The following is a 57,671-nucleotide window of genomic DNA, read 5'->3' on the forward strand; positions in this document are numbered from 1 at the left end:
CGAGCTGGGTTCAGAACGTCGTGAGACAGTTCGGTCTCTATCGTATCGTGGGCGTTGGAGTTTTGCGTGGTGCTGACACTAGTACGAGAGGACCGTGTTGGACAGACCTCCGGTTTACCAGTTGTGCCGCCAGGTGCACCGCTGGGTATCTGAGTCTGGATTGGATAAGCGCTGAAAGCATCTAAGTGCGAAGCCAGCCGCAAGATGAGAACTCCTCATAAGGGTCGTCATAGACGATGACGTTGATAGGGTGTAGGTGTAAAGACGGTGACGTCAAAGCCGAGCACTACTAATTGCCCGAAACTTTCTTCGGGTCTCCCGCCTCCAAAGTTTGGAGTGCGGGGACCGCTGACTCAGACTTTGAGCTGTGTAATCTTCTTGAAAGGAAGATATGAGTTCTATATGTTTTGCTTGTGGAAATACGTCACCTTATACGGCTGACAGTTAACATTTCGTTATCAATAAGAGATAATGACAATAGTTGAAGAGATATGTTAGTTAGAAGTTATATTAGGTGGTTATTGCGGCGGGGTCCCACCTCTTCCCATTCCGAACAGAGAAGTTAAGCCCGTTTGCGCCGATGGTACTGCAATGCAATGCGGGAGAGTAGGTGGCCGCCTTCTTTTACAAGAGCCTTGAAGAGAAATCTTCAAGGCTTTTTTTGTTGTTGGTTGATTATTGATGGGTGTTGATGTTGTGTTGTGAGTGGATGTTTATTAGGCTTATGGGCCTTATATGGCTTATAAGTCTAAGGGGCTAATGTAACCAATGGGTCTTATAGGTCTTATAAGTCAAATTAGGCTAATATTCTAATTGAAAACCAAAGTCTTATGCTATTAATGTTTCTTATGTTATTTTTCTTTAGACTCTCGATTTATCATTTGTTGTCACTACTGTCATTCATATTAGCTTGTTAATTTGTTAGGTTCCAGGTGATTTCACGAAGTGATAAAAGTGAAAGCAACTAAAAGTAAGACTAAAATTGGTTATTTACTGGGCATTTATTACATTACAAAACTAGTATTATTCTTGAGAGGTAATAAGGTGTTTAATTGATGAAAGAGATGATGATAATATTTTATGCATTTAAGCGTTATAGTGTTTAGGTTATTATAATTTGTTTCTAATTTATTGCAATATGATGAAAGGAAAGAATGTAATAGAGGATCAGTCTAATTTTGATGTTCGTGATACTTTAGTTGGGCAAGACGCAGAGTTTGTTTTGGATGACTCGGACTCCCTTAAAGATGTTGGAGATTCTTTTGATAAGGGTAGTAATGTTTTTAATCGTAAAGAAGAACTTCGTCGACAAAGAAGGGAGAAAGAAATTAGTGAATTAAAATCGTCGAAGGCTTATAAGTTTATTAGTACAATAACTATTTTAGCAGATAAATATTTTTTAGATGCACTTCTTGGTTTTGTACCATCCGTAGGTGACCTTGTCTCATCTATCTTTGGATTGCCGTTTATATATGTCACCTTATTTAAGGTCAAGTCTATTCCGCTTACATTAGCTGTCATCTATAATTATTTAGTAGACATTTTATTGGGAAGTATCCCTTTCTTTATCGGTGATGCAATAGATTTTTTCAGTAAGGCTCACGTAAAGAACTTAGATTTAATTACACGCTATGTGGAAGGAGATAAGAGAACAATACGTCAGGTGAGGTCGAAAGCATTGCTAACAGCTATCCTTATTATTCTTCTCAGTATTGTCATTTATTTCGTCTTTAAGTTATTGATTGGAGTTACTGAATTGACGTGGACAGTGATTATCTCAGTATTAAAATGGTTGATAGGACTTTTCTAAGCATTTTAGAAGTATAGTATTTACGCTTAGATTATAAAAAGTAGACCCTACTAATTGGCATCCATTTGTCATTAGTAGGGTCTCCTTATATAATATTAGAGTTTCGTTATTATTTACAGTAGAAGGTTAAATCCTTTGGTATCTTCACCCACTTATTATTTACGACAATCTTCATTGTACTACCCTCAAGTCGCGTAAGTGTATACGTTCCATCTGAATTATATTTCAGTTCAGCCTTAAGGTCTTCGCTGCCATAATCGTTGATAATGGTCAGTATAGCTTTCTTACCTTTAATAGACGCATCAGACACAATCCATTTACGAGTGTCACGTTTAGCACCGAAGTATCCGGGCACCTCTCCGAAAATCTCTTGCCGTGGTACAGTAATGTTATTATGGTAGAAATCAATATCCATCCACACTTGGTATTCATCGTTTACAAGATGTGCTCGAAAGATAGAATCCTTATTCAGAACAGTCTTATTACGTTCTGTAGTGGATGTTGTCTTCTTACCTTCATTAGATACATTGTTTTGTGCGGTGATGTTCGCAGATGATGCTAACAACGCTATTATAATCAGTATAATTTTTTCTTTCATATCTATGACTATTAGTTATTTGCAAAGTTAGAACAAATAAATCAATTAATAGTACGTAATAAATAAAAATATATCGATTAAATTGTTGCTTTCCTTATTTTGTATTACCTTTGTGGGCGATATATATCAAATGTGTTAAAGGATAAGATGTTGTTTCCAGATTATATTTTTGAGACCAGCTGGGAAGTATGTAATAAGGTCGGAGGAATTTATACAGTACTTTCTACTCGTGCAAAGACATTACAAGACAAGATAAAGGATCATGTTATCTTTCTTGGTCCTGATTGCTGGCAAGAGACACCGTCCCCTTATTTTAAGGAGGATAAGAAACTATTTGCTGCATGGCAGCAGCAAGCAGCCTCTGAGGGTTTAGCGGTTAAGGTAGGTCGCTGGGATGTTCCTGGTGAGCCAATTGCTATGCTCGTAGATTTCCAATCTTATTTTGCTCATAAGGATGAGATTTATGCCGAATTGTGGGAGTATTATCATGTAGATAGTCTCCATGCTTACGGTGATTATGATGAGTCAGCAATGTTTGCTTACGCTACAGCCCTTGTTGTAGAAAGTTTCTATAGATTCTATCTTAGTGAGAAAGACAAGGTTGTCTTCCATGCAAACGAATGGCAGACAGGATTTGCCGCACTTGTATTACAGCATCGTTTGCCACAGATAGCATCTATCTTTACTACTCATGCAACGGGTATTGGTCGCAGTATTGCGGGCAATAACAAGCCATTATACGAATATCTCTGGGCATATAATGGTGACCAGATGGCTTCGGAGTTGAATATGGAGAGCAAGCATTCTATCGAGAAGCAGACAGCACATTATGTTGACTGCTTCACGACAGTGAGTGATATTACTGCAACAGAGTGCAAAGAGTTGCTTGATAAGCCAGTAGATTTAGTTCTTCCAAATGGTTTTGAAAACGACTTTGTACCAAAGGGTACAACCTTTACAAAGAAGCGCAAGGCAGCTCGTAAGCGTTTGCTTGATGTTGCCAATGCGTTGACAGGTGACGATATACAAGATGATGCGTTAATCGTATCAACCAGCGGACGATATGAGTTCCGCAATAAAGGTATTGATGTATTCATAGAATCAATGAACCGCTTGCGTTATGATGAGAACTTGAAGAAGCTGGTTGTAGCCTTCATTGAGGTTCCAGGCTGGGTAGCGGGTCCACGTCAGGACCTTGTGGAGCGTCTCAACAGCGGTAAACAGTTTGACACACCATTGGATAAACCTGTACTCACGCACTGGCTCCACAATATGGACCATGACAATGTACTGAATATGCTCAGTTCTCTCGGTATAAACAATGCAAAGGGAGATAAGGTGAAGGTCATCCTCTTGCCTTGCTATCTGACAGGAGATGATGGCATTATGAATATGAGCTATTATGACCTCGTATTGGGTAACGACCTCTGTGTCTATCCTTCATACTATGAGCCATGGGGCTATACACCATTAGAGGCAATAGCCTTTAAGGTACCTTGTATTACAACCGACCTTGCTGGTTTCGGTTTGTGGGCAAATACAGAGAAGGGAAAATATAGCGAAATAGAAGATGGTGTGAAAGTATTACATCGTACAGATTATAATTATTCAGAGGTAGCTGATGGTATTAAAGATACCATAGCCCGTTACTCTTGCTTTACGAAGACGGAGGTGAACAAGTGTCGTTCAAATGCCGAGAAGCTCTCTCGTATGGCTCTTTGGAGTGAGTTTATCATCTATTATGAGCAGGCTTACGACATAGCATTAAAGAAAGCAGCTGCAAGAAACAAGTGATAACTGCTTAGTAACAAAATAACGAATAACAGTCAAAACTATAATAAGTTATGAAAATTAAATCAGATTATTCCAACGAACCTCAGTGGAAAGAGGTAACTGTAAAGTCAACTCTGCCAAAGGAACTGGCATGTCTTGATGAGCTTGCTCACAATATGTGGTGGGCATGGAATTACGAAGCACGCAACATGTTCAAAGCTCTTGATGAGGAACTCTATGAAGAGGTTGGACATAATCCAGTCCAGCTCCTTGAGCGTCTTAGCTATGACCGTAAGGAAGCTATCGTAAAGGACAAAAAGCTGATGAAGCAGGTGAGTGATGTCTATAAGAAGTTCCGTACTTATATGGACGTTAAGCCTAACAAGAAGCGTGCTTCTGTTGCTTACTTCTGTATGGAGTTTGGTTTGAATCAGGCTCTAAAGATTTATTCTGGTGGTCTTGGTATCTTGGCAGGCGACTACATTAAGGAGGCTTCTGACTCTAACGTAGACTTCTGTGCTGTAGGTTTCCTCTATCGCTTTGGTTACTTCACACAGAGTCTTTCTATGGACGGCCAGCAGATTGCTAAGTACGATGCACAGAATTTTAACTCTCTTCCTATTGAGCGTGAGCTTGATGAGAATGGCAATCAGGTTGTTGTTGATGTACCTTACCGCAACTATATGGTACACGCACTTGTATGGCGTGTAAACGTTGGACGTATTAAGCTTTACTTGCTCGATACAGACAACGATATGAACTCTGAGTTCGACCGTCCTATCACTCACTCTCTTTATGGTGGTGACTGGGAGAACCGTTTGAAGCAAGAGATTCTGCTCGGTATCGGTGGTATTCTTACTTTGAAGAAATTGGGTATCAAGAAGGATATCTATCACTGCAATGAAGGTCATGCGGCACTTTGCAACCTCCAGCGTCTTTGCGACTACATTGAGAGTGGCTTGACATTTAATCAAGCTATGGAGCTTGTACGTGCCTCATCACTTTATACCGTTCATACTCCTGTACCAGCAGGTCACGACTACTTCGATGAGGAACTCTTCGGTAAGTATATGGGTGATTATCCTGCTAAACTTGGTATCTCGTGGGATGAGTTCATCGGTATGGGTCGTACCAATCCTGATGATCACAGCGAGCGTTTCTGTATGAGTACCTTCGCTTGTAACACCTGTCAGGAAATCAATGGTGTGTCAAAACTTCACGGTTGGGTAAGCCAGAAAATGTTTGCTCCATTGTGGAAGGGATACTTCCCAGAGGAGAATGCTGTAGGTTATGTTACTAATGGTGTACACCTCCCAACATGGACAGCAACAGAGTGGCGTAAGGTTTACGACAAGTACTTTGATGAGAGTTTCATGGGTGACCAGAGCAATGAGTCTATCTGGCACGCAATCTATAATGTTCCAGATGCAGAGATCTGGGAGACACGTATGGCATTGAAGCAGAAACTTATCAAGTATATCCGTGATAAGTTCACCAAGCAGTGGCTCCGCAACCAGGGTGACCCAGCTAAGGTTGTTTCTATCCTTGAGCGTATTAATCCTAACGCATTGATGATTGGATTCTGTCGTCGCTTTGCAACCTATAAGCGTGCACACTTGCTCTTTACTGACCTTGAGCGTTTGGAGAAGATTGTAAACAACCCAGAGCGTCCAGTTCTGTTCTTCTTCTCAGGTAAGGCACATCCTGCTGATGGCGCGGGTCAGGGACTTATCAAGCGTATCTTTGAGATTTCACGTATGCCACAGTTCCTCGGTAAGATTATCTTCCTTGAGGATTACGATATGCAGTTGGCTCGTCGTCTCGTTTCTGGAGTTGATATCTGGATGAACACACCAACTCGTCCACTCGAGGCAAGTGGTACATCTGGTGAGAAGGCAGAAATGAACGGTGTTGTTAACCTCTCAGTACTTGATGGCTGGTGGGTTGAAGGCTACCGCGAGGGAGCTGGCTGGGCATTGCCAGAGAAGCGTACCTATCAGAATCAGGGCTATCAGGACCAACTTGATGCAGCTACTATCTATGGTCTTCTCGAGAATGAGATTGCTCCTCTCTACTTCAATAAGAATCAAGATGGCTACTCAGAGGATTGGGTTAAGGTTGTAAAGAACTCTATTGCAACTATCGCTCCTCACTATACAATGAAGCGTCAGCTTGACGACTATTATGACAAGTTCTATGAGAGTCAGGCTAAACGTTCTCATAAGCTCGAGGCTAATGACAATAAACTTGCTAAAGAGATTGCTCTTTGGAAGGAGTCTGTAGCAGAGCGTTGGGACAGCATCTATGTTGTTTCTAAGGACGAGGATGCACTGCAGGATATTGCTACAGGTCATAAGATTAAGGTTACTTACGTTATCGACGAGCAGGGCTTGAACAATGCTGTAGGTCTTGAGTTGGTATTCTTAAAGAATGCACCAGTTGATGACGTTAACATCCACAAGGTAATCCCATTCAAGATGGTGAAGACTGAGGGTAATCACTATACTTTCGAGGCTACTTTCGATGCAACAGAAGCAGGTGCTTATAAGTGTGCTGTCCGTATGTATCCTAAGAATGATCTCCTGCCACATCGTCAGGACTTCGCTTACGTGAAGTGGATTGGATAAAAATAGTCTGAGGACTAATCAATAAATAAAAGCCATTCCTGAACTCTGTAAAGGGTTGGGAATGGCTTTTTTGTGTTTATATGCTATTGAATTATCGCTGGACTTAATCTATTTTATAATGATAATGAGCCATTTTTGTTTATGCGTTTACCATTTGGTTACAGTCTTCTGCTTACCCTTTTTTATACATTTTGCGATAACGTGAACCGATGTTAATGATTTTCTTTTCACGTTCTAACTGTGCTGTAAGTTGATAGGCGTAGGTTGTAGAAAGATTCAGACGGCGACGGAGGTCGTTAACGGTGATTATCGGACTCTCTTCAAACAACTCTTTTAGTGCAGCGTTAACGGCTGATTTTATAGGAAGTGTGGATGTACCGTCTTTGTAGGTTTTGTTTTCAAAAATCATCTTTCCTAACGCTTCGTGAAAATCCTTATCGGGGCGGAATCTAATTTTGCGCACAGCAACATTACGGAGGTGGTGACGATGCGTCTTAGGGTCTTCGTAGATGTCGCCTTTAAGGGCAAGTGAGAAGAATCCAATGCCCGGTAGATGGACTGTATTCCCACTTTTTAGCTCCTCTGCTAATTCTGTTTTTAATGCCGAGATAGTCCCAAGAATGTCGGCTGTTGTAAGCGTTGTTGCTTGTTGGATATGCTGACAGATTCTCTCTATTCCCGTGACATCTTTCTTGATAGGTACGATTCTTAGTGCTTTACGTTGTGCGAGTTTACCGCTTGTTCTTAATAGTTTGTAATTTACAGTCATAGCTTTACGTTTGTAATAAGGGTTAATAATCATCTTTTTCGTGAGCCGTTAGTGTGTGAAACGAGTCTCTATAATCACATACTTTTAGCTTAGGCAGAATTCTTTTCACGAAAGAAAGAAATTATTTACGTGAAAATAAATATTTCTTTTCATGAAGAAAAATATTTCTTTTCATGAAAATAATTCGTGATTCATGCTGCAAAGATACTGTTTCAATGGTCGCTTGCCAAGTATAAGCTATGTAGTAATGTCTGTATTTGTGCTTTTTTGCGTGGGTGTAGATTTGAGATGGGTAGGTAAAAGGGTAAAAGAAAAACTCTCAGACCAATGAGGGTATGGTCTGAGAGCTATGGTTTGAAAGTAACCCCCTATTGATTTACTTTCCGAGTGTACTTTATAGAAGGGGGATGATAAATATATGTAATGATATAAAATACTTTTTTACCACACGAACTTGTATTGATGGCTACCACTTGTCATTGCAGTTGGGAAACCATTACTATTGACAGTCCATGTAAAGTTGTTTTTGTTGCCGCTCTTATCAATAAGCTGTAGAGGCAAGTTCTTAGTTGCTTTTCCAAGCAATCCTGCATAGTAGGCGTATTTCATTGCGCCAATGTCAATACCAAACGTTGTATTGAAGAGCATAATGTTACCCTTGTTCACTATAGGAGCTGGGGTTGTATCTGAGGTATAAGCAACTTTACAAGTGTCTTTTTTTCTTGTTGTTGTTTGTGAGACGATAGTTTTTGTCTCTATTTCAGAGATGTTGCTATCTTTATAAGTCAAAGTAAATTTTTTGTAGTCATCTGCTGAATGGATTATATTGGTCAGCTGATCATTATCGTTATAGGCGAAATACCATGTATCTTCCTTTGTATTTTCCTTTTGCTCTATCATGCAACTTCTAACAAAACCGTTGTTGTTCAGATACATTCTGTAGATCGTTGTATCTCCATTACGTTCTACTTTCATGAAGACATTTGGGACTACAATAGCACGTGTTTTTGTATTATTGTATTTAAAAGATACCATTTCATCCTTAGTCTCAATACTTGTAACTAATCCTTTTTCATTTGTTTGGATAGTCATATTGTCCACCTCTTTAGGCGTTCCATTAGTGAATACCTTTGAAAGATCAATTGTTACAGGATCTGGCAAGCCGTCAATAATCCAGTCATCATCGTTTTTGTTACTGCATGATGATAAAACAAATGTTGCACCTATTACTGCTGCAGTAAGAAGTGCGATTGTAATAGTCTTTTTCATTGTCTCGTTTTTGTGTTATAATTAGTAATTGGCACATTCTTGTCAACTCATTGGCTTGTGCTTTTGTTCTCTGTTGCAAATATATAAAAAACTTTCTTCAATGCCCCGTTTCTATACTATGATTTTATTAGTTTAGGGTGAAAAAGCATATAATAAACTCTATATTATAGCTTTGCTTTGTTCTCTATGTATTTTATAACATTTACCTTCGATAGTCTCCAGTCATTAATTCCTGCTGTAGAAAAGCGTATGTATAGCCGGGACTTTGATAATATAATCCTGTAGACTGGTCTTGAATACGGTTGTAAGTGTCAGAGTTATAGAGCATATCAATAGCTTCGGACATAGTATAATGTTTGTCTTTCATCAATAAGGCTATAAGTTCTGCACATATTTCCTCTTTCATTGTATCTATCTGTTCGTTGGTCAGTTCTATGGTCTCTTTAGTTTGGATTTGATATTTTAGTGTACCACCATCCCTCTCACAGATGATAGAGATATCATGAATAGCATCTTCAAAGGATTGCGTATGTAGGATATCATAAAAGGACATTAGGTAGTCTATTCCCTTAAAACGTTTAAGGTAATTATATGCCTGACGCTGATTAAGATGGAACTGCTTTGCAAATTCAGCAATCAAAGCAACTATATAATGAATCTGATATGTTTCTTCTCTAGACATACGATGTTTATTATCTCTGCGACAAAGATAAGAATTATCCTCCGATATATAGTCTTCTATTGTGATAAAAGTTCTTTCTTGGTGACAATAAGACTATCAGTTTGCTTGATTGATAAGGTTTACCACCACTTTTACCATTATGTCTTTCTCTTCCGTCTTGCTCTCTGCAATCATCAGCGTGAGGGCAACGAGCGTATTGTCAGCAATGCGTTTGGATCCATCTGGACGATAGAGAATATTGTTGTTATTCATGAACCATAGGAAGAGAGTGGCTGCAATGCGCTTGTTACCATCGCTGAATGAATGGTTTTTGGTGACAAGATAGAGAAGCATAGCCGCTTTCTCCTCCACACTCGGATATAGTTCCGTGCCATCAAAGGTTTGATAGATTTGTCCGATAGAACTTTTGAAGGACTCATCTTTCTCATTACCAAAGAGTACAGAACCACCAAACTTCTGTCGAAGCATATCTATCTCGTGCATAGCATTCTCGTATGTGGCATGGAAAGGTTCTTCTTTGGTGGTCTTAGCGATATGGAGTCGCTGGTAATCATAGTTATCAAGTGTGTCGAGTGCGTAGGTATAGTCCACCACAACATCAAAGAGCGCATTACTTTCGTCCGTTGTCTTTGCGGGTTGTTGCTGAATGGCTCTGCCTAAGACCTGTATGAGTTGGCGCAGTTCAGCAATCTGTTGTTTTCGTATGTTCTCATTGATAGCATAGCCTTTGACAAGATATTGCTTAAGAACAGAGTTAGCCCATTGGCGGAAACGGATACCACGTTTTGTATTTACACGATATCCCACGGATATTATCATATCAAGATTGTAATAAGCGACTATACGAGAAACTTGCCGTTTGCCCTCTTGTTGAACTGTTCGGAATTTCCGAACAGTTGAGTTAGCATCGAGTTCATCATCTTCTATGATGTGTTTTATATGCTCGCTAATCGTTGCTTTACTGGATTGAAAGAGTTCAACCATCTGTGCCTGTGTAAGCCACACGGTCTCTCCTTCCAACTTTACATCAAGTTGAGTCTTACCATCTTCACTTTGGTAGATAATAATCTTGTCATTTAGGTTCTCAGTCATATCGTTTAGATGTTTAGTTATGCGTAAGTGTGATAATCACTACTCGTGTTTTACGGTATAAGTGTTGGTTATGTATGCTGCTATTGTCATTCTTTCGTCAGTTTACGACTCATATAGCGTACAGGATACCATACGGAGAGCCAGCCAACAAGGATAACAGTAAAGAAGATAGTAACGATGTCTTCGGGGTGAACGCTAATAGGATAGGCATTGACAACGAAATTTCCTGCTTGATCACCAAGCTGTACAAGACCGTATGTCTGTTGTAACCAGCAAAGTAATAAGCCGAGCGCAATACCGATGACAGCACCAGCAGCGGAAATCATCCTACCTTCAAAGAGGAAGATACGGCGTATCTGACTATCTGTTGCACCGAGGTTACGCAGGGTGATAACGTCATTCTTCTTGTCGATGATGAGCATAGAGAGCGAACCAATGATATTAAAGCAGGCCACCATAAGTATGAAAGTAAGGAAGACGTATGCAAAGAGTTTCTCAATGCGCATGATGTTAAACGTGTCAGCCTGTTGTTCGTAGCGGTCTAATACCTTGTATTTATCGCCGAGAAGGGTCTGTATTTCGTCCTTTACCTTGTCAATGTCTACACCAGGTTTCATGCGTAACTCAAGTGAAGTAATCTCTCCTTGTCGGTTGAAGATACGACGTGCGAAATCGAGGGAGGTGATGATATATCCCTTATCATACTTCATCTGTTTCACTTGAAAGAGTGCTCCTGGGGATATTAAAGAGTCCTTTACAAAGGCATCTGTAGGGTTAGAGGCATCATACTGTCCTTCACGTTGTGGCGCATAGATGTGTAAGTAGTCCTGCCAAGCTACTCCTGTACCGAGGTCTTGAGCCAGTCTAATACCAAGCACACCGTATTGCAAGTTGGCAGTATGGAGTCTGAAATCACCATCACCATAAAGAATATTACTGATATGAGTCAGCGAGTCGAAGTTATCTTCTACTCCCTTCACGTTCACCATGGCTTGTTTGTCGTGATAGATAGCTAAGGCCTGATCCTCAACACACTCCGTTGCAACCTCTACGGTAGGAAGATGTTTCACTTTAAGGAGCAAGGGATCATTAGCATTCATGGCCTTACCTTTAGCAGCTTCAATCTTCAGTTGTGGGTCGAAGTTGGTGAAGAATGATGCAACAAGGTCGGAGAATCCATTGAATCCACTTAATACAACGACCAATGCCATTGTTGCCACCGACACACCGAGTACTGAGATGAGGCTGATGATATTAATGGCATGTGTGCTCTTCTTTGAGAAGAGGTAACGTCGAGCAATGTAAAAAGGGAAGTTCATGATGGGTGTTAGGTGTTGAATGTTGGGTGATGATGTGTAGAGTGTTGGGTGTGATGGATGTTTGGTGATGGGTGTTAGGTGTTGAATGTTGGGTGTTGATGAATTGATAACTGAGGGTGGTGGATTTCTGAATAGGCTTTGCTACCTATTTACTAATCGTCAACACCTACCTCTTAATACTTATCAACAATTCATCAACACCCAACATTCAACACCCATCACCCACCTTCTACTTCTTTAGTAACTCATCAATACGCTCCAAGTAGTCGAGGGAGTCGTCAATGAAGAAGCGTAGTTCAGGGATGATACGCAGCTGATTATGCACACGCTGGCCTAAGTCGTAACGGATAGTCTTCTCATTGGCATTGATGTTTTTCAGTATCTCGTCTCCCTTTTCAGATGGGAAGATACTAAGGTAAGCGGTGCAGATACTGAGGTCTGGGCTCACCTTTACACGTGTTACACTAACCAAAACACCATGCATCATACGTGTCTGTGTCTGGAAGATACTTGCTAACTCCTTTTGAAGGAGGCGTGATATGCGGTTTTGTCTTGTCTCTTGCATTGTCTTATCTATTTATTGTTTTATCCTGCAAAGGTACTGAAAGTTTGAAGAATACACAAACTTTTAGTGTTGGGTGTTGGCTGTTTGGTGTTGGATACAGGGTGTTGGTTGTTGATGAAATGTTATGGTGGGTGATAGCTGTTGGATGTTGGTTGGTGATGAAATGCGGATGTTTGGGGATGGAAGTTGGGCTTTGGATGTTTGGTGTTGAGGGTCCGCACATGTGGTGCGGATGGTTAGCACCAGTGGTGTTGAGGGCCAGCCACATTGCAGTCGGTTATAAGAACGAATGCGACGAATGGGTTATACAATCGTTAAAGTTATCCCTTTGCGGTAATAACTCCCCTCCCTATGGGGGAGGGGCAGGGGGAGGGGCCAGCTATGTGTAGCTTTTATTTCTTCCTAATCAGCGTTAACCCATCACGAAGGGGCAGTATAACCTTCTCTATACGGTCGTCTTTAGCAACGAAGTCATTGAATTGTCGGATACCAACCGTTTGATGGTCATGGTCGTAGGCAGGGTCAATGACGTGCCAATCCCATAGTGTGTTGTCAGCGAGGATATAGCCACCAGAACGGATAATAGGTAGCAGCTTCTCATATACCTCCGTATAATTACGCTTGTCACCATCGACGAAAGCCATATCAAACATAATCCCCAACTTTGGAGCCTCTTCTGCTGCATCACCAATACGAAAGTCAATCTTGTCGGCAACAGGCGACCCTTCAATCCAAGGACGGGTGAAATCCTCCATCTCGTCATTGATTTCAAAGGTATAGAGTTTGCCCCCTTCCTCTAATCCTTCAGCCATACAGATAGCCGAATAGCCACTGAAAGTACCCACTTCAAGGATATTCTTAGGACGTATCATCTGTACAAGCATCTTCAAGAGACGCCCTTGCAGATGTCCACTTGCCATTCGTCCATGTATAGTATGGATATTTGTGGCACGATAAAGACGGTAAAGATAATCGCCTTCTGGGTCGATATGCGAGGCAAGATAGGCATCGCAGCCCGCCTCATCGGTGAGAGAAGTATAGGTGTTGGTTGTTGGCATGGGTGGTGATGGTGATGATAAGTGTTGAAAGATTATAAGAGTGACAATGCTTCTATAGCCAATCTGTAGCTGTTAAGACCAAAGCCTTGGATCGTACCCTTGCAGGCTGGCGCAATCATCGAGTGTCGGCGGAATTCCTCACGGTCGTTAACATTACTGATATGTACCTCTATCACAGGTGCTTGTAACGAGCGGATGCAATCCAAAAGAGCAATACTTGTATGCGTATAGGCTCCCGCATTGAGGATGATACCATCGTATGAGAACCCAGTCTCCTGTAGTTTGTTGATGAGTTCACCCTCAACATTACTTTGGTAATAGTCGATGACATCATTAGGGTAGCTCTCACGCAATTGTGAAAGGAATGTATCCATCGACACACTACCGTATATTCCTGGCTCACGCACACCTAACAGATTAAGGTTAGGGCCATTAATAATGATTACTTTCATATTCTCTTCCTTCTCAAATATCGTTTTTTAATGTATCTTTGCAGCTAAATTGCGATATGCAAAAATAAGAAATTAAATGGAAACAGGCAAGAATTCAAAAGATATTGTAGGTCGTTACCGCCGTTATCTGAAGTTAGAGAAAGGCTATTCGGCGAATACGTTGGATGCTTATCTGCGTGATGTGGATAAGCTCTTACGCTATCTTGCCATAGAGCAGGTCGATGTGTTAGATGTGAAATTAGAAGATTTAGAACATTTCGCAGCCTTTATCTCCGACCTTGGCATTGGTCCTCGCTCGTTGGCACGTATCCTTAGTGGGGTGCGACAGTTCTACCGCTTCCTTGTTGTTGATGGTTATTTGGAAGTAGACCCGACTGAGTTATTAGAGTCGCCCAAGCAGCCTGACCACTTACCAGAGGTGCTCTCCACGGCAGAAGTCGACCTTTTAGAGCAGGCAATAGACCTGACGAAGTGGGAGGGACACCGCAATCGTGCCATTATCGAGGTCTTGTTCTCTTGTGGACTACGTGTTTCAGAACTAACAAACCTAAAGTTATCCAATCTATATGTCGATGAACAGTATATAAGAGTGATGGGTAAAGGGTCGAAGGAACGCTTAGTCCCGATCTCACCACGAGCCTTAGACGAGTTAAACTGCTGGTTTGCTGACCGTAACGAGATGAAGATTAAGCCTGGAGAAGAGGATTATGTCTTCCTTAATCGGCGTGGTCACCATCTTACACGTACGATGATACTTATCATGATAAAGCGCTATGCGCTCGAAGCAGGTATCAAGAAGACAATCTCCCCCCACACCCTTCGCCACTCCTTCGCCACCTCCTTGCTCGAAGGCGGTGCCGACCTACGTGCCATACAGGCTATGTTAGGACACGAAAGTATCGGTACAACAGAGATTTATACGCATATAGACACCTCTACACTACGACAGGAAATTCTCGAACATCACCCCCGTAATATCCAGTATGATGAGCGTCAACAATCCGACTTACTATCAGAATAATCTTTATTGATGCCCATCAACATGTAAAAAAAAGGATAAAATCGAATTGCGTAACGGATTTTTATGTATCTTTGTGCCATTAAACTAATATTAAATTACAAACAACGTTTAAGATGAAAGTCAAACATTTATTCTTAATCGTCTTACTTTTTGTCACTGGTTTGGCCTCTGCTCAGCAGATGGGGCCTATCCCTGTGAATAAGAATGTAAGACAAGGTAAGCTCAGCAATGGCTTAACTTACTACATCCTTCACAATGAATGGCCAGAGCATGTAGCCAACTTTTACATTGCGCAGCGTGTGGGTTCTATTCAAGAAAACGACAAACAGCGTGGTTTGGCACACTTCCTTGAGCACATGGCATTCAATGGCTCAGAGCATTTCCCTGACTCTACGCTCCTCGAATTCACCCGTTCACTCGGTGTGCAGTTCGGTAGTAACTTGAATGCTTACACCAGTATCGACCAGACGGTCTATCGTATTTGTGACGTGCCTACAGCTCGTCAGACAGCACTCGACTCTTGTCTGTTGATTCTTAAGGACTGGTCAAATGGCTTGACATTGGCTGATAAGGAGATAGATAAGGAGCGTGGCGTTATTCATCAGGAGTGGCAGCTACGCCGTTCACCAGTAATGCGTATCTACGATGACGTGTTACCGAAGTTTTATCCTAACTCTAAGTATGGTCATCGTATGCCAATTGGCTTGATGAGCATTGTCGATAAGTTCCCTTATCAGGACCTTCGCGACTATTATAAGAAATGGTATCGTCCAGACAACCAGTGTATCATCGTTGTTGGTGATGTCGATGTAGACCATACCGAGAACGAGATTAAGAAGCTTTGGGCTAACTCTACTGTTCCTGCTAATGCAGCACAGGTTGTAGAAGAAGCTGTGCCTGACACGAAGGATGCTATTTACGTGTTTGGTAAGGACAAGGAGTTGCCTTACAGCCAGGTAGGTTTCAGCATGAAGCATGACGCCTTCCCTGACGCACAGAAGGGCGATATGTACTACTATGTTGACTCTTATGCAAAGAACATCATCACTATGATGCTCAATCAGCGACTCGCTGAATTGGCACAGAAAGCCGACTGTCCTTTCACTGGTGCTTATTCTGAGGATGGCGACTACATGCTTTCAAAACCAAAGGCTGCCTTCAGTATGGCTGCAGATGCTAAGGAAGGAAAGGACCTCCAAGCTCTTGCTGCTATCTATCGTGAAGCACAGCGCGTTCGTCTTTATGGTTTTACTGCAGGCGAATACGACCGTATGAAGGCTGAATACCTCTCTCAGTTGGAGTCTGCTTACGTTAATCGTAACAAGGTGAAGAACGCTCAGTATGGTGATGAACTTCGTGATCACTATCTTTCTAACGAACCTATCCCAAGCAAGGAGGACGATTATCAGATTATGAAGCAGCTTATTGAGATGCCTGCATTGAATGTTGATGTTATCAATAAGTATGCGCAGGAGCTCATTACCGACAAGGACAGCAACTTCGTTGCATATATCTTTGCACAGGATAAAGCGGGTGCTACTTACCCAACAGAGGCTCAGATGGCACAGACTATCAATGCTGTACGTGCTGAGAAGATTGAACCATATGTTGACAATGTAAAGCAGGAGCCACTACTCGACGAGAAGAAGCTACCTAAGGCTGGTAAGATTGTTAGCGAGAAGGAGAACAAAGTGCTTGGTTTTAAGGAACTGACATTGAGCAATGGAGCACGTGTCATTCTGAAGAAGACCGACTTCAAGGACAATGAAATTCAGTTCCAAGCTTCTGCGAAGGGCGGTAAGGGACTCTATGGTAAGGCTGACTTTAGTAACTTACAACTCTTTAATGCTATCATCGGTTATAGTGGTTTGGGTAATTTCTCACGTCAGGAATTACAGAAGGCACTCTCTGGTAAGCAGGCTTTTGTAGGCTGCGGCTTGTCAAACTACTATCAGACATTAGCTGGTTCGTGTGTTCCAAAGGACATTGAGACGATGATGCAGTTGCTTTACCTCAACTTAACGAATGTTGCAAAGGATGAGGCTTCATACAAAGCAATGATGGCACAAATGGAGTTATCACTCAAGAACAAGGATCTCTCACCAGAGAGTGTCTTTGGTGATTCGCTTAGCAACACTAGTTATGGTCATGAAGCGCGCTTTGCCCCAACGACGTTGAACACCTTGAAGAACGTTAATTACGACCGTATCTTACAGATTTGGAAGGAGCGTTTTGCTAATCCTGGTCAGTTTGTTTACTACTTCGTAGGTAACTTTGATGAGGCTACACTCCGCCCATTGATTGAGAAGTACATTGCATGTCTGCCTAAGGGCAAGGCTGAGAACTGGAAGGAAGTTCCAAGTTATGTAGCAGGTCAGGCGGTAAATAAGTTCACTCGTAAGTCTGAAACACCAAAGGCGATTGCCTTTGAGTTTTGGCATGCGCCAATGGCTTACACCCTTGAGAACGAAATTCTTACCAGTGCTACAGGTCAAGTGCTTTCTATGGTTTACTTGAAGAGTATTCGTGAGGATGCCAGTGCGGCTTACTCTGTAAGCGCAGGCGGCTCTTTGCGTCGTCTTGGCAATAAGTCTACTGCCGTCATTCAAGCATATTGTCCAATGGATCCAGCTAAGTCCGACCTCGCTCTGAAGCTTCTTGCTGAGGGTATAAAGGATAATACAGTGAAGATGGATGCCGATAAGGTGCAGAAGGTAAAGGACTTCATGCTTAAGGATGCAGAACTTTCTGCTAAGACTAACAATTATTGGATGGGTATTCTCGACAACTATATCTGGTCAGGTGTAGACTTCCATACCAACTATAAGAAGACTGTTGAGGCAATCACCCCAGCTAAGCTTGCAGCTTATCTGAAGCAGTTCTTGGCTGCTGGCAACCATGCTGAGGTTGTTATGACACCTGCGAAATAATACGAGCTGGGCGTGTGGAGAAGGACAGTCTCTTGTCTTTTTCCATGCATCTAACAGTCGATTACGAATTATTTACACGACAATAAGTATTTCTTTTCATGAAGAAAAATATTTTTTTTCATGAAAGGAAATATTTTTTTCATGAAAATAAATCAATGAGGGGGACTTTCCTTCTATCAATTGGGAGAGTGGAGGATAGGAGGTGAGGGCTTTCTTAGGTGTTAAAGGGCTATGCCTTATTGGCCTAATAGGCCCCAATAAGGCTTAATAAGATAGTGCTTAATGGTCTTGGGGCTATATGGCTTATTGGCCTAATAGGCCCCAATAAGGCTAATAAGATGATGCTTAATGGTCTTGGGGCTATATGGCTTATTGGCCTAATAGGCCCAAATAAGGCTAATAAGATGATGCTTAATGGTCTTGGGGCTATATGGCTTATTGGCCTAATAGGCCTAAATAAGGCTAATAATATAGTGCCCAATAGTCTTGAGGGGACTAAATAGCTTATTTGACTAATAAGCCCAAATAAGGCTAATCCTACCACACTAAATAGAAAAAGAGAATACAGACTATTCGTGAAGACAATCTATAATTTCGCTTAAAGCACTGTTTCGTTTGGTAGTATCATGCTTTTTATCTATATTTGTGCATTGTAACAAATACAAAAAGGATAATAAACGACAAATAGATGAAAGCTATCGAAATACTTTTCCCTGTCTTCTTTATGATGTTTCTCGGCTGGTTAAGTCACAGAAGAGGGTGGGTGACGGCTGAACAGAACGAAGGAGCGAAGTCGTTGGTGTTTAATATTCTATTCCCGTTGTTGGTCTTTCACGTTCTTGTGAAGGCCGAGCTGTCTACGAATTTCATATATGAAATACTCTTCTTAGATGCCGCTTGGATTCTTGTCTATCTGATAGGAAAGAGCATAGCTAACCCTATCAGTGGACGTTATGTCCGTTTGGCACCATTCTTACTGATGACCTGCGAGGGTGGAAGTGTTGCCCTACCACTTTATATAGCACTTGTAGGAGCAAAACATGCAGTGAACATTATCACCTTTGATGTGGCTGGAATCCTCATCAACTTTGGACTTGTTCCGGCGCTCATCATGCGTCAAACGTCAAGAGACGTGTCTTTTCTACCATTGGCAAAGCGGATTATTAGTGCTCCCTTCATCATAGCTGTTGTCGTTGGTATCGTAGTTAATCTGTTGGGCTTATACCAATGGCTGGCGGAGAATGGCTTAAACAATATATATGATGGTACGATGGATATGGCGATGTCACCTATTGCAAGCATAATCCTCTTCACCCTCGGCTACGGTTTCCACTTACGAACGGGGCAGCTTAAACCGCTATTGACATTGACACTGGTGCGCCTAATGTTGTGTGGCACTATTGTGGTAGGCTTTTTACTCTTGTTCCCTGGATTGATGAAGGTGAAGATATTTTTCGTTGGCGTACTCCTTTACTTTGCTTGTCCAACAGGTTTCCCAGTCCCGCTACAGATAGAAAGTCTTTGTAACGATGAGGATGACAAAAGTTTTATGTCGGCTTTTATCTCTATCTTCATCCTTGTGGCGATGATAGTATATACGTTGATAACATTGCTATTGATATAAATTTAAGGAGTGAACTACTTAGGAGTTAAGGAGTGAAAGGGAGTTGAAAGGAGTTAAGACAATAGTTTTAATAGTAATATAAAATAATGGAGTTAAGGAGTGAAAGGAGTTAAGACAATAGTTTTGTATTAATATAATATAAAGGAGTGAAGGAGCAAAAGGGAGTTGAAAGGAGTTAAGATAATAGTTTTTGTAAATCCAAACATTAGATTTGAGACATTGTAACATTTGTCTTAACTCCTTTCAACTCCCTCTCACTCCTTAACTCCTAAATTAAAAGAATATGAATGATAATGTAAAGAGTCCATGGCCAGGACCGGCGGGAATGATACCCGTAACAAGTGGCAAAGCTGATGATGCTAATGTGTTTAATCGCAACTACTTGGATTCTATCCATGTTGAGATGCGTGTTATTGATGCCATCGAACCATCATTGAAGACGGTCATCTTCGGTGAAGAGTTCGACTCACCGATTATGATGCCAGCCTTCTCACATTTGAATAAGGTGTTGAAAGATGGTAAGAAACCGATGTTAGAGTATGCTCGTGCAGCCAAGAAGCTAAAGACAGTGAACTGGGTTGGTATGGAACCCAACGACGAGTATGCAGAAATTGCAGCTGAAGGGGCACGGACAGTGAGAATTATTAAACCGTTCGCTGACCATAGTATTATTTTAGATGAGATTCGGTTTGCTATCGAACAAGGTGCGATAGCTGTTGGTGTAGACATCGACCATGTCCCAGGAACAGACGGACGATATGACGTTGTAGACGGTATTCCACTCGGGCCGGTCATGCTCTCCGATTTAAAAGAGTATGTGAAGGCCGCTGGTAACGTACCCTTCGTAGCCAAAGGGGTGTTGTCTGTGCAAGACGCCATGAAGTGTAAGGAGGCAGGTTGTGCTGGAATTGTTGTCTCTCATCACCATGGTAGAATACCTTTCGGCATTGCGCCACTAATGGTTCTGCCTAAGATAAAGGCAAGCTTAGCGGGAAGTGGAATCGCTATCTTCGTCGACTGCGGTATTGATACGGGTTATGATGCTTACAAAGCATTAGCGTTAGGGGCTGACGCCGTAGCTGTCGGCAGAGGTATCCTCAAACCTTTACTGCAACAAGGAGCTGAGGGAGTAGAGGAGAAGGTAAAGAAAATGAACGAAGAACTTTCTGAGCTGATGATGTACACCTGCGTGAAAGACGTCCGTTCATTCGATGCGTCTGTGCTTTATATCTAAGAAAATAGCATCTATAGGTACTGCTTAGTATTCCTATAGATGCTATTTTAATATTAATGTGTAGTCTGGTAATAACGGTTACTACCAAGAGAATTTGTCACTGTCTGGTTGGTTGATGGGTCGGAAATCGTTATACCAGAATACGACTGGATAGGTGTTATATTGAAGCCAGCCGTCCGAAGTGATGTATAATAGGCATCTGTATGTCTTTTTTCAGGTACAAGACGATCGAGTTGACGGTTGAATTTTGCCAATAGCAGAGGGTCGTTCTGTGCGAGCTGACGCACGTAATCGCCCATATCATAGAATATTGAAGGGGTGTAACCATCCATGCTTTGAATGTTACTCTCCGTGATTGTTGAGAGAGAACTTGATGCGTTTATCTCCCTCATGATGTCAACCATGGCCTCCACCTGCGAACAGTCGATTACACTAATAGTTCCATAAGGATAAGGAGTACCCTCATACTTGTAGTTACTATAGAAGTTGATGAAGTTAGTACAGATACTGTGATAGTCTGGGTTGACCTTTGATAGTTCGCTCCACAAGAGCTTGTACGGCATACCATACGCCATTATCTCTGTTGGACTACCAATGATATGGTTCGTAGCATTGCGTAGCTCGTAGGCTACTTCTATACCCGTCATATTACAGTCATCGAAGAGGATGTACTGAAACTTACCAATCCCTGAGTCCTCTATACCCTTGTCAAAGTCTGAGATGTTCGTCTGATAGGCATTACCTCCTAACCAACGGGTTGGTGGACCAGCCTTACCAGCATTTTGGCTAAGTCCGAAAGGTGAGGCAGCAGGACGATTGATACGTGTGCTTGGCTTGGCAGGTATCCATCCCATACCGTGACATCCCACAATCATAGAGTAATGGTTAGCAGGCGCTTCTTGCTTAACTCGTTTCAACAGGGTTGTTATCCACTCTGCAGTATTGAGCCTTAAGCCAGGCTGGGTATTGTCATAAATGGCCACAGTATCGTCTATACAACTTCCATTCTTATACTGAACATTAATCAGTGCACCCTTATCTACCTTCGTGGAGATAAATATCATGAGCTTCTTGTTATCAAGTCCACCTTGGTTGACAATCGCAGTCTTTATGTCTTGTATATTGGTGAGGAAGAAGCTATAAAGGCCAGGGTCTTTCTTAGTGGGACCTGACCATGGCATATAAACAAAGATAGTGTTTGTTTCTATGACAGGTGGTTGAGGTGCTGGATCAGGGTCTTCATCACTACAAGAGGCAAAGAGGATGAAGGCTGTCAACTGTAAGAAAAGGACGAGTTTCTTCATAATCAAACTTTTTAAGCCCATGTCTTGCTTGTTAGTAGTCCATGGGAAAGTGGTTAATTAAAAAGCCTTGCGACGCCACAAGGGACGTAGTAAGGCTTTTCATAGCTGTAATGATAGTTCGTAGATATTTATTTTACGATAATCAGAGAGTAGTTCTTCTTACCCTTCTGGATGAGAAGATACTTACCATCGATGAGATCTTCAGAGGTTACTGGCTGGTCGAAGGCAGCAAGCTTCTCCTTGTTAAGGGATACACCACCGCCCTTTACGAGCTTACGCATCTCACTCTTGCTTGGGAAGATCTGCATACCTTCCTGATTGAAGACCTCGACTGCGGGCTGACCAAGTACATCCTTTGATACCTCATAGTGGGGTACATCCTTAAAGACATCGGTGAAGGTCTGCTCGTCTAACTGCAGTAAGTTCTCCTTAGTGCTCTTACCAAAGAGGATGTTAGAGGCAGCAATGGCCATATCAAGGTCTTCCTGTGAGTGTACCATACGAGTGACCTCTTCTGCAAGACGGTACTGAAGTGTACGACGACCAGGGTCTTGACGATGCTCTTCGATGAGGTTGTTGATGACATCCTGCTCCAAAGATGTGAAGATCTTAATATACTTCTCGGCATCATCATCACTAACATTCAACCAGAACTGATAGAAGGCATACGGTGTTGTTCGGTTGCGATCGAGCCAGATATTACCGCTTTCTGTCTTGCCAAACTTCTTTCCATCGGCCTTTGTAATCAGTGGACAAGTGAGGCAAAATGCCTCTGTCTCGTTACCTAAGGTACGACGGATAAGCTCTGTACCAGTGGTCATGTTGCCCCATTGGTCATTACCTCCTAACTGCAACTTAACGCCGAATTTCTCATAAAGATAGAGGAAATCGTAACCCTGTAAGAGCTGATAAGTGAACTCAGTAAAGCTGAGTCCGTCGCGAGCCTCGCCACTCAAGCGCTTCTTCACACTGTCCTTAGCCATCATGTAGTTGACGGTGATGTGCTTGCCAACCAATCGAGCGAAATCAAGGAAGGTGAAGTTCTTCATCCAATCATAGTTATTAACCATCTCAGCCTTGTTTGGCTCGTTGCCATCAAAGTCCAAGAACTTACTTACTTGCCTCTTGATAGCCTCTTGGTTATGGTAAAGTGTTTCCGCATCAAGTAGGTTGCGCTCCTGACTCTTGCCTGATGGGTCGCCAATCATACCTGTGGCTCCACCCACGAGGAGGTAAGGCTTGTGGCCACAACGCTGCAAATGGCGCAACATCATGATGCCACAAAGGTGACCGATGTGCAATGAGTCGGCTGTAGGGTCAGTACCTAAGTAAGCTGAAACCATCTCTTTTTGAAGCATTTCCTCGGTACCTGGCATCATTTGAGCCAGCATACCACGCCAACGGAGTTCTTCTACAAAGTTCTTCATCTATATCTTTATACTTTAAGGAGTCGAGGGGGTGAAGGGGTCAGAGGTGTTCTGCCCATTCTTCATAAACCTCTACTCTGTATTAATATTCTGTTGTTAGCATCGTTAGGGAACTGGGTCATAACCACTGCCTCCCCATGGATTGCATCTTAATATGCGCCATATCGTAAGTGCCAAACCCTTAAAAGGACCATGCTTGAGTATTGCTTGTCTGCCATACTCCGAACAGGTAGGGGTGAAACGACAGGAGGGTGGGGTAAAGGGAGATATGAACTGACGATAGAAGAGTATCGGGAGTATTAATAACCACGATAAACCACGTGTGAAAAGACGCCATAGCTTGGCAAAGATATTTTGACATTGCACTCCAGATGAGGCTTTCTCTTTTCTCTCCTTCTCATCCATTATATCTGTTCTCCTATTCTTTTATATTGGGTCCTCTACCCTTTTGTGTCCGTTTCTCTATTCTTTTATATCTGTTTCTCTATCCTTTAATATTTGTCCCTTTGTCCTTTTATATCTGTTTCCCTATCCTTTTATATTCGTTCTCCTATTCTTTGAAGTAGGTTGCAAACCCGCTGTTCGATGGTGACGGAGTCCGTCAATTCGTCTGAAAGCCATATAAAAGCTATCAACAACTGCTTATCTGTTAGTTTGTCCACACTTTGTGTGACAAGACGTTTGTGCTTTCGATAGGCTTCACGTACCTGGCGTTTCACCCTGTTACGCTTTACGGCACGCTTAAAATGCTTTTTCGGAACACTGACTAAAAGCTGTACATTAGGCTCCGTGAGCGTTTCTTGCGATGTAGAAACCTCTGACTTACTGTCGATTAGTCTGTAAACTGCCTTCAAGGGGAATACTGTCATCGCATGACTTCTACCAGGTCCAAAGAGCGTATCTATGAGCTTCTTGCTGCATAGACGTTCTCCTTTCCTCAGTCTTTCTTCATGTTTTTCCATCCTTGTTAGCCTATGTTTACCGTATGTCCGGTACTGATGTCGGCTCCTTCCCCATCCTTTCAGATGAGGCAGAAGCCGTTATTCTATTTATTCTTCTTCTCTTCTTCTAAGAAAGCACGCAATGCCCCTGTCATAGAAGGATACTCTTTAGATGGAGCTTGGAGGTCGAGTCTCAATCCTTGTGCCTCCACTTCCTTCGCTGTAGCAGGTCCAAAGGCTGCTATCTTGATATCACCTTGTACAAAGTCGGGGATATTCTCTTTCAGAGCCTTTACTCCTGTTGGACTGAAGAAGACAAGCATATCATAATCAAAGTTCTTTACCTCTTCCTCTGTTAAGCCATTGCTCACTGTGCGATACATCACACATTCCTTGTGCTTGAGCTTATTAGCATCCAACAACTCGCTTAGTGCCTCCGTATGCACAGAACTTTGTGGAACGAGATATTTCTCTGTCTTGTGCTTAGTCATTGTTGGAATGAGGCTATCTATCTTTCCTGTATTACCGAAGAACACCTTACGTTTGCGGTACTGCACATACTTCTGGATATAAAGGGCAATCGTTTCAATCACACAGAAATACTTCATATCCTCTGGGATAGTGATGCGCATCTCCTTTGCAAGGTTAAAATAATTGTCTACAGCATGCCGAGAAGTAAACACTACAGCCGTATAGTCCAATATATTTACCTTCTGTTGACGGAACTCTTTGGCTGAGAGTCCCTCCACCTTAAAGAATGGTCTGAATACCAAGTCAACTCCTAAGTCCTCTTCAATGTCGTAGTAAGGAGACTTATCGCTTGACGGCTTTGGCTGAGAAACCAAGATCTTTTTTATCATCGTGTCCTAAAAGTTTATTACCAAATAGTTATCTGTAATGAACAAAATGCCCCACAATACCATCAGCGGCATCAATTCGAGCGCACAAAAGTACAAAATTATTTGCAGACTGGCCCCCATTCTTTTAAAAAAGATGGTATAACTCTTATAAAAAGCAAGCATTTTGATAAATAACATAACAATTAGTGTATAAATCAATGCAGCATGGAGTGACAGCGAGAAATAAACCTGCAAGAGTATTATAGGGAATAACAAGACCCCTTCAAGAGCGTATAAGAAGATTTGTGTATGCCTCCATTGTCCATTATTTTTCCTATCGAAGAACACCCAGTTAACGAACCCATAGACCAGATACTTGAATAGGAAATATACGAGGAAGACGCCAAAAAAGCATCCTATCGCCCCAAGTTGTGAGTCATTCGAGAGTCTACCGCCCCCTACATCACGTACGAAGAAATAATAGAGGATACTACCTAAAAGTGAGGTCTGTGCTATTAAGATAGGTTGAAAGCGTATTTCTTCATTTGCTTCAACGACCGACTCCTTGCTACGGCTACCACGGAAGAAGCTTTTTACTTGCCGTTCAATGAAATTCCTCGATAGAGAGAAGGCCACCATTGCCATTATAAAGCATCCCAAGAGCATTGCTGCAATAACATTGTCATTGCTTACTGCGTATGGAGCAAGGATACCCGACACACCATCAGCATGAACGTCTCCACGTCCCAACTTAAAGTACTTGTTACCTTTGAAGTATCCTTCTTCTGCAAACTTGAAATCCGTTAGCTGAAACCTCTTCTGTTTTTTAGGGCGCAACAAGACTGACGAGTCAGTAGTCTGACTCGCCTTAGCCACAGAATCAACATTCGCCTTCTGTCCTGCTGCTAATGTTTTCTTCAGCAGCAGAGACGGGCGAACAATGGAGTCAGTTGTCGGCATTGTCTATTAAAGTCCGAAGGTCTTTTTGATATCATCAACTCGGTCGAGCTTCTCCCATGTGAATAGCTCAACATCAAGTGTTTTTGCGTCATGGTAACGACTCTCGAAAGTTTTTTTGACAACCTCGTTCTTACGTCCCATGTGACCATAAGCTGCTGTCTCTAAATACATTGGCTGACGAAGTTTCAATGTCTTTTCGATAGCCTTTGGACGTAGGTCAAACAGCTCTTTCACCTTTTCTGCAATCTCACCATCAGTTGCTTTCACATGTGAACGACCGTAGGTATTCACATAGACACTAACTGGCTCGGCAACACCAATGGCGTAAGCCAACTGGACGAGTATCTCATCACTCACACCAGCTGCCACCATGTTCTTAGCGATATAGCGTGTTATGTAAGCTGCTGAGCGGTCTACCTTACTTGAGTCCTTGCCTGAGAAGGCACCACCACCATGGCCACCTTTACCACCGTAAGTGTCTACAATAATCTTACGACCAGTCAGACCCGTGTCGCCATGAGGTCCACCAATCACGAACTTACCAGTTGGGTTGACAAGATACTTTATATCATCATTGAACAAAGCCAGTACTTTCTCTGATTTAATCTGTGCTTTCACACGTGGCATGAGAATCTCAAGTACGTCTTTGTGAATCTGTTCTACCATCTCTTTATCGGCCTTCAACTGTGCCTCACGTGAGTTGTCTGCTGGCTGAATAAAGTCGTCGTGCTGTGTAGAAACGACGATTGTGTCAATGCGCTGAGGGATGTTATCATCACTATACTCCACTGTCACCTGACTCTTTGAGTCTGGACGAAGGTAGGTCATGTGCTTACCTTCCTTACGGATGTCGGCTAATGTGGTCATAAGGAGGTGTGCTAAGTCGAGGGTTACAGGCATGTAATTGTCTGTCTCATTACATGCGTAACCGAACATCATACCTTGGTCTCCGGCTCCTTGGTTCTCTGTGTCGCCATTATCAACACCACGATTGATATCATCACTCTGCTCGTGAATAGCGGAGAGAACTCCACAGCTGTTACCATCAAACTGATACTCTGCTTTTGTATAACCTATCTTGTTGATTGTCTTACGGGCTATTGTCTGAAGGTCAACATATTCCTTAGACCTCACCTCACCCATGATTACCACCTGTCCTGTGGTGTTAAAGGTTTCTATAGCGCAACGTGCATCCTCGTCGTAAGCCAAGAACTGGTCGAGTAAAGCGTCGCTTATCTGGTCGGCAACTTTATCTGGGTGACCCTCAGATACTGATTCCGATGAAAACAAATATGCCATATCGTTATCTTATATTTTATGTTTGAAATTACTGTTAACTCTCTGTTTAAGTTTGCAAAGTTACTGCAACTTAGTGGGATAACAAAATAAATAGGTAAGATTTATGCTTTATTGGCGGGCGATTGATGGGTGTTGGGTGTTGAGTGTTAGGTGATGATGATTAGTTTTGGAGGGTGGTAGGTGTTGAGTGTTGGGTGTTGATGATTAGTGGGTGATGGTGAAAAGGGGTGATGATGTTTCTTTTCAAAAACGTTGTAAAAGGTGCGTTATTTGAGAAAATATTTGGAGTTTCGGTATTAATTAGGTATTTTTGTCGCATAATCTGCGACGATATGAGATATAAATCGTCGCATAAATGATAAGAGAGGATGATGTATATACACGAAAGAGACAATTGGACTGACTTTCGTTGGGACATTTCAAAGGTGGAACTACTTCAAGAAGAGGTATTCCGTAAACAAGGTTTACTTTGTGGAAGGTTGAGCTCGTTGGGTTTTGATAGCAAACTTCGTGCAATGGCTGAGAACCTGACAGCTGACATCGTGTATTCTTCCGAGGTTGAAGGTGTTCGTTTAAACGTGGAACAGGTGCGCTCTTCTATTGCAAGAAAGCTTGGAATTAAGAACGTAAAATATACTGCACCATCCCACTACATAGAGTCAGTTGTCAACGTAATGCTCGAAGCTATTCAGCATTATGACACACCTCTTAATAAAGAGAAACTGTGTGCTTGGCAGGCAGCGTTTTTTCCTTCTGGTTATAGTGAGGGTAGTCAGATAGAGGTTGGGCAGTATCGCACTAATGAGGAGTATATTGTCAGTGGTATGTTTGGGCGTGAGAAGATTCACTATATAGCTCCTTCACCAGACCGGATTGAGCTTGAGATGCAACAATTCCTTGCTTGGTTTGATAGAGAAGAGCCCGTAAGTAGTGTTATCCGTTCGGCTATTGCCCATTTTTGGTTTGTAAGTATCCATCCTTTTGAGGATGGAAACGGACGATTAGCACGTATTCTTTCAGACATGCTCTTGGCTCGTGGCGAGAAAAGTGAGTTCCGTTTCTATAATATTTCATCACAGATAAACAAAGACAAGAAGCACTACTACGACATTCTCGAGCGTATGCAGCGTGGCGATGGAGATATTACGGAGTGGTTAGTGTGGTATATGCAGAAACTGGTGGATGCGCTCGATGAAGCCGATTCTGCTGTCTCTACAATCTTAAACAAGAGTTTCTTCTGGCAGAAGGCATCGGCTGTTCCCATGACAGAACGGCAGACACAAGTGATCAATCTCTTCCTTGATGGCTATGAAGCTAAGATTAGTTCAAAGACATGGGCGGCGTTGGCAAAATGCTCGAAGGATACTGCTATCCGTGATATACAGGATTTGGTCGATAAGAATATACTCGTAGAAACAGTCCCGGGAGCTAAGAGACCAAGCTATTCTATCGTCTATGACGCAGAGGATTTGACGCAGTTCTTTACTGACGTGACCATAACGGAGGAAAAAGGAATCCCTTATCTCCACGCTTTATTCAAGGGGGCAAGACCTATACACGAGCGGGTGTTGAAGCTTGATGCCGACCGATATGAGAAGGGGGAACTGTCGTTGCGCGATTTGCTCAGTAAGTACTGCGCATATATGGTTGCAAACAATAGAGGATGATAAGTCGCTTTTCCGAGGGTGGAATAGGTTTTATGGAGGCTCGAAATGGCTGTTTGTGCGATGATCTTATCGGTGAGTTAAGTGAGTGTAGCATATTTTGAAAGGCGATAATAAGCGTCAATAACATGAAATGTGAAGCCACTTAATATCGCCTTTCAAGGTTTTGGGGAGTCTTAATCCTTATCTTCTATGATTTCTTTTCATGAAGAAAAATATTTTTTTTCATGAAAATAATTCGAAAGTTATCGTGTTGTAATGGTAAACACCTTTGTTTCGTGAGGTTGTAAGGTGCCTTGCCACGTCTTACGTTGGCGTGTTGTTTTATGCTCCCAGACGTCTCTGAAATTGTATTCTTTCGTGTTCCCAAGGATAGAAAGCGGCAACTGAATGCGCTGAGGAGTGTCAGAAGGATTCATGATGGCAAGCGCCTGACGGTTACCACTTAGTTGACGAAGGTAGACACGGCACTGTTCTGGGACGTCAACTCTGTGAGCTACTTCGCCAAGTGCGTCTTGGTTGATAGCTATTATTTCTTTGTTGAGTAGGATGCGACGTGTTTCTTCGTTCTCATGAAGGATGTCGTGGCTCATCGCCAAGGGTGAAGCAAACATACACCACATAGACATTTGGGTTTGATACTCCGTATATGTACAGCCAATACCACCCAAATCGCTTGATGGACCACCCTTTCCATCGAGGCCAACGACGAGCATGTCCATGTCGAGCCAGTGTCCTGGGCCTGCGTATTTATAAAGTGGTTCGGTCACGTTGATGATGTCGATGATACCCATACCACCCTGTTTCACGATGTCTTTCCACATGTCTCGCACGTCAAAGCTCACGCGCCAGAGCGAACCACCAGCCTGTCGTGCCCACTTCTCAGGGTTTAGTTGTCCCCATTCACAGACACCCAAGACAATCTTCCGACCTGAGTTCTGCAATGCATCAGCCATCTTTTTATAGCGTTCGTGGGCAACAGCGCTGTCAGAAGGAGCGTGACAGTAGTCGTATTTAAGGTAGTCAATCCCCCATTCGGCAAAGGTCTTGGCGTCTTGTTGCTCAAAACCATAACTTGCAGTATAGCCTGCACAAGTCAGCAAAGCGGCATCTGAGTAGATACCGAGGCGTAAACCTTTTGAGTGAACATAGTCGGCAAGGGCCTTCATGCCGCTTGGGAACTTCTCTGGATCGGGTAGGATGTTATTACGTTTGTCGCGTCCTCCCTGCCATGCGTCGTCTATGAAGATGTATTTATATCCTGCTTCTGCATAGCCGTCGGCTGCCATCTTGTTGGCAATCTGTCGTATCAGTTGTTCGTTGATATCCTCCTTATATTTGTTCCAAGTCATGAAACCCATTGGAGGGGTCAGTGCTAATGAGTCACGATTAGCCGCTGTTGTGTGTAAGGAGGTTAGGAGAGCGACTGCAAAAAACAATAGCAATCTACGGAATTTAGTTTGTTGATAGGTCATAAATATTATCAATTAGTAATGAGCATAAACCAAAAAATCCGCAGAAACATGATGAATCTGCGGATAATCTGTGTTGTCCCAGGCGGATTCGAACCACCACTGACAGAACCAAAAACTGTAGTGCTACCATTACACCATAGGACAATCGTGTGTGCAAAGGTAATGTTTTTTCGGTTAATGCCCAAATTTTACTGTATAATTTTGCGTCTTAATGTTGTTTGAAGAGCAAATATGCTGTGTTTCTATGGCTTTTGCGCTATATTTCTCGTCCCTTATTTGTATTTCATGACAGAATATACTATCTTTGTGACAAGCTATAGCTCAAACAGTTCTTACACCTCTTATTATATAAGCCTATGAAACCTATATCGGCAGTTGTTGTATTCTTATTTCTCATTTGCTCGGCAGTGTGGGCAAGTGTTGACGGTTATCACTGTGCAGAAACAGCAATAGTGCAAGACATGAATCAGGCTTTGTCGAAGACTCTTGCACAGAAGCGTGAGGCGTGGATAACGCCAGACACGATAGAAAACTATCGCCAACATTTGCAGATAGCTGCCCTAAGACGTCGCTCGGTTGTGTCGTATGCTTTGGGTGAAGACGCCCATTCGCTTTGCAGTAGACAGATGAAGTGGCGGTCTGGCAGTCGTTCGCTGAGGGTTCAGAGTTATGCTGATTGTTCCTTTGCAACGGTGTGGGGCTTGTCAGACCAGCGTTTGTCGTTTGCCTTCTTGATGTTATCATTGGGCTGGATGGCGGTGTCTATCGTTTATCTTCGTCGTCATCAAGCAGGTCGGTTGGTGTTGGGAAAGATGGTGTATGCCGCTTCCGATCGTAGTTTCCGTGACTGTCATGGAGAGAGGATAGCCTTTACGCCAATGCAACAACAGCTGATGGAGCTATTTATCAATGCGTCTAATCGCAAGTTGACAAAGGCTTTTATCTGTGAAACTCTTTGGCCTAAGAAACCCGACGCAAGCGAGACTCTTTACACACTTATCCGTCGTCTTAAACCTATAGTCAGCGAGCGTTGCGGATTAAAGATTGTTGCTGATAGGGGAGATGGCTACCGACTTACTTCTGATTTGGCCTCAAAGAAAGAGAAGGACTGTCTTTCTTAATGGAAAGAATGTCCCTTTTGCTTTATAAATCTTAAGCTTATTTTATAGGAGTATTATGCTTGGCAAGTTCTTGTTAGGTAGGTTCAGTTGTGCTTTCTACTTGTCTGTCGACCCTCAATTAGCTAATGTCAGCTAATTGTCAGTGTCCTTTTTTGTCCTAATAGGAGCTGAACTCTATCTTTGTAGCAAAAAACAAAGACTATGAGAAAAGGTTTATGGATGTTGTCATTATGCTTTCTTGCACTGCCTATTGGGGCACAGAACGAGAAAGAGAACGGTGAGAAAGCGAAGAGTGTAGTGATGAAAGAGGTGACGGTTGAGGCTGCACGAGTGACGAAAAAGGTTGATGGACTGTTGATTATACCGTCTGCTGCACAACGAGAAGCGTCAACAGACGGGTATAGTCTGCTTGCTAAGCTGTCGCTTCCACGCCTTAGAGTAGACGAGGTGATGCGTACTGTCACCCCTTTGATGAATGATGGTAGTGTGCAAATCAGACTGAATGGAACCTTAGCAAGCAAAGAAGACCTACTGTCATTGGACCCAAAACTTGTGAAAAACATCGATTTCATCGATAATCCGGGGGTTAGATATGGTGAAGGAATAGGCTATGTTATTGACATTCAGACAAGACGTAACACGACTGGTTATGTGCTTGGAGCTGATTTGTCGAACGCTGTTACAACACTGAATGGCGATAATACGGTCTATGCAAAGGTCAATCACAAACATTCAGAACTGTCTTTGACCTATAATTTCTTATATAATGACCATCGTGGTTTACGGTCTTTAGAGACGGCCGACTATACTTTGAATAATGGTAGTCATTATCTTGTTTCACGCAATCAGACCGCTGGTAGGAGTCGTCACTTTGGTAATCAATTTGAGATAAAATACTGTCTTGCAGACTCGGCTACCTATGTCTTTCAAGCGAGTCTATCAACGGACGGTAGCAACACACCCGGTAATTATGCTGATTACACATATCGAGACGGAGTGAGAGAACAGGCTTTTCGCACAATAGATGTGGCCAGTAGCTTCTCTCCTACGCTTGATCTCTATTTCTTCCATCAGCTTGGTAAGCATCAGAACATTACGGCTAACGTTGTTGGGGCAAGTATATATACGGATAAACAAGGGTATAACGGGGAAGGAGGAGCCTATGCGTATGATGTAAACGGTCGTACATGGTCGTTGCTGAGTGAAGCTATTTATGAGAATAAACTCAAGCCTTTCACCCTTTCTGCAGGTTTGGAACACTCGGTGTCGTTTACGAATAATGAATATACTGGCGATGTCTCTGCTCTTAACAAGATGCGGAGAGGAGAACTTTATCTATTCTCTGAGGTGAAAGGACGGTGGAAACGAATAGGCTATTCGGCAGGTGTAGGGCTTGCTAATAAGACCTATTCGCAAGAAAACTATAGCTTTAACTATTGGACTTTCCGTCCAAAACTCACGTTGAATTACGAGATTTTGACAGGATTAAATGCTCGTTACACCTTTGAAACCTATCGTCGTGTGTCTTCATACGCTATGGTGAGCGATGCAAAAATCAGAGAGAACAGTCGTGAATGGAAGGTTGGTAACCCTAATCTGCAACCTTCAAGGGTCATAAAGAATATTTTTGATATAAGTTATAATGGTAGTCGCATTAGCTGTGGGGCAAATATAGAGTACCGACGTGACCTTGGGAGCAATATGAGTGTGTATGAACGTACTCCGACGGATGAGTTCCTTTATTCGCAACAGAATGTCGGTAATATCATGATGATAGCTAATCAAAACTATGTGCGGTATGATGTCGTACCCGAACGGCTGTCTGTAACACTTTTTGGAGGTGTCTTTCGTTTCTTTAATGTGAGTAGTCTGTATTGTCATTACCTAACGAGTTACAACTATGGAGGTAATGTTGAAGCTTATCTTGGACGCTGGACACTCACGGGATATGCCGATAATGGCTGGAAATTTGTTGAAGGAGAGCATGAGGGAAGGAATGGTCCAGCAGTCTATTTTGGGGTTAGTTACAGGTGGAGTAGGTGTAGTCTGTCGCTCTTTATGCAGCATCCTTTCCAGCAACATCCCGCTATACAGCGTGGTAAAGTACTGAATGAAAACCTCCATAAAGAGTATATTTATCGCAGCAGAGACTTGGGTAATATGATAACGCTAAAGTTTAGTTGGAAGCTGTCAAGGGGTAAGAGTTATAAAGAAATAGAGAAGAAAGTACAGAACGAAGGGTATAAACAGACGGGAATCATGTAGGGTAATGATATTATTCGTCTGTGATAGTAGGGGAAAGTTCGCTTTTCTGTCCTTTGATTTATTATCGGAAGGGATTGAAAAGGGAGCTTTCCCCTTTCTTTTTATGGGTAGTCAATCATCTTGTTGATTGTGTTCAGCGAGCCAGAAAGATGTTATTTCCAAATTATTTTCACGTAAGAAAGAATTTATTTTCATGAAGAAAAATATTTTTTTTCATGATAATAATTATTTTTTTTCATGAAAATAATTCGAGACGGATAGGTCGAGAAGGTAAGTAAAAACGGATGGAGAGGAGCAAGAAAACTGATGATAAGGTGAGAATAAAGGGTATAAAAAAGAAAAAGGCAGACCCTTGGCCTGCCTAATTGTATCATGTATTTATATTTACAGATTACTTGTTCACAGCGTCTGAAAGGTCAGCACCAGCCTTGAACTTAGCAACCTTCTTAGCTGCAATCATAATCTTCTCCTTAGAACTTGGGTTGATACCCTCATGAGCAGGACGTTCAGTTGTAGAGAAGGTGCCAAAACCTACGAGTTGTACTTTATCACCAGCAGCGAGTGCATCCTTAATTGCTTCTGTAGTTGCGTCTAAAGCTTTCTTAGCAACAGCCTTGCTTACCTCAGCATTAGCTGCAATCTTCTCGATCAATTCCGTTTTGTTCATAATTTTGATTTATTTATTGATTAATTGTATGAGTGATTACAAGATCATGATGCAAATATACTTGATTACTTTTATAAATCAAATAAAATCAAGGGAAAAGTGTAGAAATTCATAAAAAATAGTCTTTATGTTGCTTGTTTTATGCTTAATAACGATAGAATTTAGTATTTTTGCATTGATAAATAATACGTTGTAAAGATTAAGACATCATTCAAATGCGAAATATACCCGTAATAACAAAGAATCTTCTTATCATCAATGTGCTGGTTTTTGTTGCCACATACGCTTTAAGAGGATTGAATATTGATTTGGATACCCTCCTTGGTTTACATTTCATTTTGGCTCCTGATTTCCGTGCTTGGCAGTTTGTTACGTATATGTTCATGCACGGTGGCGTAACTCATCTATTGATGAATATGTTCATGTTGTGGATGTTTGGCATGGTTGTAGAGAATGTTTGGGGTCCAAAGAAATTCCTTTTTTATTACATGGTCTGTGGTCTTGGCGCTGGTGTTTGCCAAGAGTTGGCACAGTATGGTACGTATGTAGTGGAGGGTTTGGCGCAGTATGAAACTTTGAGGATAGCTAATTCGATTATTCCTATGAGTGAGTATCTTAATATGATGAACACTGTAGGTGCCTCTGGAGCCATCTATGGCGTACTACTTGCCTTCGGTATGTTGTTCCCAGAAGAGCGTATGTTCATCATACCTATCCCTGTCCCTATTAAAGCAAAGTGGATTGTTATAGGCTCGGTAGTGGTTGAATTGTTCTCTGCTATTGGTACAAGCAATGATGGAGTGGCGCATTTGGCACACTTAGGGGGTATGCTCTTTGGTTTTATTCTTATCCGTTATTGGAAGAGACATCCGTATTCTGGCTATGGAGACTTCGGTATGAATAAGGGACATCAGTTCTTTGATCGTATGAAGGATTCGTGGGAACAACGTGGAGGTGCGACTCCTCATACGAATGCGAATGGTAGTAGGGAGTCTTGGACGGACGCTTCACACAATAATACTACGGATAGTAATAGTGATTGGGAGTACAATGCTCGTAAAAAACAACAGCAAGAAGAGGTCGATCGTATCTTGGATAAGATTCGTAAGAGTGGTTATGACAGTCTGACGAAAGAGGAGAAACAGAAGCTCTTTGATAGTAGTAAGAAATAAGGAAATCCCTCTGTTGCTGGTTGGTTGGGTGTTGATAAAATCTGAGAAGGATATATGGCAGCAAGGAATTAAGACGTGAGTAGATAGTAGGTCGTTATTGTTTGACGGTATAGTACTTACTTTATAGCTCTTTTGTGACTATTTATAGGATTGTTGAAAACTAAAGGAACCAATGGTAGTGAGTACCAGCGTGCTTGGTGTAGAGATGTTTAGCAAATTAAAGAAACTTACATATAGGGTTTTATTGATAGGTAATATCATCGTTATTCTATTGATGTTGTTTGTCGGAAATATAGGTATGTTTAATCCTGTTGATTACCCCTTGTTGGCTAATTTAGGACTGGGCTTTCCGATACTCCTTGTGTTTAATTTTGTATTCCTTGTTGTCTGGTGTTTTCTCCGATTACGTACTATTTGGTTGCCATTGTTAGGTTTCCTACTTTGTTATGGTCCTATCCGTACGTATTCACCATTTAATATTCCTGAAGATAAGCCACATGGCGCTATAAAAGTACTGTCGTATAACGTCTTTATGTTCTCTTCATGGAGCGAGCCAGATGCAAAGAAGAATCCGATTGTTGATTATATCGTTAAGAGTAAGGCTGATATTGTCTGTTTGCAAGAGGCACAAGCGACTTTAGATGACAAAGATCATATCTACTCAACACTGAAGAAACACTACCCATATTTCAAGTTGATGATTAAAAAAGCACCTGGTGCTGATTACATGGTATTGCTGAGTAAGTATCCTGTCCTTTGGCAAGATAGTATCCCATATGGCTCAAGTAGTAATCAGAGTGTGGCTTATATGCTTGATATTAAAGGGACTAATACGCTCGTTGTGAATAATCATTTCGAGAGTAATGGATTGAGTTCTGGCGACAAAGAAGGGTTTAAGACACTCGTAAAAGGCGAACTGAAGACGGGCGAAGCGAAAAGACAATCAGTCCATTTAATCACTAAGTTAGGCAACGTTTCGACACGTAGAGCACCGCAAGCGGAGACAGTTGCACGTTATGTTAAGAAATATCTTGATAAGAAAGTGCCTGTTATTCTTTGCGGAGACTTCAATGATAGTCCGTTAAGTTATACACATCGAACCATCGCAAAAGAACTGAATGACTGCTTTGTTGAGAGTGGAAACGGACCTGGAATAAGCTATCATAAAAGTGGGATGTACTTCCGTATTGACCATATCTTTTGTTCCGACGATTTCGAGTCGTATGGGGCAAAGGTCGACAATAGTGTGACTACTTCCGACCATTATCCCATCTATTGTTGGCTTAAATACCGCCCAAAACCTTAAAAAACACACATTTATAAGGTATAAATTTCCCAAAGTGTGAAAATTTGCTTATCTTTGCACGTCTATCAAGTGTAGCGAAACAATAATTAAAAACAATCAAATAAAATGCAAAACAAAGGATTAGTAATTTGCGTAGCCATTCTCTTGACGCTCGCAAGTATCTTCTACCTGTCATTTTCAGTAGCAACAAGCTACTATGATGGTATGGCAGCTACGATTAAAGACCCTATTGCGCGACAGGATTATAAGGATTCTGTAAAGTATTTGGGGCTCTACTCTTACCAGAAATGCCTTGAAACACAGATCGGTCTTGGTCTTGACTTGAAGGGCGGTATGAACGTTGTACTCGAGATTTCGGTACCTGATGTTGTTGATTTCTTGGCAGATCACAAGCAGGATGCTGCTTATCAGAAGGCTTTGGAAACAGCAAAGCAGGAAGAGATGCACAGTTCAAAGGACTTTATCTCTCTCTTTGTAGATGCTTTCCACAAGGTTGCTCCGGGTCATAAACTTGCTGAGATTTTCGCTACACAGCAGCTCAAAGGCAAGGTTAGCACACAGAGTACAGACGAAGAGGTTGAGAAAGCACTCCGTGAAGAGGTTGCTTCAGCCATCGATAACTCATACAATGTCGTTACAAATCGTATCGACCAGTATGGTGTTGTACAGCCAAATATCCAGAAGTTGGAAGGTCAGGAAGGTCGACTCATGGTTGAAATGCCTGGTATTCGTGAGCCAGAGCGTATGCGTAAGCTCCTCCAGGGTTCTGCTAACCTTGAGTTCTGGGAAACTTATAACAACCAAGAAATAACTCCTTATCTCAATCAGCTCGACCAGCGTTTGGCTAATGGTGAGACAAAGGTTGACACTGTTGCTACTGATTCTACTAAGAAAGTACAGGCAAAGGCTGCTACAACTCCAAAGTTCGCACTCAACAAGAACAATGCTGTAAAGGGCGAAGATGCTCAGATGGCAGCATTGAAGAAGATGCACCCATTGCTCTCTATGTTGCAGACTATTCCCGGTGACGCACTTAGCCTCGTCGGTTATGCAAGCGTTCGTGATACAGCTGCTATCAATAAGATGATTTATGGTTCACTTGCTAAGCAGATTTTGCCAAGCGACTTGAAGCTTCTTTGGAGCGCTAAGCCGGAAGAAGGACTTAATAAGAAGAACGTATATGGTCTTTATGCTTTGAAGGTTACTTCTTCTGATGGCCGTGCTCGCCTTGAGGGTGACGTTGTTACAACTGCTAAAGACGATTTTGATGAGCATGGTCGTCCAAGGGTTAGCATGACAATGAACTCTGAAGGTGCTCGTGAGTGGGCTGCTTTGACAAAGGCAAATGTAGGTAAGGCAATCGCAATCGTACTCGATGGCGTTGTTTACTCAGCCCCACGCGTTACCGGTGAGATTGCTGGTGGTCAGTCATCTATCTCTGGTAACTTCACTATTGAGGATACTAAGGACTTGGCTAACACATTGAAGTCAGGTCGTATGCCTGCTCCTGCGAAGATTGTACAGGAGGAAGTCGTAGGTCCTACACTTGGTGCACAGTCAATTGAGCAGGGTCTTATCTCTTTTGCTATTGCTTTCGTCCTCTTGATGCTTTACATGATTGTCATGTACAACTTCATTCCTGGTATGATGGCTAACCTTGCTTTGATAGCCAACCTCTTCTTCACGTTGGGTGTCTTAGCATCCTTCCAGTCGGCGTTGACTATGCCAGGTATTGCCGGTATCGTGTTGACCTTGGGTACAGCTGTGGATGCTAACGTGCTTATCTACGAGCGTATTAAGGAGGAGTTGAAACTTGGTAAGGGTATGAAGCAGGCTTTGAATGAGGGTTATGGAAATGCTTTCTCAGCTATCTTCGACTCTAACTTGACATCACTCATTACTGGTGTTATCCTTCTTGTGACTGGTACTGGTCCTATCCGTGGTTTCGCTACAACTTGGATTATTGGTATCGTTATCTCATTCTTCACTGCAGTATTCCTCACACGTCTTGTATTTGAGAACCGTGTAAGCAAGGATAAGTGGTTGAATCTGACTTTCACAACAGGCTTCTCTAAGAACTTCATGCAGGGTAAGAACTATCACTTCCTTAGCATGTATAAGACAACCTTCACTGTTTGGGGTGTTGCTGTCTTGGTATGTATCGTCAGCTTTGCTGTTCGTGGCTTGAGTCGCAGTATTGACTTCACTGGTGGTCGCAACTATGTTGTCACATTGAACAAGCCTACCCATGTAGAGGACGTTCGTAAAGTGATGCAAGGAGCCTTCGTAAATACTGTTGGTGAGAATGCTGGTAAGCCTGCTACAACAACTGTTATTGCATTGGGTACAGATGGTAAGACTGTTCGTGTATCAACCAACTACAATATTGATTCTAACAATCCTGCTGAGGATGACAAGGCTGAGACAATCCTTTACAATGCATTGAAGAAGGGTGGCTTTGTTAGTCAGGCAAGTGTACAGAACTTCAAGAACCCAGATATTCGTGAGGGTGGCTCTATTATTCAGAGTGCAAAGGTTGGTCCTTCAATCGCTAAGAGCATTACTTATAATGCTATTATGAGCGTATTGTTGGCTATCTTCTTCATCTTCTTGTATATCCTCTTGCGTTTCCGCAACATTGGTTTCTCTGTTGGTTCAATCGTTGGTTTGGTTCTCGATACCACAATCGTTATCGGTTGCTTCTCGTTGTGCTATGGTTGGATTGGTTTCTCACTTGAGATAGACCAGACCTTCATCGGTGCTATCTTGACCGTAATCGGTTATGATATCAACGATACCGTGGTTGTTTACGACCGTATCCGTGAGAACTTGGGTAAGCATAAGCATAATCTTGCAAAGGCTGATATCCAAAAGATCTTCAATGATTCTATCAACCAGACCCTCTCACGTACTATCAATACATCTGTATCAACATTGATCGTACTCGTGTCTATCTTCATCCTCGGTGGTGAGAGTATCCGTAGCTTCTCATTTGCAATGATTATCGGTATTATTATTGGTACTTTGAGTTCAATCTTCATTGCATCTCCTGTTGCTTACCTCGTATTGGGTAAGAAGATTGAGAAGCGTTCACACGAACTTGCAGAGGCACCTGTTGAGGCTTAATCAATAGATAGTCTGAACTAAGGTTTTACACCTTATTATATATAATAGCCCGTTATCAGCAATGATAGCGGGCTATTTTCGTCTTGTTAGAAAGCGCATTTTAGACTTTTAAGGATACTATTTCAAACTTATTAAAGGCCTATCTCAGAGGCGTGTCGGCCGTAAAGGAGGGGCGAGAGAGGGAGCGTTTTGTGTGTTCTATACGTTGACTTGCGAATTATTTTCATGAAAAAAAATATTTTTTGTCGTGAAAATAATTATTTATTGTCGTGAAAATAATTATTTCTCTTCATGAAAAGAAATCATAACAGTTGATGCTCAAGCCGCTTAAGGACCTTGAACGAAGTGTTTAAGCGGTTCTATAGGCTATGTTCTCAACGCTTATAATCGTCTTACATTGTTGGTTATCTTCTCTTATTATAACCCACATTACCATTGGTGCTTAGCCTTAACACGATAGGATAGGAGCATCAGCACCACTTTTGTTCGATGTCAGTAGGACTGTAGAAGATGGAAAGCAAGACTTATTATGGTGATTTATTGGTTTTTATTTTGCCGTTCATGCGGTTTGCACTACCTTTGTAGTCTAATTTAAAAAGATAGAATGAGCAAGAAACATATACTACTTATAAATGATATAGCAGGGTACGGAAAAGTCGCAACAGCGGCTATGCTCCCTATCTTATCATACTTAGGACACCCTGTTTACAACCTTCCTACGGCCTTGGTGTCCAACACCCTCGACTATGGTAAGTTCAATATCCTTGAGACAACAGACTATATTAAGGGCGTTTTCCCAGTATGGAAGGAGCTTGGCTTTAGTTTTGATGCCATTGCAACAGGCTTTATTGCTTCAGAGCGACAGGCTAAATTGGTAGCCGACTACTGTCGCGAACAGGCAGAACGAGGCACGACGATCTTCGTCGATCCTATCATGGGCGATGAAGGAAAACTCTATAATGGTGTGACGGCAGCTGCGATAAACTCCATGCGTGAGATGATTAGCGTAGCCGACCTTACTTTCCCTAATTACACAGAAGCCTGCTATCTTACGTCAAGTAAGTATGATGAGCAGGGAGTAAGCTTCGATGAAGCCAAGAGACTGCTTGATGGACTGCGCCTAATCGGTACGAAATCGGCCTTGATAACGTCTATCCTTGTTGATGGAACACCGTCTGTCGTAGGCTATAACCACGTGACAGATAAGTATTTCTCACTACCTTATACGGAGATACCCGTCCATTTCCCAGGCACAGGCGACATTTTCTCGGCTATTCTTATTGGTCATCTCTTGGATGGCGAACTACTCATTCCGAGCACGCAGAAGGCTATTGACGGTGTTTACAGGCTGATAGACCTCAATAAGGACAACTCGGATAAGAACAGGGGAATCCCTTTGGAGAAGTATCTTCAGGTATTGTAATAATAAGATATGAACTGGATTGACGGACTATTTAGCATCCCTTCTGCCCTACAAGCAGTTGTGGTCCTCTCACTTGTATGTACAGTGGGATTGGGATTAGGTAAGATTAGGATAGCAGGTATATCTCTTGGTATAGCCTTTGTGTTCTTCTTTGGTATCGCTGCGGGTAGCTTTGGACTGCAAGTAGACGAGCAGATGCTCAATTACTGTGAGACTTTCGGGTTGGTAATCTTTGTTTATACGCTCGGACTGAGCGTTGGTCCAACCTTCTTTGGGTCCTTCCGACATGAAGGAACCTTGTTTAATCTGTGGAGTTTAGGCGTTATCTTCTTAGGAACGATTATGTCTGTCGTCCTCTCCTACGCCATGAACGTACCGATGTCAAACATGGTTGGTATCCTTTGTGGTGCTACAACGAACACGCCAGCACTTGGTGCTGCACAGCAGGCATTGCAACATGCGGGGCATAGTGGTGGTCCTGCTGCCTTGGCAACAGCCGTTACTTATCCGTTGGGTGTGGTCGGTGTTATCTTTGCCATGATATTTCTCCGCAAGTTCTTTGTGAAGCCTTCCGACTTAGTAGTGCACTCTGGTGCAGAAGACGACCATACTTATATCGGACAATTTGTCGTTCTCAATCCAGCTATTAATGGTAAGTCAATAGCCGAAATAGCTCAGGGCACCCACCGCAAGTTTATCATCTCACGCATTTGGCGTGGTGAAGACGTGATTGTCCCAATGAGTTCAACGGTGTTGCAAACCAATGATAATCTCCTTGTAGCCACCAAACGTGATGAGGTATCAGCCATGGAAATACTCTTCGGACAGAAGGTCAACCGTGATTTGAACAAGGAGCAAGTCGATTGGAACCACCTTGACACAAAGGTGGAAAGCCGTGTTATCATCTTGTCAAACGGTGTGTTAAACGGAAAGAAGCTTGGACAACTTCATTTGCGCGATGCTTATAATGTCAATGTGAGCCGTGTTATCCGTGCAGATATCAAGCTATTGGCGACGCAAGACCTTGTCCTCCGTTATGGAGACCGCCTTACCTTAGTGGGTCAACCAGAGGCTATTGATCATGCAGAGAAGTTCCTTGGCAATTCAGTTAAGACCCTTAATGAGCCTAACCTCGCTGTTATTTTCCTCGGAATGGTGTTTGGTTTGGCCTTAGGAACAATCCCTATCAACCTGCCAGGTATGGAGTCTCCAATCCGATTGGGCATTGCTGGCGGTCCTATCATCATGGGTATATTGGCCGGAGCATTTGGTCCTCGATTGCACTTCATCGCTTATACCACACGTAGTGCGTCTCTTATGTTGCGTAAGTTAGGCTTGTCACTCTATCTTGCTTGCTTAGGCTTGGATGCAGGTAAAGACTTCCTCGCCACCGTCGTACGCCCAGAGGGCTTGTTGTGGATAGGCTTAGGCTTTGTACTCACCGTTGTTCCTGTAGTCATTGTAGGCTTAATAGCCTTGCGATTGAAGAAGTTTGATTTCGGAACTATCTGTGGTATCCTTTGCGGTTCGATGGCTAATCCGATGGCATTGGGCTATGCCAACGATACAGTCAAGGGCGAAACAAGTAATATTAGTTACGCTTCAGTCTACCCGTTGGGCATGTTTGCCAGGGTTATCATCGCACAGATATTGGTCATGTTCTTCGTTTGATAGGGGAGTGAAAGCGTCATGATTATCAGTTTGTCACACCTGACTATAGGCTATTCTGCGTCCCATCCCGTCATTACTGATATTGATTTAGCATTGAGGAGTGGGCAACTTTCATGCTTGATAGGGGAGAACGGCATTGGTAAGTCTACACTTCTGAAGACGCTTACAGGCTTTCTTCCTAAGTTAGGTGGCAATCTGTTGCTCGATGGACGTGACATACAATCCTATTCACAACGTGAGTTGGCACGAGAGGTGAGCATTGTCTTGACGCAAAAACCAGATGTTCAAAACCTCACGATAGAGGAGATAATAGGCTTGGGAAGGTCGCCTTACACTGGTTTCTTTGGTCGGTTACGTGCTGAAGACCGCTTGGTTGTTGAGGACGCAATCGCTGCGATGGGGATTGAAAAGCTCAAAGGGAGAATGATACAGACCCTGTCTGATGGCGAAAGGCAGAAGGTGATGATTGCGAAAGCACTCGCTCAAGAGACGTCAGTCATCTTACTTGATGAGCCAACAGCCTTCCTCGATTTCCCTTCTAAGGCCGAAACCTTTCAGACATTACGGCGAATGGCACACGAGAGGGATAAGCTCATCCTCCTTTCTACTCATGACTTAGAACTTGCAGTACGCTTTGCAGACTGTTTGTTGGAGGTGAGAGAGGGACGTCTTAGGGAGGTTTCTGCAGCCGATGTGAAGGCTTCTATGCAGACAATTATGAACAGTTAAGACTTGTAGATACTATTATTTCGCATACTGCCCCAACCTTATTCGTAATAAAAACAACATTAAATAAAATAGAAAGAACTTATGAGAAAGAATGTATGGATAGCTCCTATCGTCCTTTTATTGGCTTTGCTCTTGAATAGTTGTGGTACACAACAGAAGGCTACAGCGCCTGTAGCGACTCCTGTCGTTAGAGACACAGTGGTCGCAGTTGAGCCTTTGAAGGATGTTATTAGTATTGCTGAGGCTTTGGATATGTATCAGAATCCAAGTAAGGTAGATGCCATCACGAAGAAATATGGCTACAAGTTGAAGACGAACTATGAGGTTTATCGACTTGATAAGTTCACTAAGATGTACTATAAGAACTGTGCTCTTGCAAAGCTTCTAACGGCTGATAAGTATGAAGACTATCCAAAGCCAATGCGCAAGGGTGTGTCCAGTTACGTTGCTTTTAAGGATGGTGCTATCATCATAGCAGTGTTCAATCAGCCCGCATACGACAATCTTGTAGCTCAGGTTAAGGCTGCCGGATTTACCTTGGATATGCCTGGTAGCGAAGATATCTATACCAATGGCAGTCGTACTATCGCCTGTTATAAGGATGGCAAGAGTGTGAGAATCCAATAAGCTAACCTTTGTTTGCCGTGCTATTCATACTTTTTAGCACAACCCATAACCCTCTCTTTCTCTCTCTCCAACCCCGTATTTGTTGGTAGAGCGACGTAAGAGAGGGTTTTCTTATCACTTTTCTTGTTGTTTTATTTGCTTTTCTCAGTAACAAAGACTATATTTGCTGTCTTAATACTAAGGAAATCTAACTAAATGAAACACCTACTACTAAGCTGCCTATTGGGCCTTTTTAGCCTCACGTCTACAGCACAACAGCCTTTAGAATGGGACGAACTGTTAGAGGAACTCTATGCGACAAATGACGAGAATAGGGACGCATGGGAGGATGACTACGACGTCTTAGCCGACCTTGCAGCACATCCTTTGAATCTAAATACGGCAAGTAGGGAAGAACTTGCACGTATCCCGTTCCTCACAGCAGAACAGATAGAGGACCTACAAGCCTACGTCTATCAATATCATGGTATGCAGTCGTTGGGCGAATTGGCTATGATTGAGTCCTTAGATGCTCTCCGTCGTCAGCTTCTCCCTTATTTTGTCTATGTCTCACCAGTTGAGGAACAACGCAAATTCCCCTCCCTTAAAGCCATTGCTAAGGGTGGGAAGCACTGCTTCTTATTGACTGCGAATGTTCCGTTCTACCAACGAGAAGGCGACCGGCAAGGCTATCTTGGCTATCCCTATACCCATTCCTTCCGTTATTCTTTCCGTTATAGCGATTATGTTCAGGCTGGATTGGTGGGTGCACAAGATGCTGGCGAACCCTTCTTGGCGCATGGTAATGGCCTTGGATACGACCATTATAGCTTTTACTTACTGTTGAGAAAGATGGGACGGGTGAAGGCTTTGGCTATAGGACGCTATAAAGTGAGCTTCGGACAAGGACTTGTTATCAACAACTCCTTAGGTTTTGGGAAGCTTGCTATGCTCTCCATGTTAGGCAGACAAGCTACGGCTATTCGGGCACACTCCTCCCGCTCGGCTGCTAACTATCTGCAGGGAGCTGCTTCAACAATAGAGATTGCAAAGCACCTCAACCTCACCACCTTCCTTTCCTACCGTAGTATAGATGCCACACTGACTGACGATGGGACTATCAAGACCATCCTTAAAACAGGTTATCACCGTACTTTGCGTGAAATAAGCCGTAAAGATGCAGCTTCCCAATTAGCTGCTGGCGCACACGTCGGTTGGTCGTCTGGTGCACTTAGCCTCAGTTTGTCAGGCGTTTATAGCCGTTTTAATAAGGATTTAACCCCTAATACGTCTTTATATTACCGTCATTACGCCCCCGCAGGTAATGACTTTTGGAACGTAAGTGTCGATTATAGCTATCAACACCCACGTTGGGCGTTGACTGGGGAGACGGCAATAGATGGTAAGGGACACATAGCTACGGTGAATAACCTTTCTTTTCAAGCCGCTCATAACCTGTCGCTTCTTGCTGTGCAACGCTATTATGACTATCAGTACACTGCCCTCTTCGCTCGTAGCTTTGGTGATAACGGAACGGTTCAGAACGAGAGTGGCTTGCTCATCGGTGCTAACTGGGGGCTAACTCGTGGTTTGTCGCTCATGGCTTACACTGATTTCGCCTATTTCTCACACCCTCGTTTTGGTGCACATACAGCCAGTAAGGCGTGGGATAATCTACTGATGCTTACTTATAGTCGGCAACGTTGGTCGCTCTTGGCCCGTTATCGCCTTCGAATACGTGGGAGAGACAATGCTGATAAGACGATGCTTCTAAACGAGGTGGCGCAGCGTGGGCGTCTTGCCTTGACCTATTCTGCAGCTTCTTTAGCCTGTAAGAGTCAGTTGGATGTCGCTACAAGCAGTAGTGTAAAGCGTAGTATCGGCTATATGGTGAGTGAGTCAGGAACATGGAAACCCCTTTCATGGCTCACGCTGAATGGTATGATTGGTTATTTCCAAACGACAGATTTCGCCTCACGTATCTATGTTTACGAGCGTGGTCCACTCTATTCTTTTAGTTTTCCTGCCTTCTTTGGTAAGGGTATGCACTATAGTCTGTTTGCTCGGGCAGACTTATCGAGCCGTCTTATGATTATTCTTCGCAGTTCAACCACGCATTATTTCGACCGTGATCACATATCTTCTGGACTTCAGCAAGTCAACTCCTCAACGCTAAGTGGACTCGATATTCAATTGCGTTGGCGGTTTTAGGTGTTGATACTTGCTGTGGTTACGATTTATGGGGACGATAGTGTAGGGCGTTATTCACCAAAAGCTTCATAGTTTCCCATCCATAAGAGCATTGGAAAATGGCGTCGGTAACGATAAAGAGAGAAGTCACCTTTGTCGTCAAATGCCGTAAAATCGAATTGATGTGTGGCTTGATACTTTGCAGTAGAATTGTGTTCTTCAACGTAGATGTTCGTCAAACAGGGTTGTCCATCAGACATATTGATAAGGAGTTGATAGTAATATTTGTATCCTTGTCCACCCTCATAACTCAGTTCTATACCCTCTTTTCCTGTCCTAATATCCTCAAAACTTAGCATTGTATCCGCCTCCGTGTTACGGATAACATTGCTATAAACCCATCTTTTTCCCTTGTATTCAATGGCAAGAAGACGGTCGGTAAAGATCGAATCTGTGATGCTGTCTATGCTTGTCGTCATTGTTATTGGAGACAAAATAGCGGCATTCATCCCCCTGAAAGATGCTTCACCCGTCTTCACATAGAAGTTAGATATCTTAAAACCTTTCCATGTATAAAATCCCTTCCAGCGGTTTGGTGTAGGACAACTAAGCGTTATGGTGTTATTCGTAAAGCTTGTCAGGTGTTGAATTGGCTTCCCATAATATTCCATAACCGTATCAGCATCGACATCATATCCGTCCTCTATCAGTGGATTATCTGCCTTTTTGCTTGTCTTTGTGGTATCGGCAGAAAGGTTGCAAGCCATGCAACTAACAGCAAACAGCGTAAATAATAAAAAGTAGAAACCCTTTCTTCTCATATTCCTAACCCTCTTTTGTTTTATTCTTAACCATCGATTCTATTCTTTCCTATGGTTGCAAAAGTAATTAAAAGTACCGATATAAACAAGTCGAGACCATGCTTGCCGAATTATTTTCATGAAAAAAAATATTTTTTGTCGTGAAAATAAATATTTATCTTCATGAAAATAAATTCTTCTTGTCATGAAAATAATTCGCAGGAGAGAATTGTTGTGCTATTGATCTACCTTCTTTTTGATAAGTAGACACATACAATTTGGTGATAATAAAAGGTGTTTTCTGTCTTTTGTTATCCTTTTTTTATCTATATTTGCAGATGAAAGCAATACTATATACGACATGAAACAAGTCAGTAAGATAATTCTTTGTTTGCTCTGTGTGGCAATGGCGTTGGCAGGTTGCCGTGATAAGGTGCGGTCAAAAGCCGATGCAGCCGACCCTCAAGCCGCAGTAAGGCAGTCAATGAAGCGTATATCAAAGGTGGAAAAACAAGGAGATATGCATCAATATGATGTTGCTGACCAGCAGCGAATAACTGATTTCATTCCCAAAGGTTATAAACTCTTTGAGAAGATATCGGGTGATTTAAACAAAGATGGGCTTGAAGACTGTGTGTTAATCATCAAGGCAACACGCAAGGATGGCTTCGTAAAAAACAGTTTTGATAAAGTGGTAGACCGTAACCGTAGGGGAATTATCATACTGTTTACCGAGAAAAATGGTTATAAACTTGCGTCGAAGAATTACAATTGCTTCTCATCAGAGAATGAAGATGGAGGTAATTATTTTTCTCCAGAACTGTGGGTAGAGGAGAGAAAAGGGAATCTTTATTTGCGTTATTGTCATGGTCGGTATGGTTATTGGGAGTATTGTTTCCGTTATCAGAACTCAGATTTTATGCTTATAGGCTATGAAGTGTCTCATGATCGTGGACCAGTAGTCTTATTTAAAACGAGCATCAACTTTCTTACAGGCATCGTATATGATGATGAGAATATTAATGCTGACAAGTATGATGCAGATTCTGATGATGACTCAGAAATAGATGAAGTGTTCAAGAGGACTGTCGTTAAGTTGAAGAAAAAGCCATTAATGAAACTCTCGGAAATAGAAGATTTCGACGAACTAAGGTTTGAATAGTTATCTTAAACAAAGGGATTACGAATAAAAGAGTTTATATGTTGTCGTTTTGTTCTTAGTTTTAGAAAAGGTTCCTTTTATCGCTTTTGGTAAATAAAACGCGTTGAATATGTTGGTTTTAAGGGCTGTGTAGAGTTATCGAGCGCTTGCCTTTAAAACATATAGAGCGTAAGAATCGGCTCAAAATACCATTCCTTCTACTCGTTTTTAGGTTCGCCTTCAACGTTAAGTGGACTTGTATTCAATTGCGTTGGCGGTTTTAATTGTTGAAAGGTGATGTGAGTATGACTGATAAAGGGATGAGTGTAGGGCGTTATTCACCAAAGGCTTCATAGTTTCCCATCCGTAAGAGCATTGGGAAATGGCGTCGGTAACGATAAAGAGAGAAGTCACCTTCGTCGTCAAACGGCGTAAAATCGAATTGATGTGTGGCTTGATACTTTGCAGTAGAATTGTATTCGTCAACGTAGATGTTCGTCAAACAGGGTTGTCCATCAGACATATTGATAAGGAGTAGATAGTCATATTTGTATCCTTGTCCAGCCACATAACTCAGTTCTATACCCTCTTTTCCTGTCCTAATCTCCTCAAAACTTAGCATTGTATCCGCCTCCGTGTTACGGATAACATTGCTATAAACCCATCGTCTTCCCTTGTATTCAATGGCAAGAAGACGGTCGGTAAAAATCGAATCTGTGATGCTGTCTATGCTTGTCGTCATCGTTATCGGAGACAAAATTGCGGCATTCATTCCCTTGAAAGATGCTTCACCCGTCTTCACATAGAAGTTAGATATCTTAAAGCCCTTCCATGTATAAAAGCCCTTCCAGCGGTTTGGTGTAGGACAACTAAGCGTTATGGTGTTATTCGTAAAGCTTGTCAGGTGTTGAATTGGCTTCCCATAATATTCCATAACCGTATCAGCATCGAGATCATATCCGTCCTCTATCAGTGGATTATCAGCCTTTTTACTTGTTTTTGTGGTATCGGCAGAAAGGTTGCAAGCCATGCAATTAACAGCAAACAGCGTGGATAATAAAAAGTTGAAAGTCTTATTTCTCATATTACTAACCCTCTTTTGTTTTATAATTAACTATCGATTCTATCCTTTCCTACGGTTGCAAAAGTAATTAAAAGTACCGACATAAACAAGTAAGAACCATGCTTGCCGAATTATTTACGCAGAAGGATAGTTCAAGGAGATATTTGTTGGTATGGTGTACAAGTTTCTATTTGTTGGTAAGACCTCTTATCTCCCTATCAAAATCAGAGTCTATTTTTTGTGTCTTATTGAATATATCATATTCATTTTCAGCCTTTTCTTTAGCTTGTAATGCTGAAATATGACCTTTGTCAGGCAGGATTTTATATTGACGGAAAGTAAGGAAAGCATCAACACTCTTAGCGAAATCAGACATCGTGAATGTATTCTCTCGTTCAACTAAATCCTCAATATAATCAAAGAATCCTGTGACAGCTCTCTCTAATTGTCTTATTTGAATCTCAGATAAGTAGTTTTTGGCTATTGTAACATCTGATTTCAGTATTCGTCCATTTGGAGAATTTTTCCAAGTTGTTAGTCCCATGTGTTCTTGGTTGTGGTCGGCTTTTGTGTATATAATCTCAGCTGCAGTCTGTCCTGTGATTGCATAGTGGAAACGATTTTGTATCATGGAATAAAACTCTCGTGTTGTTGGCGCTTGTTTGTCATAGTCTGTGCTACATTCTGCATAGATATCTGTTATCTGTTGCCAAATACGTCGTTCGCTTGCGCGGATAGAACGAACACGTTCTAAGAGTTCTTTGAAATAGTCTTTTCCGAAAATCTCCTTTCCTTGTTTGAGGCGTTCATCATCTAATATAAACCCTTTATGGATATATTCTTTTAATATACCAGTTGCCCATTTGCGGAAATTAGTTGCCTTAATAGAATTTACACGATAACCAACAGAGATGATTGCGTCAAGATTATAGAATGTCAATTCTCTATTAACGTTACGTTTTCCTTCTTTTTGAACTACCGAGAATTTCTCGGTAGTTGATATTTCGCTTAATTCTCCTTCCTTGAAAATATTTCTCAGGTGTAGCCCTACATTATCTACAGTACAATCAAAAAGCTGTGATATAGCTTTTTGTGTCATCCATAAAGTTTCATCCTTGACAAGTACTTGTACGTTTTCACCACCTTCAGGACTATTGTATAGTAGGAATTGTATTTCGTTGTTCATTTATTTATACGCTGCTAATGGTTATATTTTTCTATTACAAAAATAAGAATTTGAGGTTAAAAAAACAAGTATTCAGTATTATTCTTTTAGATATTAAATCACAATTTGAATTATAAGAGGGTATTGTATAAAGAATTTTAAGTTTTGCGTATAAGCCTCGAGCGTTTGCCTTTAAAACATATAAAGTGCAAGAATCGGCTCAAAATACTATTCTTTTTACTTGTCTTTAGGCTTACGATGAGCCGATAATTCGCTTTTTATTGCTATATTTGCACCGATTAAGGTTTGTAAGTCATGAATGAATCAAGAGATATATTGCAATATCTGCATTATCATCCACTCTCTTCTCGTGGTGATATTACTACAGGAACGGCTTTCAAAGGTAGTGATGCGACTTTGAAACGTATGATAGCAGCAGGCATTAAGGCAGGTGATATCGTGGCAGAAGGAAAGGCACGTGCTACTCGTTATAGGCTTTCTCCCCAAGCTCAGTTGCTGATGCCACTCAATCTTGATACTTATTTCGCGCTTGAAGTGGATGAACGACAAGTGCAAAGCAGTTATAATTTTGAGCTAATTAATGGTCTACTTGCAGAAACAAGACTTTTCTCTGACAAAGACCAGGTCGACCTTGATGCATTACAAGAAGAATTTCGGCAGCATATCAGTGAGTTGACTGATAATGAGTATCGTAAGGAGATGGAGCGATTAGGAATTGACCTTAGTTGGAAATCTTCACAAATAGAAGGTAACACATATACTTTGCTTGAAACAGAACGTTTGCTCCGTGAGAGCAAGACAGCTGAAGGTAAGTCGAAAGAAGAGGCTGTGATGCTACTCAATCATAAGGATGCTTTGAGCTTTGTCCTTGACAACCCAGACTATCTAAAGGAACTAACGGTTAGTCATATAGAGGATATTCACCAATTACTAACAAAGGATCTCTCTATAGATAAAGGTCTTCGTCGTCATCGTGTGGGCATTACAGGTACTAATTACCACCCTTTAGATAATGAATTCCAAATCCGTGAGGCTATGAGAGAAGCCTGTGAACTAATCAATAGTAAGTCTAATATCTTTGAGAAAGCCCTACTCACACTCGTACTTCTGTCTTATATTCAACCCTTCTCAGATGGGAATAAGCGCACAGCACGTATTACGAGTAATGCAATACTTATTGCTAATGACTATTGTCCACTTAGTTTTCGTTCTGTAGACTCAATAGACTACAAGAAAGCTATGCTTATCTTTTATGAGCAAAATAACCTTTATGCTTTTAAGCAAATATTCATGGAACAGTTTGAGTTTGCCGTAAAGGAGTATTTCTAATATGTAATATGTATGTGTCTTTGGACTTTCAATTACTGTCTATGAGATGTAAAGGTGAGAAGGAGAGCAGAGTTTAGTTTGAAAGTGAGAGATTTCTTTTCTTCAAACTACGATGTAAACAAAAAGAGTCAGCGAACTTAGCGTATTATTCTAAGGTATTGAAACTTAATAAAAAAGGCAATTATAACGTGTGGAGATGCACACATTATAATTGCCTTTTAAGGTTATTTGAAAAAAGCCGATTAGGCTTATCTTATCCCACCTGACTACCTGGCTTCACCTCACCCATAGTTGTTGTTACGGAGAGGGAACCATCGAAGTTAACGGCAGAGAGTATCATTCCTTGGCTCTCGATGCCCATCATCTTACGAGGAGCAAAGTTTGCAACGAAAAGAACGTCCTTACCAGTGAGCTGCTCTGGCTCGTAGTAGGCAGCAATACCACTAAGAATCGTGCGCTCAACACCCGAACCATCGTCGATAGTGAACTGCAAGAGCTTCTTACTCTTCTTCACCTTCTCGCATTTAATGATATGTCCTACACGGATATCAAGTTTCTCGAAATCCTCAAAAGGAACATCTTTCTTGATAGGTTCAGCCTTGTAGGAAGCGGCTTTGTTAGCCTTCTTAGTCTCTTCCAACTTACGCAACTGCGCCTCGATGGCCTCATCGTCAATCTTGTCAAAGAGTAGTTCTGGTTTAGCCAACTGCTTTCCAGCTGGGAGGAGATCGGTAGAACCGAGTTCACTCCAGTTATACTCCGTCATGTTAATCATCTCACGAAGTTTCTTACTACTAAATGGCAAGAATGGTTCGAAGGCAATACTGAGGTTGGCAACGAGCTGAAGCGAGATGTAGAGAATCGTCTCCACACGCTTAGGGTCGGTCTTCCAAAGCTTCCAAGGTTCTGTCTCAGCGATGTATTTATTACCGATGCGGGCGAGGTTCATAGCCTCCTTCTGTGCCTCACGGAACTTAAAGATTTCAAGATAAGCCTCAACCTTCTCCTTGACATCCTTAAACTCTTGTATTGTCTGGCGGTCAATCTCCTCTAACTCACCACAGGCAGGAACCACACCGTTCCAATACTTCTTTGTTAACTGTAGTGCACGGTTTACGAAATTACCGTAGACAGCAACGAGTTCAGAGTTGTTGCGCTCTTGAAAGTCTTTCCATGTAAAGTTGTTATCTTTGGTCTCTGGTGCGTTAGCAGTCAGTACATAACGTAGTACATCCTGCTTTCCTTCAAAGTCACGGAGGTATTCGTGGAGCCATACCGCCCAGTTTTTACTTGTAGAAATCTTATTATCTTCGAGGTTAAGGAACTCGTTGGCGGGTACGTTATCAGGTAAGATATAGTCGCCATGAGTCTTTAGCATGGTTGGGAAGATGATACAATGGAAGACGATATTATCTTTTCCAATGAAATGAACGAGACGTGTCTCTGGGTCTTGCCACCATTTCTGCCATGTACCGAAATGCTCTGGATCTTTCTCGCAAAGCTCCTTCGTGTTTGATATATAGCCAATTGGCGCATCGAACCATACGTAAAGAACCTTACCCTCAGCACCCTGTACAGGAACAGGAATACCCCAATCGAGGTCGCGGGTCATAGCACGTGGCTGCAAATCCATGTCTAACCAGCTCTTACACTGCCCATAAACGTTTGGTCGCCACTCCTTGTGATCCGTCAATATCCACTGCTTCAGCCACTCTTGATAGTCATTCAGAGGGAGGTACCAGTTCTTTGTACGCTTGATGACAGGCTGTGAACCTGAGATAGTAGAGTGTGGATTCTTCAGTTCCATAGGGCTTAAGTCACTGCCACACTTCTCACATTGGTCGCCGTATGCATTTGGATTACCACAGTGAGGGCACTCACCCATGATATAGCGGTCGGCAAGGAACTGGTGAGCCTCCTCATCATAGTACTGCTCACTCTCCTGTTCAACGAGCTTGCCATCATCGTATAGCTTACGGAAGAAGTCTGAAGCGAACTTATTGTGCGTCTCGCTTGTAGTGCGACTGTAGATGTCGAAGGAGATACCAAACTCCTCAAACGAGTCTTTAATGAGCTTATGATAACGGTCACATACGTCCTGTGGGGTGATACCTTCCTTCTTAGCACGGATGGTGATAGGCACTCCATGCTCGTCACTACCACAGATGAAAGCTACTTCACGGTTCTTCAATCGGAGGTAGCGTACGTAGATGTCAGCTGGAACATACACTCCGGCAAGGTGTCCTATATGCACACCACCATTCGCATAAGGCAATGCGGCCGTCACAGTAGTACGCTTGAATTTCTTTTCTTCCATATCTGTTTGATTGTTGTTTTATACGTGCAAAGTTACTGTAAATAAGGTAAACGACAAAAGAAATATAGATAAAAGCCAATAGTTAGTTCTCTTGTTACCGTGATTTTATTTACCTTTGCACTCGTTTTAAGTATTTATAAGAATGACTCAGGATAACAATTGCAGTAATGCAGCACACCATAAGCTTAGCTTGGTGGGTGTTCTTGTGACCTTAGGTATCGTGTTTGGCGATATTGGTACGTCTCCTTTGTATGTGATGAAGGCTATTGTCAGGGCAGGAAACCCTGTCAATGCAGAGTATATCATTGGTGCTGTATCATGTATTATATGGACTTTAACTCTCCAGACAACCGTTAAGTATGTCTTAATAGCCCTTCGTGCAGACAATAAAGGGGAGGGTGGAATACTCGCTCTGTATGCTTTAATACGTCGACATAGTCGTAAGTGGTTTTATCTCTTAGCCATTGTCGGAGCCAGTACACTGATAGCTGATGGTGTCATAACCCCTTCTATCACTGTACTCTCTGCTATTGAAGGATTAAAAGTATATGAGCCAGAGACCCCCGTAGTGCCTATTGCCCTTTGTATTGTTACGATATTGTTCTTTATTCAACAATTCGGAACAAACATGATCGGTAAGTTGTTTGGTCCATTGATGTTCGTATGGTTCTCTATGTTAGGCGTATTAGGAGCCATGCATGTCGGTGATTATATCCCTATTCTGCAAGCTTTCAATCCCTTATATGCCATTCGTTTGCTGACGAGCAACCCTGAGTGGTTCTTAATCTTGGGTGCAGTGTTCCTCTGTACGACTGGTGCTGAGGCCTTATATTCCGACTTAGGGCATTGTGGAATTAATAACATCCGCACGAGTTGGGCCTTTGTTAAGGTCATGTTAATCCTCAACTATCTTGGTCAAGGGGCTTGGATAATTGCGCATGCTAATAGTCTTCCTGCAGGAACGAACCCTTTTTATGCCATCATGCCCCACGGCATGCTCTTTTTCGGTATCGTCATGGCAACGATAGCAGCCATCATTGCGAGTCAAGCATTGATTAGTGGGTCGTTTACTATCTTCAGTGAAGCAATGAACTTGAAGTTTTGGCCACGTCAGAAGATTAAGTATCCGACCGATGTTAAGGGACAACTTTATATCCCATTTGTCAATATGTCGCTCTTTATCTTATGTGTGATTGTGATACTTTTCTTCAAGAGTTCGGAACGAATGGAGGCTGCTTACGGCTTGTCAATCACGATAACCATGCTCATGACCACCTTCCTCTTGAGTGCTTATCTTACTATTCGTCGGGTAAATCGTTGGCTAACACTCCTGTTCCTTATCGTCTTTGTCGGTTTGGAGAGTATCTTCTTCGTCGCAAACATGGCAAAGTTTATGAATGGAGGTTGGGTAACCATGCTTCTTGCCAGTGTGATGATAGCAATCATGTATGTGTGGTATAATGCCACAACCATTCGTAATTCGCAGATACAGATACGTGATGTTCGTGAATCGTTCAGTATTATTTCCGATATTAAGAACGATGAGTCAATCCCTAAGTATGCGACAAATATTGTCTATCTAACCAAGCTTGGGGGTAAATACGACATCGAACAGAAGATTCTCTATTCAATCATTAACAAGCATCCAATGCGTGCTGACCATTATTTCTTGCTGCATATAGACTATCAAGACAGTCCTTCAACACTGGAATATGACGTCACCACACTTGTTCCCGATACTCTTTACCGTATCAACCTACGGTTAGGATTCCGCATCCATCCACTTGTCAATCGTTATTTCAGGCAGATAATAGAGGATATGGTGGCTAAGGATGGCTTCTCACTTGCGTCGTCTTATCCGTCATTGGCTAAGCATAATGTGATGGGAAACTTTGTCTTCGTACTTATTAATAGGATTTACTCTGCCTTCACTTCTTTCTCTTTTAAGGAGCGACTCATTATGGATGCCTATGAATGGATAGACCATTTGAAGTTGAGCATGAACCGCTCTTTAGGTCTGAACACAAGTAATGTGCTGATAGAGAATGTGCCGCTAACAGTGAAGGTACATACAAAGAAGGGTGGAGACGGTATTCCAAGGGTTGAAAGAATAGAAGAAGAGGAGGAGTAGAGAGCCCCGATACTTATAAAGGAGTATCGAAACTCATTCGTCTCTGAGTGATAGGATGAGTGAACTCAAGGTACTCTGCGTGTAGCCAAAGGCGTTCAGCTCGCTGTCCGTAGAGGTTGTCTCCTATGATAGGGGTGCCCAATCCGTCTGGATGAGCACAATGAACGCGCAGCTGGTGGGTACGACCAGTCAGCGGATAGAGTTCAATCTTCACTACTTTCAATGTTTCTTTTCCGTATGTTGTCTTACCGATAAGGCGATACTCGGTGATAGCTGGCTTCCCATTAGTCCTATCAACACGCTGCCGAGGACGGTCGTCTGGGTCGGGAGAGAGCGGGATGTCTATCCGTCCCTCTGCTGGTAACTGCTTTTCGAGGACAGAGAGAGGAAGCAAAGCAACATACTTCTTCTTGACAGTTCGCCTAATAAACTGTGCTTGCAAAGCCTTGTGAACTTCAGAAGTACGTGCAACAACGAGTAAACCACTTGTTGCCATGTCTAATCGATGTACCATGAACGCATCGCTCTTACCCTTCCATCGCTCGCAAAGAATACTATAAATGGATGCTTGATTGCCTTTTCCAGGAACAGAAAGTAAGCCCGACGGTTTGACAACTACTGCAAAATAATCGTCTTCGTAGAGTATTTTTAGTCTTTCAGAAAGAGCTAATTCGGTTTCATAATCTGTCCTATTGC

Annotated in this window: 43 protein-coding genes, 1 tRNA gene, 2 rRNA genes and 1 pseudogene (1 of these 47 running past the window's edge); 23 read left to right on the forward strand and 24 right to left on the reverse strand. The window is 42.2% G+C overall.

What is annotated here, in order from left to right; translation table 11 throughout:
* The 3 genes from HMPREF0666_RS13750 to HMPREF0666_RS13760 form a co-directional block, all read left to right on the forward strand.
* Positions 1 to 314, forward strand: a 23S ribosomal RNA gene (locus tag HMPREF0666_RS13750); the annotation flags it as partial.
* 196 nt (positions 315 to 510) lie between these two features.
* Positions 511 to 623 (forward strand): 5S ribosomal RNA (gene rrf / locus HMPREF0666_RS13755).
* A 515-nt stretch (positions 624 to 1,138) separates the two neighbouring features.
* Complete coding sequence (locus HMPREF0666_RS13760) at positions 1,139 to 1,810, forward strand: DUF4112 domain-containing protein (RefSeq protein WP_009012972.1); 672 nt, start codon at positions 1,139 to 1,141, stop codon at positions 1,808 to 1,810.
* A gap of 109 nt (positions 1,811 to 1,919) precedes the next feature.
* Here the strand turns inward: HMPREF0666_RS13760 and HMPREF0666_RS13765 are convergent, their stop codons facing one another.
* Positions 1,920 to 2,408, reverse strand: coding sequence for a hypothetical protein (locus HMPREF0666_RS13765; RefSeq protein ID WP_009012973.1), 489 nt, complete (start codon positions 2,406 to 2,408; stop codon positions 1,920 to 1,922).
* Positions 2,409 to 2,555: 147 nt separating this feature from the next.
* Here HMPREF0666_RS13765 and HMPREF0666_RS13770 point away from each other — a divergent pair, with 147 nt between their 5' ends.
* Both HMPREF0666_RS13770 and glgP read left to right on the forward strand, forming a co-directional pair.
* Positions 2,556 to 4,202: a glycogen/starch synthase gene (locus tag HMPREF0666_RS13770; protein ID WP_009012974.1), complete on the forward strand. Its 1,647-nt coding sequence runs from the start codon at positions 2,556 to 2,558 to the stop codon at positions 4,200 to 4,202.
* 50 nt (positions 4,203 to 4,252) lie between these two features.
* Positions 4,253 to 6,808 (forward strand): alpha-glucan family phosphorylase, encoded by a 2,556-nt coding sequence (gene glgP, locus HMPREF0666_RS13775; RefSeq protein WP_009012975.1) that lies wholly within the window; start codon positions 4,253 to 4,255, stop codon positions 6,806 to 6,808.
* Positions 6,809 to 6,980: 172 nt separating this feature from the next.
* Here the strand turns inward: glgP and HMPREF0666_RS13780 are convergent, their stop codons facing one another.
* From HMPREF0666_RS13780 to aroQ, 8 genes and pseudogenes are all read right to left on the reverse strand, one after another.
* A complete protein-coding gene (locus HMPREF0666_RS13780; protein WP_042856436.1) occupies positions 6,981 to 7,577 on the reverse strand; it encodes an HU family DNA-binding protein in 597 nt (198 codons plus the stop codon).
* 441 nt (positions 7,578 to 8,018) lie between these two features.
* Entirely contained in the window at positions 8,019 to 8,846 is an 828-nt protein-coding gene (locus HMPREF0666_RS13785; protein ID WP_009012978.1) for a DUF4595 domain-containing protein, read from the reverse strand.
* A gap of 460 nt (positions 8,847 to 9,306) precedes the next feature.
* Positions 9,307 to 9,528 (reverse strand): annotated as a pseudogene (locus HMPREF0666_RS13795) (DUF3791 domain-containing protein); the annotation flags it as partial.
* Between the two features lie 96 nt (positions 9,529 to 9,624).
* Entirely contained in the window at positions 9,625 to 10,620 is a 996-nt protein-coding gene (rhuM, locus tag HMPREF0666_RS13800) for a virulence protein RhuM/Fic/DOC family protein (RefSeq protein ID WP_009012980.1), read from the reverse strand.
* 86 nt (positions 10,621 to 10,706) lie between these two features.
* Positions 10,707 to 11,939 (reverse strand): FtsX-like permease family protein, encoded by a 1,233-nt coding sequence (locus tag HMPREF0666_RS13805; RefSeq protein WP_009012981.1) that lies wholly within the window; start codon positions 11,937 to 11,939, stop codon positions 10,707 to 10,709.
* A 229-nt stretch (positions 11,940 to 12,168) separates the two neighbouring features.
* Entirely contained in the window at positions 12,169 to 12,504 is a 336-nt protein-coding gene (rbfA, locus tag HMPREF0666_RS13810; RefSeq protein WP_004361056.1) for a 30S ribosome-binding factor RbfA, read from the reverse strand.
* A gap of 392 nt (positions 12,505 to 12,896) precedes the next feature.
* A complete protein-coding gene (locus HMPREF0666_RS13820; RefSeq protein ID WP_009012982.1) occupies positions 12,897 to 13,562 on the reverse strand; it encodes an O-methyltransferase in 666 nt (221 codons plus the stop codon).
* 32 nt (positions 13,563 to 13,594) lie between these two features.
* Positions 13,595 to 14,014, reverse strand: coding sequence for a type II 3-dehydroquinate dehydratase (gene aroQ / locus HMPREF0666_RS13825; protein ID WP_009012983.1), 420 nt, complete (start codon positions 14,012 to 14,014; stop codon positions 13,595 to 13,597).
* A gap of 76 nt (positions 14,015 to 14,090) precedes the next feature.
* Here aroQ and xerA point away from each other — a divergent pair, with 76 nt between their 5' ends.
* The 4 genes from xerA to HMPREF0666_RS13850 all read left to right on the forward strand — a co-directional run bounded on the left by xerA (position 14,091) and on the right by HMPREF0666_RS13850 (position 20,823).
* The gene (gene xerA / locus HMPREF0666_RS13830; protein WP_009012984.1) at positions 14,091 to 15,035 is read left to right on the forward strand and encodes a site-specific tyrosine recombinase/integron integrase; all 945 of its coding nucleotides are present in this window, start codon (positions 14,091 to 14,093) and stop codon (positions 15,033 to 15,035) included.
* 113 nt (positions 15,036 to 15,148) lie between these two features.
* Complete coding sequence (locus HMPREF0666_RS13835; protein ID WP_009012985.1) at positions 15,149 to 17,965, forward strand: pitrilysin family protein; 2,817 nt, start codon at positions 15,149 to 15,151, stop codon at positions 17,963 to 17,965.
* Positions 17,966 to 18,653: 688 nt separating this feature from the next.
* Positions 18,654 to 19,589, forward strand: coding sequence for an AEC family transporter (locus tag HMPREF0666_RS13845; RefSeq protein ID WP_009012987.1), 936 nt, complete (start codon positions 18,654 to 18,656; stop codon positions 19,587 to 19,589).
* 283 nt (positions 19,590 to 19,872) lie between these two features.
* The gene (locus tag HMPREF0666_RS13850) at positions 19,873 to 20,823 is read left to right on the forward strand and encodes an FMN-dependent dehydrogenase (RefSeq protein WP_009012988.1); all 951 of its coding nucleotides are present in this window, start codon (positions 19,873 to 19,875) and stop codon (positions 20,821 to 20,823) included.
* Positions 20,824 to 20,876: 53 nt separating this feature from the next.
* On the opposite strand, the gene HMPREF0666_RS13855 is transcribed toward HMPREF0666_RS13850, so the two are convergent.
* From HMPREF0666_RS13855 to metK, 7 genes are all read right to left on the reverse strand, one after another.
* Entirely contained in the window at positions 20,877 to 22,127 is a 1,251-nt protein-coding gene (locus HMPREF0666_RS13855) for a clostripain-related cysteine peptidase (protein ID WP_009012989.1), read from the reverse strand.
* A gap of 128 nt (positions 22,128 to 22,255) precedes the next feature.
* Entirely contained in the window at positions 22,256 to 23,554 is a 1,299-nt protein-coding gene (tyrS, locus tag HMPREF0666_RS13860) for a tyrosine--tRNA ligase (protein ID WP_009012990.1), read from the reverse strand.
* 105 nt (positions 23,555 to 23,659) lie between these two features.
* The gene (gene yidD, locus HMPREF0666_RS13865) at positions 23,660 to 23,959 is read right to left on the reverse strand and encodes a membrane protein insertion efficiency factor YidD (RefSeq protein WP_009012991.1); all 300 of its coding nucleotides are present in this window, start codon (positions 23,957 to 23,959) and stop codon (positions 23,660 to 23,662) included.
* Positions 23,960 to 24,090: 131 nt separating this feature from the next.
* The gene (gene rnpA, locus HMPREF0666_RS13870) at positions 24,091 to 24,516 is read right to left on the reverse strand and encodes a ribonuclease P protein component (RefSeq protein ID WP_009012992.1); all 426 of its coding nucleotides are present in this window, start codon (positions 24,514 to 24,516) and stop codon (positions 24,091 to 24,093) included.
* 83 nt (positions 24,517 to 24,599) lie between these two features.
* Positions 24,600 to 25,355, reverse strand: a complete 756-nt coding sequence (locus HMPREF0666_RS13875; RefSeq protein ID WP_009012993.1) for a uroporphyrinogen-III synthase — start codon at positions 25,353 to 25,355, stop codon at positions 24,600 to 24,602.
* A gap of 6 nt (positions 25,356 to 25,361) precedes the next feature.
* Positions 25,362 to 26,294, reverse strand: coding sequence for a DUF4271 domain-containing protein (locus HMPREF0666_RS13880; protein WP_009012994.1), 933 nt, complete (start codon positions 26,292 to 26,294; stop codon positions 25,362 to 25,364).
* A gap of 6 nt (positions 26,295 to 26,300) precedes the next feature.
* On the reverse strand, positions 26,301 to 27,593 hold the full coding sequence (metK, locus tag HMPREF0666_RS13885; protein WP_009012995.1) for a methionine adenosyltransferase: 1,293 nt from the start codon (positions 27,591 to 27,593) through the stop codon (positions 26,301 to 26,303).
* 371 nt (positions 27,594 to 27,964) lie between these two features.
* Here metK and HMPREF0666_RS13890 point away from each other — a divergent pair, with 371 nt between their 5' ends.
* On the forward strand, positions 27,965 to 29,260 hold the full coding sequence (locus HMPREF0666_RS13890) for a Fic family protein (protein ID WP_042856438.1): 1,296 nt from the start codon (positions 27,965 to 27,967) through the stop codon (positions 29,258 to 29,260).
* A gap of 242 nt (positions 29,261 to 29,502) precedes the next feature.
* Here the strand turns inward: HMPREF0666_RS13890 and HMPREF0666_RS13895 are convergent, their stop codons facing one another.
* Positions 29,503 to 30,732, reverse strand: a complete 1,230-nt coding sequence (locus HMPREF0666_RS13895) for a glycoside hydrolase family 27 protein (protein ID WP_009012998.1) — start codon at positions 30,730 to 30,732, stop codon at positions 29,503 to 29,505.
* A 73-nt stretch (positions 30,733 to 30,805) separates the two neighbouring features.
* Positions 30,806 to 30,876, reverse strand: a tRNA-Gln gene (locus HMPREF0666_RS13900).
* 212 nt (positions 30,877 to 31,088) lie between these two features.
* On the opposite strand from HMPREF0666_RS13900, the gene HMPREF0666_RS13905 reads away from it, so the two are divergent.
* Together HMPREF0666_RS13905 and HMPREF0666_RS13910 are read left to right on the forward strand one after the other, a co-directional pair.
* On the forward strand, positions 31,089 to 31,853 hold the full coding sequence (locus HMPREF0666_RS13905; RefSeq protein ID WP_009012999.1) for a winged helix-turn-helix domain-containing protein: 765 nt from the start codon (positions 31,089 to 31,091) through the stop codon (positions 31,851 to 31,853).
* A gap of 201 nt (positions 31,854 to 32,054) precedes the next feature.
* Complete coding sequence (locus tag HMPREF0666_RS13910; RefSeq protein WP_009013000.1) at positions 32,055 to 34,118, forward strand: hypothetical protein; 2,064 nt, start codon at positions 32,055 to 32,057, stop codon at positions 34,116 to 34,118.
* 391 nt (positions 34,119 to 34,509) lie between these two features.
* Here HMPREF0666_RS13910 and HMPREF0666_RS13915 read toward each other — a convergent pair whose 3' ends face one another.
* Positions 34,510 to 34,785 carry an HU family DNA-binding protein gene (locus HMPREF0666_RS13915; protein ID WP_009013001.1) on the reverse strand — a complete coding sequence of 92 codons (276 nt, stop codon included), beginning with the start codon at positions 34,783 to 34,785 and terminating at the stop codon, positions 34,510 to 34,512.
* A gap of 215 nt (positions 34,786 to 35,000) precedes the next feature.
* Between HMPREF0666_RS13915 and HMPREF0666_RS13920 the strand changes: the two genes are divergently transcribed.
* The 8 genes from HMPREF0666_RS13920 to HMPREF0666_RS13955 all read left to right on the forward strand — a co-directional run bounded on the left by HMPREF0666_RS13920 (position 35,001) and on the right by HMPREF0666_RS13955 (position 47,029).
* Positions 35,001 to 35,957, forward strand: coding sequence for a rhomboid family intramembrane serine protease (locus HMPREF0666_RS13920; protein WP_009013002.1), 957 nt, complete (start codon positions 35,001 to 35,003; stop codon positions 35,955 to 35,957).
* Between the two features lie 205 nt (positions 35,958 to 36,162).
* Positions 36,163 to 37,263 carry an endonuclease/exonuclease/phosphatase family protein gene (locus HMPREF0666_RS13925; protein WP_042856443.1) on the forward strand — a complete coding sequence of 367 codons (1,101 nt, stop codon included), beginning with the start codon at positions 36,163 to 36,165 and terminating at the stop codon, positions 37,261 to 37,263.
* Positions 37,264 to 37,368: 105 nt separating this feature from the next.
* Positions 37,369 to 40,389, forward strand: coding sequence for a protein translocase subunit SecDF (gene secDF, locus HMPREF0666_RS13930; protein WP_009013004.1), 3,021 nt, complete (start codon positions 37,369 to 37,371; stop codon positions 40,387 to 40,389).
* A 604-nt stretch (positions 40,390 to 40,993) separates the two neighbouring features.
* Positions 40,994 to 41,812, forward strand: coding sequence for a pyridoxamine kinase (locus HMPREF0666_RS13935; RefSeq protein WP_009013005.1), 819 nt, complete (start codon positions 40,994 to 40,996; stop codon positions 41,810 to 41,812).
* A 9-nt stretch (positions 41,813 to 41,821) separates the two neighbouring features.
* On the forward strand, positions 41,822 to 43,483 hold the full coding sequence (locus HMPREF0666_RS13940) for a putative transporter (protein WP_009013006.1): 1,662 nt from the start codon (positions 41,822 to 41,824) through the stop codon (positions 43,481 to 43,483).
* Between the two features lie 18 nt (positions 43,484 to 43,501).
* Positions 43,502 to 44,212: an ABC transporter ATP-binding protein gene (locus tag HMPREF0666_RS13945; RefSeq protein ID WP_009013007.1), complete on the forward strand. Its 711-nt coding sequence runs from the start codon at positions 43,502 to 43,504 to the stop codon at positions 44,210 to 44,212.
* An 81-nt stretch (positions 44,213 to 44,293) separates the two neighbouring features.
* On the forward strand, positions 44,294 to 44,839 hold the full coding sequence (locus HMPREF0666_RS13950) for a hypothetical protein (RefSeq protein WP_009013008.1): 546 nt from the start codon (positions 44,294 to 44,296) through the stop codon (positions 44,837 to 44,839).
* Positions 44,840 to 45,034: 195 nt separating this feature from the next.
* The gene (locus HMPREF0666_RS13955; RefSeq protein ID WP_009013009.1) at positions 45,035 to 47,029 is read left to right on the forward strand and encodes a helix-hairpin-helix domain-containing protein; all 1,995 of its coding nucleotides are present in this window, start codon (positions 45,035 to 45,037) and stop codon (positions 47,027 to 47,029) included.
* A 50-nt stretch (positions 47,030 to 47,079) separates the two neighbouring features.
* On the opposite strand, the gene HMPREF0666_RS13960 is transcribed toward HMPREF0666_RS13955, so the two are convergent.
* Entirely contained in the window at positions 47,080 to 47,829 is a 750-nt protein-coding gene (locus HMPREF0666_RS13960; protein WP_009013010.1) for a hypothetical protein, read from the reverse strand.
* A 340-nt stretch (positions 47,830 to 48,169) separates the two neighbouring features.
* On the opposite strand from HMPREF0666_RS13960, the gene HMPREF0666_RS13965 reads away from it, so the two are divergent.
* Positions 48,170 to 48,970 carry a hypothetical protein gene (locus tag HMPREF0666_RS13965; RefSeq protein WP_009013011.1) on the forward strand — a complete coding sequence of 267 codons (801 nt, stop codon included), beginning with the start codon at positions 48,170 to 48,172 and terminating at the stop codon, positions 48,968 to 48,970.
* 313 nt (positions 48,971 to 49,283) lie between these two features.
* Here the strand turns inward: HMPREF0666_RS13965 and HMPREF0666_RS13970 are convergent, their stop codons facing one another.
* Together HMPREF0666_RS13970 and HMPREF0666_RS13975 are read right to left on the reverse strand one after the other, a co-directional pair.
* The gene (locus HMPREF0666_RS13970; RefSeq protein ID WP_009013012.1) at positions 49,284 to 50,033 is read right to left on the reverse strand and encodes a hypothetical protein; all 750 of its coding nucleotides are present in this window, start codon (positions 50,031 to 50,033) and stop codon (positions 49,284 to 49,286) included.
* A 166-nt stretch (positions 50,034 to 50,199) separates the two neighbouring features.
* A complete protein-coding gene (locus HMPREF0666_RS13975; RefSeq protein WP_009013013.1) occupies positions 50,200 to 51,198 on the reverse strand; it encodes a virulence RhuM family protein in 999 nt (332 codons plus the stop codon).
* A gap of 294 nt (positions 51,199 to 51,492) precedes the next feature.
* Here HMPREF0666_RS13975 and HMPREF0666_RS13980 point away from each other — a divergent pair, with 294 nt between their 5' ends.
* The gene (locus HMPREF0666_RS13980; protein ID WP_009013014.1) at positions 51,493 to 52,527 is read left to right on the forward strand and encodes a Fic family protein; all 1,035 of its coding nucleotides are present in this window, start codon (positions 51,493 to 51,495) and stop codon (positions 52,525 to 52,527) included.
* 253 nt (positions 52,528 to 52,780) lie between these two features.
* Here the strand turns inward: HMPREF0666_RS13980 and metG are convergent, their stop codons facing one another.
* Positions 52,781 to 54,844 (reverse strand): methionine--tRNA ligase, encoded by a 2,064-nt coding sequence (metG, locus tag HMPREF0666_RS13985; protein WP_009013015.1) that lies wholly within the window; start codon positions 54,842 to 54,844, stop codon positions 52,781 to 52,783.
* A gap of 142 nt (positions 54,845 to 54,986) precedes the next feature.
* On the opposite strand from metG, the gene HMPREF0666_RS13990 reads away from it, so the two are divergent.
* Positions 54,987 to 56,975, forward strand: coding sequence for a KUP/HAK/KT family potassium transporter (locus tag HMPREF0666_RS13990; protein ID WP_009013016.1), 1,989 nt, complete (start codon positions 54,987 to 54,989; stop codon positions 56,973 to 56,975).
* 13 nt (positions 56,976 to 56,988) lie between these two features.
* On the opposite strand, the gene HMPREF0666_RS13995 is transcribed toward HMPREF0666_RS13990, so the two are convergent.
* On the reverse strand, positions 56,989 to 57,671 hold the 3' portion of the coding sequence (locus HMPREF0666_RS13995) for an RluA family pseudouridine synthase (RefSeq protein ID WP_009013017.1). 1,033 nt of this gene lie beyond the right edge of the window; only the last 683 of its 1,716 coding nucleotides appear in the window; its start codon lies off the right edge, out of view; it ends in the stop codon at positions 56,989 to 56,991.

The sequence above is a fragment of the Prevotella sp. C561 genome (assembly GCF_000224595.1).
In the GTDB taxonomy this organism is placed as follows: domain Bacteria; phylum Bacteroidota; class Bacteroidia; order Bacteroidales; family Bacteroidaceae; genus Prevotella; species Prevotella jejuni.

Bases quoted from the DNA above. Each gene is read 5' to 3' on its own strand.
- HMPREF0666_RS13920 (WP_009013002.1), top strand. From the start codon at position 35,001: ATGCGAAATATACCCGTAATAACAAAGAATCTTCTTATCATCAATGTG.
- HMPREF0666_RS13955 (WP_009013009.1), top strand. From the start codon at position 45,035: ATGAAACACCTACTACTAAGCTGCCTATTGGGCCTTTTTAGCCTCACG.
- HMPREF0666_RS13915 (WP_009013001.1), bottom strand. From the start codon at position 34,785: ATGAACAAAACGGAATTGATCGAGAAGATTGCAGCTAATGCTGAGGTA.
- aroQ (WP_009012983.1), bottom strand. From the start codon at position 14,014: ATGAAAGTAATCATTATTAATGGCCCTAACCTTAATCTGTTAGGTGTG.
- HMPREF0666_RS13875 (WP_009012993.1), bottom strand. From the start codon at position 25,355: ATGATAAAAAAGATCTTGGTTTCTCAGCCAAAGCCGTCAAGCGATAAG.
- HMPREF0666_RS13880 (WP_009012994.1), bottom strand. From the start codon at position 26,294: ATGCCGACAACTGACTCCATTGTTCGCCCGTCTCTGCTGCTGAAGAAA.
- rhuM (WP_009012980.1), bottom strand. From the start codon at position 10,620: ATGACTGAGAACCTAAATGACAAGATTATTATCTACCAAAGTGAAGAT.
- HMPREF0666_RS13780 (WP_042856436.1), bottom strand. From the start codon at position 7,577: ATGACTGTAAATTACAAACTATTAAGAACAAGCGGTAAACTCGCACAA.
- secDF (WP_009013004.1), top strand. From the start codon at position 37,369: ATGCAAAACAAAGGATTAGTAATTTGCGTAGCCATTCTCTTGACGCTC.
- HMPREF0666_RS13945 (WP_009013007.1), top strand. From the start codon at position 43,502: ATGATTATCAGTTTGTCACACCTGACTATAGGCTATTCTGCGTCCCAT.
- HMPREF0666_RS13850 (WP_009012988.1), top strand. From the start codon at position 19,873: ATGAATGATAATGTAAAGAGTCCATGGCCAGGACCGGCGGGAATGATA.
- HMPREF0666_RS13960 (WP_009013010.1), bottom strand. From the start codon at position 47,829: ATGAGAAGAAAGGGTTTCTACTTTTTATTATTTACGCTGTTTGCTGTT.
- HMPREF0666_RS13785 (WP_009012978.1), bottom strand. From the start codon at position 8,846: ATGAAAAAGACTATTACAATCGCACTTCTTACTGCAGCAGTAATAGGT.
- HMPREF0666_RS13975 (WP_009013013.1), bottom strand. From the start codon at position 51,198: ATGAACAACGAAATACAATTCCTACTATACAATAGTCCTGAAGGTGGT.
- HMPREF0666_RS13835 (WP_009012985.1), top strand. From the start codon at position 15,149: ATGAAAGTCAAACATTTATTCTTAATCGTCTTACTTTTTGTCACTGGT.
- HMPREF0666_RS13855 (WP_009012989.1), bottom strand. From the start codon at position 22,127: ATGAAGAAACTCGTCCTTTTCTTACAGTTGACAGCCTTCATCCTCTTT.
- glgP (WP_009012975.1), top strand. From the start codon at position 4,253: ATGAAAATTAAATCAGATTATTCCAACGAACCTCAGTGGAAAGAGGTA.
- xerA (WP_009012984.1), top strand. From the start codon at position 14,091: ATGGAAACAGGCAAGAATTCAAAAGATATTGTAGGTCGTTACCGCCGT.
- HMPREF0666_RS13950 (WP_009013008.1), top strand. From the start codon at position 44,294: ATGAGAAAGAATGTATGGATAGCTCCTATCGTCCTTTTATTGGCTTTG.
- HMPREF0666_RS13990 (WP_009013016.1), top strand. From the start codon at position 54,987: ATGACTCAGGATAACAATTGCAGTAATGCAGCACACCATAAGCTTAGC.
- metK (WP_009012995.1), bottom strand. From the start codon at position 27,593: ATGGCATATTTGTTTTCATCGGAATCAGTATCTGAGGGTCACCCAGAT.
- HMPREF0666_RS13910 (WP_009013000.1), top strand. From the start codon at position 32,055: ATGAGAAAAGGTTTATGGATGTTGTCATTATGCTTTCTTGCACTGCCT.
- HMPREF0666_RS13895 (WP_009012998.1), bottom strand. From the start codon at position 30,732: ATGACCTATCAACAAACTAAATTCCGTAGATTGCTATTGTTTTTTGCA.
- HMPREF0666_RS13940 (WP_009013006.1), top strand. From the start codon at position 41,822: ATGAACTGGATTGACGGACTATTTAGCATCCCTTCTGCCCTACAAGCA.
- rbfA (WP_004361056.1), bottom strand. From the start codon at position 12,504: ATGCAAGAGACAAGACAAAACCGCATATCACGCCTCCTTCAAAAGGAG.
- HMPREF0666_RS13765 (WP_009012973.1), bottom strand. From the start codon at position 2,408: ATGAAAGAAAAAATTATACTGATTATAATAGCGTTGTTAGCATCATCT.
- HMPREF0666_RS13770 (WP_009012974.1), top strand. From the start codon at position 2,556: ATGTTGTTTCCAGATTATATTTTTGAGACCAGCTGGGAAGTATGTAAT.
- HMPREF0666_RS13820 (WP_009012982.1), bottom strand. From the start codon at position 13,562: ATGCCAACAACCAACACCTATACTTCTCTCACCGATGAGGCGGGCTGC.
- HMPREF0666_RS13965 (WP_009013011.1), top strand. From the start codon at position 48,170: ATGAAACAAGTCAGTAAGATAATTCTTTGTTTGCTCTGTGTGGCAATG.
- HMPREF0666_RS13925 (WP_042856443.1), top strand. From the start codon at position 36,163: ATGTTTAGCAAATTAAAGAAACTTACATATAGGGTTTTATTGATAGGT.
- HMPREF0666_RS13845 (WP_009012987.1), top strand. From the start codon at position 18,654: ATGAAAGCTATCGAAATACTTTTCCCTGTCTTCTTTATGATGTTTCTC.
- HMPREF0666_RS13980 (WP_009013014.1), top strand. From the start codon at position 51,493: ATGAATGAATCAAGAGATATATTGCAATATCTGCATTATCATCCACTC.
- HMPREF0666_RS13760 (WP_009012972.1), top strand. From the start codon at position 1,139: ATGATGAAAGGAAAGAATGTAATAGAGGATCAGTCTAATTTTGATGTT.
- metG (WP_009013015.1), bottom strand. From the start codon at position 54,844: ATGGAAGAAAAGAAATTCAAGCGTACTACTGTGACGGCCGCATTGCCT.
- tyrS (WP_009012990.1), bottom strand. From the start codon at position 23,554: ATGAAGAACTTTGTAGAAGAACTCCGTTGGCGTGGTATGCTGGCTCAA.
- yidD (WP_009012991.1), bottom strand. From the start codon at position 23,959: ATGGATGAGAAGGAGAGAAAAGAGAAAGCCTCATCTGGAGTGCAATGT.
- HMPREF0666_RS13890 (WP_042856438.1), top strand. From the start codon at position 27,965: ATGTATATACACGAAAGAGACAATTGGACTGACTTTCGTTGGGACATT.
- rnpA (WP_009012992.1), bottom strand. From the start codon at position 24,516: ATGGAAAAACATGAAGAAAGACTGAGGAAAGGAGAACGTCTATGCAGC.
- HMPREF0666_RS13805 (WP_009012981.1), bottom strand. From the start codon at position 11,939: ATGAACTTCCCTTTTTACATTGCTCGACGTTACCTCTTCTCAAAGAAG.
- HMPREF0666_RS13935 (WP_009013005.1), top strand. From the start codon at position 40,994: ATGAGCAAGAAACATATACTACTTATAAATGATATAGCAGGGTACGGA.
- HMPREF0666_RS13970 (WP_009013012.1), bottom strand. From the start codon at position 50,033: ATGAGAAATAAGACTTTCAACTTTTTATTATCCACGCTGTTTGCTGTT.
- HMPREF0666_RS13905 (WP_009012999.1), top strand. From the start codon at position 31,089: ATGAAACCTATATCGGCAGTTGTTGTATTCTTATTTCTCATTTGCTCG.